The 55,440-nt window shown below is 61.5% G+C and carries 60 protein-coding genes (2 of these 60 only partly in view); 43 read left to right on the top strand and 17 right to left on the bottom strand.

Going from position 1 to position 55,440, the window contains the following annotated elements:
* A protein-coding gene (locus WBQ96_RS19815; RefSeq protein WP_336553253.1) for a tungsten formylmethanofuran dehydrogenase crosses the window boundary here: on the bottom strand, positions 1 to 337 show its 5' end (the start). 746 nt of this gene lie to the left of the window's left edge; 337 of the gene's 1,083 nt are visible here — the first part of the coding sequence; the start codon lies at positions 335 to 337; its stop codon lies beyond the left edge, outside the window.
* Between the two features lie 100 nt (positions 338 to 437).
* Positions 438 to 830, bottom strand: a complete 393-nt coding sequence (locus tag WBQ96_RS19810) for a 4a-hydroxytetrahydrobiopterin dehydratase (RefSeq protein ID WP_336553255.1) — start codon at positions 828 to 830, stop codon at positions 438 to 440.
* 160 nt (positions 831 to 990) lie between these two features.
* On the opposite strand from WBQ96_RS19810, the gene WBQ96_RS19805 reads away from it, so the two are divergent.
* The 7 genes from WBQ96_RS19805 to fae all read left to right on the top strand — a co-directional run bounded on the left by WBQ96_RS19805 (position 991) and on the right by fae (position 7,540).
* Positions 991 to 1,959, top strand: coding sequence for a beta-ribofuranosylaminobenzene 5'-phosphate synthase family protein (locus tag WBQ96_RS19805; RefSeq protein WP_336553257.1), 969 nt, complete (start codon positions 991 to 993; stop codon positions 1,957 to 1,959).
* 41 nt (positions 1,960 to 2,000) lie between these two features.
* Positions 2,001 to 2,897 (top strand): NAD(P)-dependent methylenetetrahydromethanopterin dehydrogenase, encoded by an 897-nt coding sequence (locus tag WBQ96_RS19800; protein WP_336553258.1) that lies wholly within the window; start codon positions 2,001 to 2,003, stop codon positions 2,895 to 2,897.
* Positions 2,875 to 4,005 (top strand): ATP-grasp domain-containing protein, encoded by a 1,131-nt coding sequence (locus WBQ96_RS19795; RefSeq protein WP_336553260.1) that lies wholly within the window; start codon positions 2,875 to 2,877, stop codon positions 4,003 to 4,005. Before WBQ96_RS19800 ends, WBQ96_RS19795 begins: the two co-directional genes overlap by 23 nt.
* Positions 4,002 to 4,958: a methenyltetrahydromethanopterin cyclohydrolase gene (mch, locus tag WBQ96_RS19790; RefSeq protein ID WP_336553261.1), complete on the top strand. Its 957-nt coding sequence runs from the start codon at positions 4,002 to 4,004 to the stop codon at positions 4,956 to 4,958. The genes WBQ96_RS19795 and mch overlap by 4 nt, the downstream gene beginning before the upstream one ends.
* 101 nt (positions 4,959 to 5,059) lie before the next feature.
* Complete coding sequence (locus tag WBQ96_RS19785; protein WP_336553263.1) at positions 5,060 to 6,016, top strand: ATP-grasp domain-containing protein; 957 nt, start codon at positions 5,060 to 5,062, stop codon at positions 6,014 to 6,016.
* 4 nt (positions 6,017 to 6,020) lie between these two features.
* On the top strand, positions 6,021 to 6,863 hold the full coding sequence (locus WBQ96_RS19780; RefSeq protein WP_336553265.1) for a triphosphoribosyl-dephospho-CoA synthase: 843 nt from the start codon (positions 6,021 to 6,023) through the stop codon (positions 6,861 to 6,863).
* Between the two features lie 170 nt (positions 6,864 to 7,033).
* Positions 7,034 to 7,540: a formaldehyde-activating enzyme gene (gene fae, locus WBQ96_RS19775; protein WP_165116585.1), complete on the top strand. Its 507-nt coding sequence runs from the start codon at positions 7,034 to 7,036 to the stop codon at positions 7,538 to 7,540.
* A gap of 184 nt (positions 7,541 to 7,724) precedes the next feature.
* Here the strand turns inward: fae and WBQ96_RS19770 are convergent, their stop codons facing one another.
* A complete protein-coding gene (locus tag WBQ96_RS19770) occupies positions 7,725 to 8,423 on the bottom strand; it encodes a HisA/HisF-related TIM barrel protein (protein ID WP_336553268.1) in 699 nt (232 codons plus the stop codon).
* A gap of 41 nt (positions 8,424 to 8,464) precedes the next feature.
* Here WBQ96_RS19770 and WBQ96_RS19765 point away from each other — a divergent pair, with 41 nt between their 5' ends.
* On the top strand, positions 8,465 to 9,505 hold the full coding sequence (locus tag WBQ96_RS19765; protein ID WP_336553270.1) for a hydantoinase/oxoprolinase family protein: 1,041 nt from the start codon (positions 8,465 to 8,467) through the stop codon (positions 9,503 to 9,505).
* A gap of 63 nt (positions 9,506 to 9,568) precedes the next feature.
* On the opposite strand, the gene WBQ96_RS19760 is transcribed toward WBQ96_RS19765, so the two are convergent.
* Genes WBQ96_RS19760 through WBQ96_RS19740 form a run of 5 tightly spaced genes read right to left on the bottom strand, consistent with a single transcriptional unit; the run spans position 9,569 to position 13,958 of the window.
* On the bottom strand, positions 9,569 to 10,189 hold the full coding sequence (locus tag WBQ96_RS19760; protein WP_336553272.1) for a DUF447 domain-containing protein: 621 nt from the start codon (positions 10,187 to 10,189) through the stop codon (positions 9,569 to 9,571).
* Positions 10,189 to 11,586: a DUF6513 domain-containing protein gene (locus tag WBQ96_RS19755; RefSeq protein ID WP_336553274.1), complete on the bottom strand. Its 1,398-nt coding sequence runs from the start codon at positions 11,584 to 11,586 to the stop codon at positions 10,189 to 10,191. Before WBQ96_RS19755 ends, WBQ96_RS19760 begins: the two co-directional genes overlap by 1 nt.
* Positions 11,579 to 12,130: a flavoprotein gene (locus tag WBQ96_RS19750; protein ID WP_336553276.1), complete on the bottom strand. Its 552-nt coding sequence runs from the start codon at positions 12,128 to 12,130 to the stop codon at positions 11,579 to 11,581. The genes WBQ96_RS19755 and WBQ96_RS19750 overlap by 8 nt, the downstream gene beginning before the upstream one ends.
* 2 nt (positions 12,131 to 12,132) lie before the next feature.
* Positions 12,133 to 12,771 (bottom strand): amino acid kinase family protein, encoded by a 639-nt coding sequence (locus tag WBQ96_RS19745; RefSeq protein WP_336553278.1) that lies wholly within the window; start codon positions 12,769 to 12,771, stop codon positions 12,133 to 12,135.
* On the bottom strand, positions 12,768 to 13,958 hold the full coding sequence (locus WBQ96_RS19740) for a (5-formylfuran-3-yl)methyl phosphate synthase (RefSeq protein ID WP_336553280.1): 1,191 nt from the start codon (positions 13,956 to 13,958) through the stop codon (positions 12,768 to 12,770). The genes WBQ96_RS19745 and WBQ96_RS19740 overlap by 4 nt, the downstream gene beginning before the upstream one ends.
* 260 nt (positions 13,959 to 14,218) lie before the next feature.
* Here WBQ96_RS19740 and WBQ96_RS19735 point away from each other — a divergent pair, with 260 nt between their 5' ends.
* From WBQ96_RS19735 to WBQ96_RS19710, 6 genes are read left to right on the top strand one after another with little or no spacing between them, the layout of a single operon-like run.
* The gene (locus WBQ96_RS19735) at positions 14,219 to 15,469 is read left to right on the top strand and encodes an ABC transporter substrate-binding protein (protein WP_337035917.1); all 1,251 of its coding nucleotides are present in this window, start codon (positions 14,219 to 14,221) and stop codon (positions 15,467 to 15,469) included.
* Between the two features lie 29 nt (positions 15,470 to 15,498).
* Positions 15,499 to 16,473, top strand: coding sequence for a YVTN family beta-propeller repeat protein (locus tag WBQ96_RS19730; RefSeq protein WP_336553283.1), 975 nt, complete (start codon positions 15,499 to 15,501; stop codon positions 16,471 to 16,473).
* A 41-nt stretch (positions 16,474 to 16,514) separates the two neighbouring features.
* The gene (locus tag WBQ96_RS19725) at positions 16,515 to 17,024 is read left to right on the top strand and encodes a hypothetical protein (protein WP_336553285.1); all 510 of its coding nucleotides are present in this window, start codon (positions 16,515 to 16,517) and stop codon (positions 17,022 to 17,024) included.
* Positions 17,025 to 17,084: 60 nt separating this feature from the next.
* The gene (locus WBQ96_RS19720; RefSeq protein WP_336553287.1) at positions 17,085 to 17,870 is read left to right on the top strand and encodes an ATP-binding cassette domain-containing protein; all 786 of its coding nucleotides are present in this window, start codon (positions 17,085 to 17,087) and stop codon (positions 17,868 to 17,870) included.
* A complete protein-coding gene (locus WBQ96_RS19715) occupies positions 17,867 to 18,745 on the top strand; it encodes an ABC transporter permease (protein ID WP_336553289.1) in 879 nt (292 codons plus the stop codon). Before WBQ96_RS19720 ends, WBQ96_RS19715 begins: the two co-directional genes overlap by 4 nt.
* On the top strand, positions 18,745 to 19,377 hold the full coding sequence (locus tag WBQ96_RS19710; protein ID WP_336553291.1) for a hypothetical protein: 633 nt from the start codon (positions 18,745 to 18,747) through the stop codon (positions 19,375 to 19,377). The genes WBQ96_RS19715 and WBQ96_RS19710 overlap by 1 nt, the downstream gene beginning before the upstream one ends.
* 150 nt (positions 19,378 to 19,527) lie before the next feature.
* Here WBQ96_RS19710 and WBQ96_RS19705 read toward each other — a convergent pair whose 3' ends face one another.
* A complete protein-coding gene (locus WBQ96_RS19705; RefSeq protein ID WP_336553292.1) occupies positions 19,528 to 20,475 on the bottom strand; it encodes a LysR family transcriptional regulator in 948 nt (315 codons plus the stop codon).
* 124 nt (positions 20,476 to 20,599) lie between these two features.
* Here WBQ96_RS19705 and WBQ96_RS19700 point away from each other — a divergent pair, with 124 nt between their 5' ends.
* The 11 genes from WBQ96_RS19700 (at position 20,600) to gph (ending at position 31,852) form a co-directional block, all read left to right on the top strand.
* Positions 20,600 to 21,652, top strand: coding sequence for a class 1 fructose-bisphosphatase (locus WBQ96_RS19700; RefSeq protein ID WP_336553293.1), 1,053 nt, complete (start codon positions 20,600 to 20,602; stop codon positions 21,650 to 21,652).
* 15 nt (positions 21,653 to 21,667) lie between these two features.
* Positions 21,668 to 22,540, top strand: a complete 873-nt coding sequence (locus tag WBQ96_RS19695) for a phosphoribulokinase (RefSeq protein ID WP_336553295.1) — start codon at positions 21,668 to 21,670, stop codon at positions 22,538 to 22,540.
* Positions 22,541 to 22,701: 161 nt separating this feature from the next.
* Entirely contained in the window at positions 22,702 to 24,708 is a 2,007-nt protein-coding gene (tkt, locus tag WBQ96_RS19690; RefSeq protein ID WP_336553297.1) for a transketolase, read from the top strand.
* 13 nt (positions 24,709 to 24,721) lie between these two features.
* On the top strand, positions 24,722 to 25,771 hold the full coding sequence (gene gap, locus WBQ96_RS19685; RefSeq protein ID WP_336553298.1) for a type I glyceraldehyde-3-phosphate dehydrogenase: 1,050 nt from the start codon (positions 24,722 to 24,724) through the stop codon (positions 25,769 to 25,771).
* A 3-nt stretch (positions 25,772 to 25,774) separates the two neighbouring features.
* A complete protein-coding gene (gene fba / locus WBQ96_RS19680) occupies positions 25,775 to 26,854 on the top strand; it encodes a class II fructose-bisphosphate aldolase (RefSeq protein ID WP_336553299.1) in 1,080 nt (359 codons plus the stop codon).
* Between the two features lie 22 nt (positions 26,855 to 26,876).
* Positions 26,877 to 28,370, top strand: a complete 1,494-nt coding sequence (locus tag WBQ96_RS19675; RefSeq protein WP_336553301.1) for a ribulose-bisphosphate carboxylase large subunit — start codon at positions 26,877 to 26,879, stop codon at positions 28,368 to 28,370.
* Between the two features lie 15 nt (positions 28,371 to 28,385).
* Complete coding sequence (locus tag WBQ96_RS19670) at positions 28,386 to 28,820, top strand: ribulose bisphosphate carboxylase small subunit (protein ID WP_091917632.1); 435 nt, start codon at positions 28,386 to 28,388, stop codon at positions 28,818 to 28,820.
* A gap of 65 nt (positions 28,821 to 28,885) precedes the next feature.
* Positions 28,886 to 29,827, top strand: coding sequence for a CbbX protein (gene cbbX, locus WBQ96_RS19665; RefSeq protein ID WP_165116620.1), 942 nt, complete (start codon positions 28,886 to 28,888; stop codon positions 29,825 to 29,827).
* Positions 29,828 to 29,890: 63 nt separating this feature from the next.
* On the top strand, positions 29,891 to 30,577 hold the full coding sequence (rpe, locus tag WBQ96_RS19660) for a ribulose-phosphate 3-epimerase (protein ID WP_336553304.1): 687 nt from the start codon (positions 29,891 to 29,893) through the stop codon (positions 30,575 to 30,577).
* Positions 30,578 to 30,596: 19 nt separating this feature from the next.
* Positions 30,597 to 31,154 (top strand): thioredoxin family protein, encoded by a 558-nt coding sequence (locus tag WBQ96_RS19655; protein WP_336553306.1) that lies wholly within the window; start codon positions 30,597 to 30,599, stop codon positions 31,152 to 31,154.
* Positions 31,151 to 31,852: a phosphoglycolate phosphatase gene (gene gph / locus WBQ96_RS19650; RefSeq protein ID WP_336553308.1), complete on the top strand. Its 702-nt coding sequence runs from the start codon at positions 31,151 to 31,153 to the stop codon at positions 31,850 to 31,852. Before WBQ96_RS19655 ends, gph begins: the two co-directional genes overlap by 4 nt.
* Positions 31,853 to 31,920: 68 nt before the next feature.
* Here gph and WBQ96_RS19645 read toward each other — a convergent pair whose 3' ends face one another.
* Positions 31,921 to 32,301, bottom strand: a complete 381-nt coding sequence (locus tag WBQ96_RS19645) for a c-type cytochrome (RefSeq protein ID WP_336553310.1) — start codon at positions 32,299 to 32,301, stop codon at positions 31,921 to 31,923.
* 384 nt (positions 32,302 to 32,685) lie between these two features.
* Here WBQ96_RS19645 and WBQ96_RS19640 point away from each other — a divergent pair, with 384 nt between their 5' ends.
* The 6 genes from WBQ96_RS19640 to WBQ96_RS19615 all read left to right on the top strand — a co-directional run bounded on the left by WBQ96_RS19640 (position 32,686) and on the right by WBQ96_RS19615 (position 37,395).
* Complete coding sequence (locus tag WBQ96_RS19640) at positions 32,686 to 32,889, top strand: hypothetical protein (protein WP_337035916.1); 204 nt, start codon at positions 32,686 to 32,688, stop codon at positions 32,887 to 32,889.
* 44 nt (positions 32,890 to 32,933) lie between these two features.
* Positions 32,934 to 33,926: an ABC transporter substrate-binding protein gene (locus WBQ96_RS19635; RefSeq protein ID WP_336553314.1), complete on the top strand. Its 993-nt coding sequence runs from the start codon at positions 32,934 to 32,936 to the stop codon at positions 33,924 to 33,926.
* Entirely contained in the window at positions 33,923 to 34,756 is an 834-nt protein-coding gene (locus WBQ96_RS19630; protein ID WP_336553316.1) for an ABC transporter permease, read from the top strand. The genes WBQ96_RS19635 and WBQ96_RS19630 overlap by 4 nt, the downstream gene beginning before the upstream one ends.
* The gene (locus WBQ96_RS19625) at positions 34,725 to 35,465 is read left to right on the top strand and encodes an ABC transporter ATP-binding protein (RefSeq protein WP_336553445.1); all 741 of its coding nucleotides are present in this window, start codon (positions 34,725 to 34,727) and stop codon (positions 35,463 to 35,465) included. The genes WBQ96_RS19630 and WBQ96_RS19625 overlap by 32 nt, the downstream gene beginning before the upstream one ends.
* Before the next feature lie 31 nt (positions 35,466 to 35,496).
* A complete protein-coding gene (locus WBQ96_RS19620) occupies positions 35,497 to 36,456 on the top strand; it encodes a quinoprotein relay system zinc metallohydrolase 2 (RefSeq protein WP_336553318.1) in 960 nt (319 codons plus the stop codon).
* A gap of 99 nt (positions 36,457 to 36,555) precedes the next feature.
* Positions 36,556 to 37,395 (top strand): quinoprotein dehydrogenase-associated SoxYZ-like carrier, encoded by an 840-nt coding sequence (locus WBQ96_RS19615; protein WP_336553320.1) that lies wholly within the window; start codon positions 36,556 to 36,558, stop codon positions 37,393 to 37,395.
* 62 nt (positions 37,396 to 37,457) lie between these two features.
* On the opposite strand, the gene WBQ96_RS19610 is transcribed toward WBQ96_RS19615, so the two are convergent.
* Positions 37,458 to 37,802, bottom strand: a complete 345-nt coding sequence (locus WBQ96_RS19610) for a hypothetical protein (RefSeq protein ID WP_165116640.1) — start codon at positions 37,800 to 37,802, stop codon at positions 37,458 to 37,460.
* Between the two features lie 666 nt (positions 37,803 to 38,468).
* On the opposite strand from WBQ96_RS19610, the gene WBQ96_RS19605 reads away from it, so the two are divergent.
* The 8 genes from WBQ96_RS19605 to pqqE all read left to right on the top strand — a co-directional run bounded on the left by WBQ96_RS19605 (position 38,469) and on the right by pqqE (position 46,065).
* Positions 38,469 to 40,370, top strand: a complete 1,902-nt coding sequence (locus WBQ96_RS19605) for a methanol/ethanol family PQQ-dependent dehydrogenase (RefSeq protein WP_336553322.1) — start codon at positions 38,469 to 38,471, stop codon at positions 40,368 to 40,370.
* A 176-nt stretch (positions 40,371 to 40,546) separates the two neighbouring features.
* Entirely contained in the window at positions 40,547 to 41,074 is a 528-nt protein-coding gene (locus WBQ96_RS19600; RefSeq protein ID WP_336553324.1) for a c-type cytochrome, methanol metabolism-related, read from the top strand.
* A gap of 5 nt (positions 41,075 to 41,079) precedes the next feature.
* The gene (locus tag WBQ96_RS19595) at positions 41,080 to 41,940 is read left to right on the top strand and encodes a substrate-binding domain-containing protein (RefSeq protein ID WP_341286336.1); all 861 of its coding nucleotides are present in this window, start codon (positions 41,080 to 41,082) and stop codon (positions 41,938 to 41,940) included.
* Between the two features lie 47 nt (positions 41,941 to 41,987).
* Entirely contained in the window at positions 41,988 to 42,560 is a 573-nt protein-coding gene (locus WBQ96_RS19590; protein ID WP_442920866.1) for a PQQ-dependent catabolism-associated CXXCW motif protein, read from the top strand.
* 394 nt (positions 42,561 to 42,954) lie between these two features.
* A complete protein-coding gene (gene pqqB / locus WBQ96_RS19585) occupies positions 42,955 to 43,893 on the top strand; it encodes a pyrroloquinoline quinone biosynthesis protein PqqB (protein WP_336553327.1) in 939 nt (312 codons plus the stop codon).
* Complete coding sequence (pqqC, locus tag WBQ96_RS19580; RefSeq protein ID WP_336553329.1) at positions 43,890 to 44,648, top strand: pyrroloquinoline-quinone synthase PqqC; 759 nt, start codon at positions 43,890 to 43,892, stop codon at positions 44,646 to 44,648. The genes pqqB and pqqC overlap by 4 nt, the downstream gene beginning before the upstream one ends.
* On the top strand, positions 44,645 to 44,941 hold the full coding sequence (gene pqqD, locus WBQ96_RS19575; RefSeq protein WP_165116656.1) for a pyrroloquinoline quinone biosynthesis peptide chaperone PqqD: 297 nt from the start codon (positions 44,645 to 44,647) through the stop codon (positions 44,939 to 44,941). The genes pqqC and pqqD overlap by 4 nt, the downstream gene beginning before the upstream one ends.
* Positions 44,938 to 46,065 (top strand): pyrroloquinoline quinone biosynthesis protein PqqE, encoded by a 1,128-nt coding sequence (gene pqqE, locus WBQ96_RS19570; RefSeq protein WP_336553331.1) that lies wholly within the window; start codon positions 44,938 to 44,940, stop codon positions 46,063 to 46,065. Before pqqD ends, pqqE begins: the two co-directional genes overlap by 4 nt.
* 24 nt (positions 46,066 to 46,089) lie before the next feature.
* Here pqqE and WBQ96_RS19565 read toward each other — a convergent pair whose 3' ends face one another.
* The 3 genes from WBQ96_RS19565 to WBQ96_RS19555 form a co-directional block, all read right to left on the bottom strand.
* The gene (locus WBQ96_RS19565; protein WP_165116658.1) at positions 46,090 to 46,734 is read right to left on the bottom strand and encodes an MBL fold metallo-hydrolase; all 645 of its coding nucleotides are present in this window, start codon (positions 46,732 to 46,734) and stop codon (positions 46,090 to 46,092) included.
* Positions 46,735 to 46,850: 116 nt separating this feature from the next.
* Positions 46,851 to 47,135, bottom strand: coding sequence for a hypothetical protein (locus tag WBQ96_RS19560; protein WP_336553333.1), 285 nt, complete (start codon positions 47,133 to 47,135; stop codon positions 46,851 to 46,853).
* 158 nt (positions 47,136 to 47,293) lie between these two features.
* Positions 47,294 to 48,187, bottom strand: a complete 894-nt coding sequence (locus WBQ96_RS19555) for a branched-chain amino acid aminotransferase (RefSeq protein WP_336553335.1) — start codon at positions 48,185 to 48,187, stop codon at positions 47,294 to 47,296.
* 244 nt (positions 48,188 to 48,431) lie between these two features.
* Between WBQ96_RS19555 and WBQ96_RS19550 the strand changes: the two genes are divergently transcribed.
* From WBQ96_RS19550 to WBQ96_RS19535, 4 genes are all read left to right on the top strand, one after another.
* Entirely contained in the window at positions 48,432 to 48,965 is a 534-nt protein-coding gene (locus tag WBQ96_RS19550) for a MarR family winged helix-turn-helix transcriptional regulator (RefSeq protein WP_336553337.1), read from the top strand.
* Positions 48,952 to 49,671 (top strand): response regulator transcription factor, encoded by a 720-nt coding sequence (locus WBQ96_RS19545; protein ID WP_336553338.1) that lies wholly within the window; start codon positions 48,952 to 48,954, stop codon positions 49,669 to 49,671. Before WBQ96_RS19550 ends, WBQ96_RS19545 begins: the two co-directional genes overlap by 14 nt.
* A gap of 259 nt (positions 49,672 to 49,930) precedes the next feature.
* Positions 49,931 to 51,343, top strand: coding sequence for an ATP-binding protein (locus tag WBQ96_RS19540; RefSeq protein ID WP_336553340.1), 1,413 nt, complete (start codon positions 49,931 to 49,933; stop codon positions 51,341 to 51,343).
* A gap of 178 nt (positions 51,344 to 51,521) precedes the next feature.
* Positions 51,522 to 53,324, top strand: a complete 1,803-nt coding sequence (locus WBQ96_RS19535; protein WP_336553342.1) for an NAD(P)/FAD-dependent oxidoreductase — start codon at positions 51,522 to 51,524, stop codon at positions 53,322 to 53,324.
* A 51-nt stretch (positions 53,325 to 53,375) separates the two neighbouring features.
* Here the strand turns inward: WBQ96_RS19535 and WBQ96_RS19530 are convergent, their stop codons facing one another.
* The 3 genes from WBQ96_RS19530 to WBQ96_RS19520 form a co-directional block, all read right to left on the bottom strand.
* Positions 53,376 to 54,548, bottom strand: a complete 1,173-nt coding sequence (locus tag WBQ96_RS19530; RefSeq protein WP_336553344.1) for a TMEM43 family protein — start codon at positions 54,546 to 54,548, stop codon at positions 53,376 to 53,378.
* 134 nt (positions 54,549 to 54,682) lie between these two features.
* On the bottom strand, positions 54,683 to 55,042 hold the full coding sequence (locus tag WBQ96_RS19525) for a tRNA-binding protein (protein WP_336553346.1): 360 nt from the start codon (positions 55,040 to 55,042) through the stop codon (positions 54,683 to 54,685).
* A gap of 7 nt (positions 55,043 to 55,049) precedes the next feature.
* Positions 55,050 to 55,440, bottom strand: partial view of a YbjN domain-containing protein gene (locus WBQ96_RS19520; RefSeq protein WP_336553348.1) — the 3' portion only. The gene runs 110 nt beyond the window's last position; only the last 391 of its 501 coding nucleotides appear in the window; its start codon lies off the right edge, out of view; it ends in the stop codon at positions 55,050 to 55,052.

Below are 55,440 nucleotides of genomic sequence, written 5' to 3'. Positions count from 1 at the left end.
CGGGCGCCGTGCTTGCAAGCTCTGCGACGAACTCGTGGTGATGAGCAGGCAGACTGCCCGCGATGACAACGACATCGGCCCGTCGCCTTGTCTCGCCGGGTGCGATGAACATGCCGCCTCTATCGGTGAACAGCGCTGTCTCCCGTGCCAGCGCCTCGCCGCCGATATGGTCATAGGCCGCACCGACGCGCTCGGCGAGCGCGATCGCCGCGCGCGTGCCATGCACATCCGTATCGAAACTGAAAACCGGGCTGAGACTGGACACCAAAAGCCCGGCGGCATGTTTTGCCGCCTGCGCTACAGGCACATCCCGGTCGCCGATCCACGCAACCGCCATGCTATGCTTTTACTTTCTGGTGCCGATCAGACTGTAGCCAAAAATAATTCGAGCGCAAACCCCACTCGAGACAACCGGGTGCGGACGTTTTGCCGCGCCGTCAATCGTATTTGACGTAAGCGAAGCGCTGGTCGGTGGCCGGCGTGCCTTCCAGCGCTCCGCCATCCTTGGCCGGTTGCCACTGCACGACGTCCTCGATTTTCCTGGCGAGTTCGAAATCCTTGTCGGTGATGCCCTTTGCCGCATGGTTCATCAGCTTGACCTCAACGAAGGCATAGGAGGCGGCGATATCGGGATGATGCCACGCGGCCTCGGCCAGATGGCCGACCGTGTTGATCACCATCAGCGTCGATTTCCAGCTGTGCGTCTTGTACTTTCGCCTGATCCAGCCGTTTTCGTAACGCCAGTTCGGCAGCTCCTTCTTCAGCCGCTCGGTAACCTCATCTTCGGAGTAAACCCGTTCTTTCGCAGCTTTTGTGTCATCGTCGCTCATTGCCGTCTCCGCCTGTTGCACAGAATGCCGTTGCTTCTGCATGCACGGAAAGAGCAGAGATATCCTCTTCCCCCGCTTGCTCCATCGATGAAAGCAGTTATCATGATGTCGGGCACCTAAACTTCTGTGATGCATGTATGATGCACCCACATGGGGGCAGATGTCTAATTCCGTAACGATAAAGGTGCCGGCGCGACTGCATCTCGGATTCCTCGATCTGAGTGGCGAAGCTGTACGGCGCTTCGGCAGCCTTGGGCTGCCCCTGAGCGAGCCGGAAATGGTGCTGACGCTTTCGCGCGCCGCCGAGACAGTCGTAGAGGGGCCGGACAGTGCTCGCGCCGCCGAGCATCTTGCGACACTCTGCCTGCATCTCGGCATACGCTCGCACCATCGGCTTTCGATCGAGCAGGCCATACCGCGCCATGCCGGGCTCGGCTCGGGCACCCAGATCGCCATCGCCGTTGCCGCGGCCTTGCGCACGCTGCACCGCCTGCCGCTGGAAACCGGGACAGACGCGATCCTTCTCGGCCGCGGCGAGCGTTCCGGCATCGGCATCGCCAGCTTTGAAAGCGGCGGCCTGATCATCGACGCCGGCAAGGATGACAGCGGCAAGCAGCCACCTGTGATCGCCCGCCTGCCCTTTCCGGAAGATTGGCGCGTGCTGCTGATCCTCGATTCGCACCAGAACGGCATTCACGGGTCAGACGAGATCGAGGCGTTTCGCGCGCTGCCGCCCTTCCCCACAACAAGCGCCGGCGAGATCTGCCGCCATGTGCTGATGGGCGTCATGCCAGCGATGATCGAGCACAACCTCGCAGCCTTCGGCACCGCCATCACGGCGATCCAGTCCACCATCGGTGCCTATTTCGCGCCGGCCCAGGGCGGTGTCTTCACCAGCAAAAGGGTGGAGGCCGTCGCGAACAGACTGGCGGAAGCCGGCGCCGTCGGCATCGGCCAGAGTTCCTGGGGCCCGACGGGTTTTGCCTTTGCGCCCTCGCAGGACGCCGCCGAAGCGATGGTCCGTGCCGCTGCCGGAACAGCCGAAACCGGCATGGAGATAAAGATTGTGCGCGGCCGCAATTCGGGCGCGGAGATCGCGCCGTCAGAACTCGACCTCGTTGGGAGTTGAGACGTCGAAGGGCACCACCTGAAACGTCGGAAAGACCACACATGGCCACCAAACACATTCTGCACATGCTCACGCCGCTCAGGCAGATGAGCCCCTTCGACGTAAACATGGCGGTGGATGCCGGCTTCGACGCGGTGGTGCCCTACACCGGCGTCACGCTTGCCGAAGTCACCGGCCTCGTTCAGGACGCCATCTTCTCGCGCCCGCCGGACGCTGGCGTGAACACCGGCATTTTCATTGCCGGCAAGGATGTCTCGCTGGCACTCGACATGTTCGACGCGGCAAAGCAGGCCATGGTGCCGCCCTTCGTGGTCTCGGTGTTTGCGGACCCGGCCGGTTCGTTCACAACAGCAGCCGCCATGGTCGCCAAGGTCGAGAAGGCGCTGGACAAGAAATTCGACCGCAAGCTTAAGGATACGCGCATATCAGTTTTCGGTGCCACCGGCGTCGTCGGTTTCTGCACCGCCGTCATCGCCGCCAAGGAAGGCGCTCACGTCACGGTCGTCGGCCATGACGGCCTGCAGCGCGTCGGCAAGATCGCGGCGGAAATCAAGAGCCGGTTCGGCGTCGAGGTCCATGCCGAAGACGGCTCGTCCGAAGCCAGGAAGACGGCGATCCTGGAAGCCAGCGAGGTCGTGCTGGCCGCGGCTAAAGCCGGTGTTCAGGTTATCTCGAAGGCACAGTTGAATGGGGCTGCAAAACTTCTGCTCGCAGCCGACGTCAACGCCGTGCCGCCCGCCGGCATAGAAGGCCTTGCCGTCAACGCCAACAGCGATCCGATCGATGGCGCGAGCGCCCTGGGCATCGGCGCACTCGCCATCGGCAATGTCAAATACAAGACCGAGTTCGGTTTGTTTCAGAAGATGATCGACGCCAAGAAGCCGGTCGCATTCGATTTTCAGGACGCATTTTCCCTTGCCCGCGAGATCGCAAAATAACTCCAAGGCCGTGGTCATCGCGGCAATTTCCGGCCGTGCGCTTGCAACGGCGGCGCGGCGCGCCGGCTATCGCGCGCTTGTCGCCGACATGTTCTGCGATGCTGACACGGTGGAACTGGCGGACCGCGCCATCAGGCTGCCGGGCAACCTGCACAGCGGCATCGACGGTGCGCGCATGATCGATACGCTCACGGAACTTACGGAAGGCGAAGAGCCCCTCGCCATCGTTTGCGGGTCGGGCTTCGAGCGCCTGCCCGGCACGCTCGACAGGATCGCCAAAAATTTCCCGCTTGCCGGCAACAGCGGCGACGCTGTTCGCCGGGTAAAAGACCCTGAGACTTTCGCCACCGACTGCGCGGCATTCGGCATTCCGCACCCGGAGCTGCGGCACGAGCCGCCAGTTGATCCCGAGAATTGGCTGGTCAAGACCGCTGGGGCAGCCGGCGGAACGCATATCCACCGCGCCAATGGCGACGCGGCAAAAACCGGCCGCTATTTCCAGCGTTTCATTCCGGGCAAGAGCATCTCGGCGCTGTTTGTCGGCGACGGAAGCGCCGCGCGTATCGTCGGCTTCAGCCGCCAGTTTCTGTCAGCAACCGCCAGCGCTCCCTACCGCTACGGCGGCGCGGTGCGGCTGCGCCGCTTCGACCGGAAGGATGCGGCAATGATTGGTGGTTGGCTGAACGCCCTCACCGCCCGCGCCGGCCTCGTCGGGCTTTGCAGCGCCGATTTCATTCGCAACGCGAACGGCTATCACCTGCTGGAAATCAATCCGCGTCCGGGCGCCACGCTGGACATCTTTGACACGGACGAAGCCCCCTTGATGGAAGTCCATCTTCGCGCCTCGCGCGGCGAAGCGCCTCGCCTGCCCGCATTTTCCGATTGCATGGCGTCGACGATTGCCTACACCGACCGCCCGATCCCGAATTTCCCGGAAATCGCATGGCCCGAATGGGTGGCCGACCGCCAGTTGGCCGGTTCCAGCCTCGATGCCGGCGATCCCATCTGCACCATCTTCGCAAACGGCCCCAGCGCACATGTCGCCCAACATGCCCTGAACCGCCGCGCGCGGGAATTGCAACGCCAATGGGCAGGAGACCCGTCATGAAGGACGGTTCCGCATATCTCAATGACAATGCGCAACGCATCGTTCAGGACATGATCCGCGATGCTGAACGCTTGCGTGTTTCCGTTTCGAAAGGCCCGCTCGGCGAATGCCTGATCGACGCCGGCGCGAAGGCGCAAGGCAGTGTCGAAGCAGGTCTACGCATGGCCGAGGCTGCCATGGGCGGGCTCGGTGTCATCGCCACCAATCTGGACCAGGGTTCGGACAGTTGGCCGCTCCATGTCGAAGTCCGCTCCTCGCAACCCGTCCTGGCCTGCCTCGCCAGCCAGTATGCCGGCTGGAATCTTTCCAACGGCGACTATTTCGCCATGGGTTCCGGCCCCGTTCGCGCGCTGGCACGGGTCGAGCCGTTGTTCTCCACGCTAAGCTATCGTGAGACGGCCAATGCTTCAGTGATCATTTTGGAAACAGCAAAACCGCCACCCGAAGCGGTGGTCGAAAAAGTGGCGAAGGCAACAAGCCTCGCCCCCGAAAAACTGACATTCATCTACGCGCCAACCCAGAGCATTGCCGGTGCCGTGCAGATCGTCAGCCGCGTGCTCGAGGTTGCCTTGCACAAGGCCAACGATCTCAAATTCCCGCTCGACAATATCATCGACGGGATCGCCACCGCCCCCATTCCGGCACCCCATCCGGATTTTCTCACAGCGATGGGCCGAACCAACGACGCCATCATATATGGCGGCGTGGCGCAGCTTTTCGTGCGCGGAACGGCGAAGGATGCGCAAGCGCTAGCCGACAAACTGCCGAGCAGCGCTTCGCGCGACCATGGCCGGCCCTTCGCCGACATCTTCAAGCATTTCAAAGGCGATTTTTATGCCATCGACCCGCTGCTGTTCAGCCCAGCGCAGGTACTGGTGACGGCCATCGAGACCGGCGATACGTTCAGAAGCGGCGGCCGCGATTTTGCGATGCTGGAAAAAAGCCTTGGCTGACGCATGATGCCCGGTCGAAAGCCGGCGCGAAAAGTTGCACACTGCGGCAACGAAGATCACGCGTCGAAACAATCACTTGGCGCCGGCAAGGGAATCATCGCGTGAAGGCCAGAATACTCGTCGTCAACGACAATGCCGGGCCGCAATCGAAACGGCTCCTCTCTGCCTTGCGTGAAAAAGGCTTTGAAGCGATTACTGCCTCGCTGTCGTCGATCGCATTCGACACGACGAGCCCCTGCGGCCTCACCATTCCCGGCTTCGACGCAGGCGAATTGCCTGACGCCGTCATCGTCCGCTCGATCTCGGCCGGGTCCTTCGAGGCTATCACGCGCCGCCTTGGCGTGTTGCACGCGCTCGGCAAGCTTGGCGTTCCCGTCTGGAATTCAGCGCAGGCGATAGAGCGCTGCGTCGACAAATCGATGACGACCTTCTTGCTGAAGAACGCCGGCGTTCCAACCCCAACAACCTTCGCCATTGAGGGACTGGCAGCCACGGAAGCCATCGCGGCACGCGAGCTTGCCACAACCCCGCTGGTGCTCAAGCCGCTGTTCGGAGCACAGGGCCGGGGCATCAGGCTGATACGCGAACTGTCGGACCTTCCCGCGGAGGAAGAGATCAGCAGCGTCTATTATCTCCAGCACTATGTGGAACGCCAAGGTCCGCCGTTTCGCGACTACCGCGTCTTCGTCTGCGCCGGCAAGGTGCTGGCAATGATGGCGCGGCGCGGCGATGACTGGATCACCAACGTCAATCGCGGTGCAGCACCCGAAGCGATTTCGGGCAAGATCGAGAATGAACTCGCGGAACACGCACTTGCCGCCGCTGCCGCCGTCGGCGCGGACTTCGCCGGCGTCGATATTGTGCCAGCCGACGATGGCAGCCTCTACGTCCTTGAGGTCAACAGCATGCCGGCCTGGTCGGGATTGCAGTCGGTAGTGGCCGTCAACATCGCGGAGGCAATCGCGGATGCTCTGCTCGCCTTTCTCGACACGCGTGGGCAACTGCGCCCGCCGCTCCGGCTGGTAGAGCCATTCCCGATGGCCGTCGCGAAGTCGTAAGCCGATGCTTACCCGCAGCGACATTCGTACAGCCTATGAAGATGCCTGCCGGCAGGAAATCGAAGCTTTCAAGTCCGGCAACGTCCACGTCTTCGCCGAGGGTCATGACATGACCGTCGCGCAGTTCCTGACCAGCGCGAACGTCTCGTCCGAGCCGCTCACCGACCCGAAGCTGCCGCTCGGAACGCGCATCCTCGAGGCGGTACGGGCCACGCGCGACGCCGTCGCCACCAACACCAATCTCGGCATCATCCTGCTATGCGCGCCTCTCATGCTTGCAGCCGAAACGAACAGCGGCGACCTGCGCGGAAATCTCGACGAAGCCCTGCGGGGCATGGATCTTGAAGACACCGCCGCGGTATTCGCTGCGATCGTACTCGCCTCCCCCGGCGGTCTCGGATCGTCGTCGCAGCACGATGTCCGCGAAAAGCCCACCGCGCATCTGCTCGATGCCATGCGCGAGGCCTCGCCGCGCGACAGCATCGCCCGGCAATATGTCACCGGCTACAAGGATATCTTCGAACTTGGCTTACCGGCACTGGACGCCGCAACGGCTCGCGGTGAAAGCGGCATGTGGCCGACAGTGTTCGCTTACATGAAGTTTCTAAGCAGCTTTTCGGATAGCCACGTGCTGCGAAAACACGGCCCGGCAATCACTGAGGAAGTGCGCCTGGAAGCCACGATCGTGCGCGCGGCCGTCGCCCGCAATGGCGACAGGGAGGACCGCATTCGCATCCTCGCAGCCTTCGACGGACGCCTCAAGCAGCGTGGCATCAACCCCGGCACGTCGGCCGATCTGACGGTAGCTTGTCTTTTAGTCCACAATCTCCGGCTTCGCCTTGCATAATCGAAACGTTGATGGTTGAATTTCCTTCGCGGAAGCAACGCTTTCGCGGCTATCTAGCCAACCGGTCCGGATTTCCCCGGGCGCTGCCAACAAGGATAGCTGTCCATCGAGCGCCCGCTCGGTCGCGGCATCTGTGGACACCATAATTGTGTCTTGGAGGAGAAATTGGCATGGCAAAAATTTCTAAAGTTATGGTCGGTGAATCGCTTGTCGGAGACGGCAACGAAGTTGCCCACATCGATCTTCTGATCGGCCCGAGAGGGAGTGCGGTCGAGACCGCGTTCTGCAACGCACTCACCAACAACAAGGACGGCTTCACCTCGCTTCTGGCGGTGATCGCGCCCAATCTTCAGTGCAAACCCAACACCGTGATGTTCAACAAGGTCACGATCAAGGGCGCCAAGCAGGCGGTGCAGATGTTCGGCCCGGCACAGTTCGCCGTCGCCAAGGCAGTGCAGGACAGCGTTGCCGAGGGGATCATTCCCGCCGCCGAAGCCGATGACATTTTCATCTGCGTCGGCGTGTTCATCCATTGGGAAGCCAATGATGACGCCAAGATCCAGGAATACAACTACAAGGCAACCAAGGAAGCCATTCAGCGCGCTATCGCAGGCACGCCGACAGCCGCCGAAGCCACTGCCCAGCGGGACAAGGTCAAGCATCCGTTCGGCGCTTAGACAAGAGACAGCCCCGCACAGGTAAAACCCTCTGCAGAGCCGGATGGTCTGTTGCGCCGGCTGAAAAAGCTCTTGGGATTTTGATCTCCCATCCGAAGGATTGTTTCGATCCTTCGGATGACTGCTTGTGCGACCAGCCTGCAAGCCTGCGGGACGGTTTTATTCGGGCTGCGATCAGGACAGTCTAATCAGATAGAGCGGCGATCTGTGCCGGCGTAAGCGTGCCGTCATGAAGCGACGTTGCCACCAAAGCGGCAGCGATGCCGAGTGAGGACAATTCACGCAAATCCGCCTCATTGCGCACGCCGCCGGCGGCGATCACCATGCAGTTTCCAGCCTTCGCCTTGATCTCCCTCAGTCTCGAGAAATCCGGGCCCGAAGCGGCGCCGACCTTGGCCAATGTCATGACGATCACCCTTTGCGGCCAGATGCCCGGATTTTCGAGCAAGGCTTTTGGCCCGCGAAAACCGTCGGCAAAAAAATCGAGCGACAATATGAGATCGGGATGGCTCATAAAGCGTCTGAGCAACACGTCATCGGCCTGCGACTCCGATCCCAGCACGGGAGAAAGCGACGGCATGCCGAGAGCGCTGGCGAACGCCCTCTCATCGGCGAGCCCGGCGTCCAACCACAGCTCGGGCGGTGGCGATATTCCTCTCAGCCGCGACAGCGCATCCTCATTCGGTGCACGACCCTCGATGGCGTCAAGATCGGCGATGTAGAAGGTCGAAAACGGATGCAAACCCCGCAAACCCTCGGCCACAGCCACCACATCGGCACTGGTGCTGAGCGGTGTGACGATCGGCCTGTAGCGATCCCGCCTGCCCTGTTCGGCGCGGACGACCTGCCCGCCTTTCAGGTCGAGAACGGGGATGATACGCATGCGGCAAATTCCAGTTGAATCAATCCATGAAAGCCTGAAGCGTGACAAAAGAAAAGAACATCACTGTCGGCTGCGACATCGGCGGCGCGCATCTGAAAGTCGCGCGGGCGCAAGACGGCCGCATTGTCGAGGCGCTGACGCTGGCGACACCGATCTGGCTCGGCCTCGATCGCCTCACCACGGCAATCCGCGAGGCGTTGCCGCTCTTTTCGGGAAGCAGCCTCAACGCCTTCACCATGACCGGCGAACTCTCCGACATCTTCCCGTCGCGCGAGGCCGGCATCGCAACGCTGCTCCAGATGATCTCCGAACATTTCCCCGGCGAAGCACATATCTACGCCGGCCGCTCCGGCTTCGTTAGCCCTGACCGCGCAGTAGCCCTTGCCCTGGACGTCGCTTCGGCCAACTGGCATGCGAGCGCTGCCCTCGTAGCAAAGCTCACCGGCGATGCACTGTTCGTCGACATGGGCTCGACCACCACCGACATCATCGTCACCCAAGACGGGAGCATCGCCAATGACGGCTATACCGACGCAGAGAGAATGCTCGCCGGCGAACTGGTCTACACAGGCTTCACCCGCAGCGCCCTGATCGGCGTGGCTTCCAGCGCCCCGGTTCGCGGCCGGATGACGCCGCTGATGAACGAATATTTCGCATCCATCGCCGATGCGCATCGCATTCTTGGCGTACTCGACGAAGCCGACGACAAGCAGCCCGCCGCCGATGGCCAGGCAAAAACGGTGGACGGTTCGATCGCCCGCATCGCCCGCATGGTCGGGCGCGATACGTCCGATTTGAGCGCACCCGAATGGCGCGAACTCGCCGGCTGGTTCAGCGAACAGCAACTTCGCACGGTTCACGATGCGGCATTCCGAGTGGCGGGAAAGCTTGCTGCCAAGCCGGACGCGCCATTGGTCGGTGCCGGCATCGGGCGGTGGCAATTGAAGCGGCTGGCGGATCGGCTCGGACGCCCCTTCATTGACTTTGCCGACCTCATTCCCGCAACAGATGAAAGCCGCAGCGAGGCCAGCAGTGCCGCACCTGCCGCCGCACTGGCGCTTCTGGCGCCGGATTTGCGCTAAGACATATACTCGATAAAAAATCAGCCAAACCAGAGATTTGGCACCAGTGGCGGATTTAAAATATCACCGCTCCACCGGGAGAACCCCTTCCGGTCGCGCTTGCACATCGTCGCCCTTAGCATCCGCACGCGTGAAGTGATCGCCAACGCGCTCCATCAGCCAGCCCCAGGCTTCCTTTTCCTCGGGGCCGGCAGTCTTGTCGATGGAAATCGTTAGATAGGCGATCTCGGCCTCTATCTTGTCGCGCGAAAGCATGCCGAGCCGGCTGACAAGGATCGCCAGTTCCAGCACCGCCGCCTTGGCCCGGTTGAAACCGGTGAACGCCGCGTGGGTTTGTTCCGAGACGACACGGCAGAAATGGCGCGGGCGCAGACCGTCGTCATCGACATGAACGACTTCCAGCACCGAATGCGCCAGCGCGGCTTTGAGGCGCGGAACGGCAAAGCCTTTCACGGCAACGGTGGGCCAGTCCTTGCGGCCAGTCAGGCAACCGGCGAAGATGCGGGCATCGTCTGTATAGTTGGCGATGGCAAAGGGGACCTGCGCCAGATTGTCGAGCGTGGTCGAAGGCCGAAACGGCGCGATGAACCAGCCGTCTTTCTCTGCGATGATACCGATAGGGGCAATGTGGACATTGCCGCTTTTGTCGGCCGTGGTGATGATCGTCTCGCGAATGTAAGGCATCACGAACCCTCTTTCTTCGCCCGCAGCGTGTGGCCCGCCTCGGCAAGGCGGGTGCGATCGGTTTCCGGCGCGGGAGCTGCCACGCCCCAGGCCAGCGGTTCGTCCTGCGCATAGCGCTTGCCAAGGCGCCAGGCGATTTCAGCCTTCATCAGTTCGGCGCCGAGATAAAACGCATGAGCGCCGTCCTTCTCAACGCCCAGACCGGAAAACAGTTCAAAAGCATCGGTGGCGACCACATGGCCCTTGTTGTTGAAGATATGGATGCCGTCCTGCGCCGTCACGATGCGGAAATTGGCGTCGCGCACCGAACCGGCAAGGGCCTCTATGTCCTCGATGGTCGCCGCATAGGGTTTGCGGTCGTGCACCTGCAGCAGGCCGGCATGATAGCTTCGCGGCAGCGCGCCATCGTTGCGCGCGGCAAACAGAATGCGGCGGGCGACGTCGTGTTCCTCCACTGTCCGCACCGTATGCGGGCTGACATGGACCGTCAGCACATTGCGCACCGAAAGCTCCGAACACAGCCCCGCCAGCAGCGCTGTCACACCCGAACTGTCGGCGTCGGTCAATTCGGTGAGATTGCCGGTGCCCATCAGCAATTCGATCTCGGGCCACCGCCGGCGCGCTTCGATAAAGCGACCGATTGACTGTGCGAAACCGAAATGGATCGGATCGAGGACCGGATCGGCGATAAAAGCGATTCCGGCTTTCTGCGCAGCCTCGATGGCGCGACCTAGCGAATCCAGATCGCCGGGCACCGAGGGGATCAGCACCGGCGTAACGGGAAAGTCGAGCGCCAGCTGCAGCGTGTGTTCGGTGAGGCTCAGCAAGTAATCCACCCCTGCCTGCGCACCGATTTTCAGCTCATCAAGGCTGGCCGAATCGACACTGACCGAGAATCCCTCCGCCTTCAGCGACCGCACCGTCTCCCCCAGCAAGGGAAACGGCGTTTCTGGCAGGCAGCCGATGTCTATGACATCCGCACCCGCCGTCCGAAGGACATTTGCGCGAGCCAGCAAACCCGCAACCGACAGCATCGGCGCATCTACGATCTCGGCAAAAATGCGCATGTCATGACGCGACAGGTCGGGCGGTTCGCCGGCGCGGCCTAGAAAGGCCGGCAGATCGGCAATCTCGTCTGGTCCACGCACGAACGGCACGTTGAAATGCGCCGACAGCCGCTCGAGCTCACCGCGATAGCGCCCCGGCAGGATGACGCGCTCAGAGCCTTCCGGCAGCGTCAGCCGCCGCTTGATGATCTCCTCGGTCATCAGGGCAGCGACCTTGACCCCGATATCGACGATCTCCCATTCGAATTCCGTCCGGCCCAGACCGGAAAGCAGCTTTTCCAGCCGCGACCGGGCGAGATGACCGGTGAGGAAAACGAGCCGCTCAGCCATGGCGTTCGAGTTCGGCGCGCCGCGCTGCCACCGCCGCTTGAAGATCGGCCAGCGACTCCACCACCTTGGTGCGCTCGAAGCTTTTCAGCCGCTCGGTATGTTCGAGGTCGACCGGCCGCGGATAGACCTTGACCATGCCATCCGGCGCCATCGTCTCAAGCTCGGGCGCGGTATCGCAGGCAAAGACGATCGCCGGCACACGGCACTTTCCGGCCTGCGCAAAGACGTTGGTGGCGATGGTGTCGGAAATGCCGAGCACGCATTTGGCAACGGTGTTGGAGGTGGCCGGCGCGATCACCACGGTGTGGTAGACGCCGTGATAGAAGCCGCCGACCGGCACGGAGCTCGACGTCTTGTCGTGCAGAACGCGCATCGTGTCGGGGAAATCGAGCTGGAGCTTGTACATGCGCAGCACTTCGTTGGCCGCCTTGGTGACGAAGATATCGCAATGCTCCAGCTCATGGATCAGGGCAAAGCTCTCGGTGAAGAAATGGCCGGAACCGGTCAGCACCCAGGCCCAGCGCGGCGTATGCAGCTTGGCCATTTTTACGCGGCTCCCCTGGCCAAGGATCTCTCTGCGCCAATCCTCACACCGGGCACTTCGCCCGCAGCGAACCGCTCTCGGGCGTTTGCCAGCGCCGCAGGCCCGGCCAGGAAAAAATCCACTCCTGGTTTCAGCATAGCCGGCAGCAGGGGATCGACGATGCCGACAGCAACCAGATTCAAAATCTGAGAGTTCTCGTCGAAAGCATTGGTTTGCTTGATCAACAGCAGCGCCTCGGCTCCGATTTTGCCGGCAAGCCATGCCGCGAGTGAATCCGAGGTCAGGTCCCATGATTGCGGCATCTCGGTGGCTGAAAGGCACATCTGCGACGGCAGCCAGACCGGAATTTCCCTCCGTTGCAGCGCCTCCTCTATGTCCCGAAAGGAACGCGCCGGCACCAGCCGGTCGTGCATCTCGACGATCGCCAGTCCCATCTGGTCCATGGCAAGGATCGCCATGAAATGCGCCGCCCTATCAGAAAACCGCATCTGCTTCTGCGCATCGCGAACCTGATCCGCAAACGGTCCGCCACCCGGCACAATGACCAGCGGCATCTCCGCTGCTGCCAGGGCAAAAACCCATTCCCGCATTTCGGCATGAAAGGCCGTGCTGCCGCCAAGCTTGACGACAGTGCGTTTCATGAAGACGCGCCCTTCTTGCCCCGGCCGATCAAGCCGCCGCCATGGGACGGCGCGGTCGGGTGCAATGACGATGTCTGTTCCTTGGCGCGCTTGCGCTCGATCTCGACGCCGACGCCGCCGGGCCCGAGCTCCAGCTTCTCCACCCGCACAACGACGCGCATCACGCGTGGATCTTCCAGCACCAGTGCCGCGACCTGCTCGGCCAGCGCCTCGCTCAGTTGCACATGGCCGCGCGCTACGATGGTTCGTATGCCGTCCATGATGATGTCGTAGGAAAAGACGTGGCGCATGTCTTCCGGCGCGTTGGTCACGCGCAGCACATCGGCGGTCACGTTGAAGCACACCTTCTGCGTATGCCCGTGCTCGAAGCTGTAAGCGCCGATCTGCACCGGCACGACGAAATCGCGCACGAATATCTTGTCGGTTCCAAGTGTCGGATCAGCCGCCCCTGGCGAGTAGCCGCGCGCTGCCAGCAGACGATAGTCGACGCTCGACGCGCTGCCGGCCGGCCGTTCCTCGGGAATGAGTTCGCGTATCTGCCTCACGGCCTCGATATCGATGGACGCAGTACGCTGCGACTGATCGCAGAGCGCGCCGCGAAAGCCGAGGAAATCCGGTCCGGAAGGCAGCAGACGGGGGATGTCCGGCGTTTCCAGCGATCCGGCCAGCCCGACGATGAGGCCCGCTTCCCTGCAGCGATTGACGAAGCCCGGAATACGTTCCGGCGGCATGTGGTCCAGCAATCGTCCGCCCGTCTTGTCGGCTGTGTCGACCATCGCACCATGAAAGCCATGCTTGGCTAGCACCGTTAAAAGGTCGAGGTCTGGCTTCAGATCGGCAAACAAAACCGCGATCAGTTTCGTCCTCTGGGCCAGCGCTGCCAGCGCCTCTGCACAAGCCTCCGCGTCGTCGGACGGGAAGAAGCCGATCTTGACGTAATCGACACCAGCGGCTGCAATTTCCTCGGCCCTGGCGCGGATCGTTTCCGGCACCATCGGCAGATCGCCGCACACCGCGCTGACGGGCCGGCGTCCCGCGACAGCCGCAACGGTCTGGCGAACGATTTCGGTGGTGACTGCCCCGAGCGCGCCGGCCTTTGGATCCTTCAGGTCGATGATATCGGCACCGCCCGTCATGGCGATCTCCGCTTCCTCGACCCCGTTTACGCTCGCCAGCATTTTTGTCATTTGGTCAGGTCCTCAAGGCACGAAACCGGCATGTCACGATAGCGATAATCCATGCAGGGCACGAGCCGCAAATCGCCGCTTCTTGTTCTATTGGCCACCTTGCCAAAACCGGAGATTGGGCAAACATCGAAAGCTGCCCGAAAAAGTAGACTTACGGGGTTTGATAAATTTTTCTCGTGGGTTAAGCTCATCGCGGCACCGTATTTCTGCATCTCCCGGTTTAGATCGGGCGACGGCTTATGCAAGAAGAACGAGTATCTATGAAGAGTATGGTGCCTAACACTCTCGCAGTCTTCATCGCCCTTTTTTTGGCAAGCGTCAACGCTGGCCCAGCCACCTCTCAGGAGGTCGCACCTGCACCGAAGGCTCAGGCTGCAAAGCCCGAAAAGCAGCTTATCGAGATCAAGATCGGCTATCTGCGCGCCTATGAGCCGCAGCTTGCGCTTTCGGTTCTCGACATTGCGCCACGCGACGAAGGTGTCGCCGGCGCAAATGTGGCGCTCAATGACAACAACACGACCGGCTCCTTTCTCGGCCAGAAATTCGTCCTCGACGTCACCGAGGTGAAGCCGGATGCCGATGTCGTTGCCGTCTTCAACGAGATGGTCGCCAAGGGCGATCGCTATCTGCTTGCCGATATTTCGGCCCAGCAATTGCTGTCGATCGCCGATATTGCGCGCGATCACGGTGTTTTGATCTTCAATGTCGGGTCGACCGACGACGTCCTGCGCGAAGAGGAATGCCGCGTCAACGTCTTCCACACCGCGCCGACGCGAACCATGCTGGCCGACGGGCTGGCGCAATATCTGATCTGGAAGCAATGGCCCAAATGGGCGCTGATCTATGGCTCGCACGAGAAGGACAAGCTCTTTGCCGAGGCGCTTCGCCGCGCTGCAACGCGTTTCGGCGGCCAGATCGTCGCGGAAAAGGAATTCAAGGATACCGGCACGGCGCGCCGGACGGATTCCGGCGTCGTGCAGATCCAGCGGCAGATGCCGGTCTTCACCCAGGATCTGCCCGACCATGATGTGCTGCTGGTCGCCGACGAGAGTGAGGTGTTCGGCACCTATGTTCCCTTCCGCACCTGGATTCCGCGTCCCGTCGCGGGCACGGCGGGCCTGATCCCGTCAGGCTGGCATCCGGCCAGCGAGCAATGGGGCGGCTCGCAGATCCAGAACCGCTTTGCCAAATACGCCGGCCGGCGCATGCTGTCCAAGGATATGGCGGCATGGACGGCAGCGCGTATTCTCGGCGATGCCGCCACGCGCACGCAAGGTGCGGACCCGGCCAAGATCGAGGCCTTCATCCGCGCCGACGATTTTTCCATCGCCGCCTTCAAGGGCCAGAAGCTGACCTTCCGCAAATGGAACTGGCAGCTGCGCCAGCCGATTTTCCTCGGTGATGGACGCTCCGTCGTCACCACCTCGCCGCAGGAGGGTTTCCTGCATCAGGTTTCCGAACTCGACACGCTCGGGGTCGACCAGCCGGAGACCAAATGCCACTTTAAATAGAATAAACTGCAAGTCGGGAGGAGTTCTGAATGGGAAGACGATTGGCATTGCTGGCCGCGACGCTGGCCGCAGGTTGCGCGGCCTCGCCGGCCTGGGCCTATATGGTCTATGTCTCCAACGAGAAGGACAACACCATGAGCGTCGTCGATTCGACGACGATGGAGGTGGTCAAGACGGTCAATGTCGGCCAGCGCCCGCGCGGCATCACCATCTCGCATGACGGCAAGTTCGTCTATCTCTGCGCCAGCGACGACGACACCATCGAGGTCATCGATACGGCAACGCTCGAGATCGTCGACACGCTGCCGTCCGGTCCCGATCCGGAACTCTTCGTTCTGTCTCCCGACGGCAAGAAGCTCTACGTCGCCAATGAGGACGACAACCTCGTCACCGTCATCGACGTCGCCACAAAGAAGGTTCTGGCCGAGGTGCCGGTCGGCGTCGAGCCCGAAGGCATGGGCGTCAGCCCCGACGGCAAGGTCATGGTCAACACGTCGGAAACGACCAACATGGCCCATTTCATCGACACCGAGAGCCACGAGATCGTCAACAACGTGCTGGTCGATTCGCGCCCGCGCTTTGCCGAGTTCAAGCCGGATGGCTCGGAGGTCTGGGTCAGCGCCGAGATCGGCGGCACGGTCTCCATCATCGACAATGCCAGCCGCGAGGTGACGCACAAGATCACCTTCGAAATCCCCGGCCTGCGCGCCGAATCGATCCAGCCGGTCGGCATCCGCATCACCGCCGACGGCAAGAAGGCCTATGTCGCACTCGGGCCGGCCAACCGGGTGGCAGTGGTCAATGCCGAGACCTATGAGGTCGAGAAATATGTGCTGGTCGGCCAGCGCGTCTGGCAGCTCGCCTTCACGCCCGACCAGAAGACGATCATCAGCACCAACGGCATTTCCAATGACATCACCTTCATAGATGTCGCAACCGACGAGCCGGTCCAGTCGGTGACGGTCGGCGCGCTGCCATGGGGGGTGGTCGTGTCGCCGAACTGAGCGGCACAGAATTTACGCAGGCAACAAAAGGAGGAGACGTAATGAGGAAATACCGCACGATCGCTTTCGCGGCACTGATGGGAGCGGCACTGTCGGCGTCGCATGGCTGGGCGCAGGACGCTGACGACGACGATGACGAGCAGCCGGCTGCTGCTGCCACCACCACCACAGAGCCGGCGAGCGGCGAAAAGGAGCAGGTGACGCGCGCCAGCAAGGATGTGCCCGAACTGATCCTCGGCACCAAGGAGGACCAGTTCACCGCCAACCAGAAAGACTTCGAGCTGATCGCCGGCCAGGGCTACCGCTGGAAGATCTCGGCTGCGGGCGGGCTGGAATACAAATTCGTGACCGATCTGTTCCGCAACGTCTGGATGAACCAGATCGTCATCAACGATCTCGAAGTCCACATGAACGGCGCCCCGGCCTGGCTCGAATATGACGCCGACGGCACCATCCAGGTCCAGTTCACCACCGTGCGCCCCGGCAACTACACATGGTCCGTGCCCGATCTCGCCGACAAGGGCCTGAAAGGCACGATTACCATCAAATAGTCCGATGGAGCGTGACAGACTTGCGGGCTATCCTGTGAGGCAGGGAAGGAGAAATCCGGCTTGCAGCATGTGAAGACCAATGGACATGGCAGCGTGGCGGCTCTCGACGTCGCCGCGCTCAGCTATTCCTATGGCTCGAAACGCGCTCTGTCCGACGTCTCTTTCTTCATCGCGCCGGCGAGCTTCACTGTCCTGCTCGGTTTGAACGGCGCCGGCAAGACGACGCTGTTCTCGCTGATCAGCCATCTCTACAACACACGCAACGGCGCGATCCGCATCTTCGGCCACGACATCGACCGCGCCTCGGGCGAGGCATTGCGGCGGCTCGGCATCGTCTTTCAGGCACGCACGCTGGACCTCGATCTCAGCGTCTACCAGAACCTGTCCTACCACGCCTCCCTTCACGGCATCGGCACGCGCGATGCCCGCCAGCGCATCGATGCGCTACTGGCATCCGTCGAATTGAGCGACCGCCTGCATGACAAGGCCCGAAGCCTTTCCGGCGGCCAGATGCGGCGCGTGGAGATTGCGCGCGCGCTGCTGCATCGCCCTTCCCTGCTGCTGCTGGACGAGGCCACCGTCGGCCTCGACATCCAGTCGCGCGCCAGCATCCTTGCCACCATAAGACGGCTCGTGGTGACCGAAGGCATCGGCGTGCTCTGGGCCACCCATCTGATCGACGAGGTCGACGATGGCGACCATGTCGTGGTCCTGCGCGAGGGCAATCTTGTCGCCAAGGGCAGCGTTACCGATGTGGTGAAATCGACCGGCAAGCAGACGATCCGCGAGGCGTTTTCTCAACTGAGCGGGCTCGATGCGCGCAAAGCAACGGGGGCTCAGACATGAGCACGGCCCTGCCGACAAACGCGACCGGCGCCGGCATCGTGCCCGTGCGCTCGAAACCCTACAGGCTGGTCAACTATCTCATCTGCCTGAAGGGCATCCTGCTGCGCGAGGGTCTGCGCTTCATCCACCAGCGCGAGCGTTTCATTTCGTCGCTGGTCCGGCCGCTGCTGTGGCTGTTCATCTTCGCCGCCGGCTTCCGGCAGGTGCTCGGCGTCTCGATCATCCCGCCCTACAAGACCTATGTCCTCTACGAGGTCTACATCACGCCCGGCCTGTGCGGCATGATCCTGCTGTTCAGCGGCATGCAGTCGTCGCTGTCGATGGTCTATGACCGCGAGATGGGCAACATGCGCACGCTGCTGATCAGCCCCTTCCCGCGCTGGTTCCTGCTGGTGTCGAAGCTGCTTGCCGGCGTCGCTGTCTCGATCGCCCAGGTCTATGCGTTTCTGGTTATCGCCTGGTTCTGGGGCGTGAAGGCGCCGCCCATCGGCTATGTCATGGTGCTGCCGGCGCTGTTCCTGTCCGGCTTGATGCTCTGCGCGCTCGGTATGCTGCTATCTTCGATGATAAGGCAGCTCGAAAACTTCGCCGGCATCATGAATTTCGTGATTTTCCCGGCCTATTTCGCCTCGCCGGCACTCTATCCGCTGTGGCGCATCCAGGAATCGAGCCCCCTGCTCTACAAGATCTGCCTCGCCAACCCCTTCACCTACGCCGTCGAACTGGTGCGCTTCGCCTTCTACGGCCAGATCGACTGGACATCGCTAGCAGTCGTGGTCGGATGCACGTTGCTGTTCCTTGGCGGGGCGATCATCGCCTACGACCCATCGCGCGGTTTCATGAACCGCAAACAGGATACGGGAGGAAATGCCTGATGAGACGAACCGGACCTGTTCGCTGCCTTGTAGCCATCCTGCTGGCTGCCGGCTTCTCCAGTTCAGCGCTTGCCGCCGCCAGCAACGATCCCGACTGGCCCTGCATCCAGCGCAAGGTGCCCGAACTCTCGCTCGGCCAGATATGGAACGGACCTGACCTGCCCGAGGCAGCGAAGGACTGGTCGAAGGACGACGATATCTCGGAGCGCGTCGAGGAACTGGCAGCCCGGCGCGTCCCCATTGCCGAGGCGCAGAAGGAGATCAAGGATTTTGCCGCGACCCTGCCGCCCGAAAAGCTGCAGCCGCAGTTGACCATGCTGGTCCAGGGGTTGTTCGACCACATGAACGCCGAGCGCTCACACGTCATTTCCGGCATCGCCCGTTACGCGCACAAGCAGCTGGAAATGGCGACGGCGTTGCGGAAAGAGTCTTCCGATGTCGATGCCCTGCGCAACAAGCCCGATGCCGACCAGAACGAAGTGACGCGGCGCACCGACCAACTGACCTGGCAGACGCGGGTGTTCGAGGAGCGCGTGCAATCCCTGACCTATGTCTGTGAGGTGCCGACAATCATCGAGCAGCGGCTGTATCAACTGGCCAAGACGGTGGCCGAGACGCTGCCCAAGAAATAGTGCCTTAGAGACCGTTTGATAATTCGCCCTGCCGAGGCATATGGCGTGGTTTTCGAGAACCGGAGCGGAGCGTACATTTAGGTACGTGAGCACCGGAAGCGCAGAAAATCGCGTCAGATGACCGGCAGGGTAGAATTTCCAAACGGTTTCTTAGCCGCGCTTCGCTTCCGGGTCTGGATAGAGCTTTCCGAACAGCGGCAAATACATCGCGCCCTTGCGCATCAGGAAATCATGAAACGTCGCCATGGCCGGCGAGATAGCGTGATCGGTCCGCATCACCGCAAACCATTGCCGCCGGATCGGCATACCGGCGACATCGAGAATGACGAGCCGCCCCGCCTCCACCTCGAAGGCTATCGTGTGCGCGGAAATGAAGGCGATGCCGAGCCCCGCCATCACCGCCTGCTTGATCGTCTCGTTGGAATCCATCTCGATGCCGAGATCGTCGAGCCGACCGGGCAGTTCGCTGAGGAAAATCTCCAGCGATATCCGCGTGCCGGATCCCTTCTCCCGGATCAGGAAGTTTTCGCGCGCGATGCGCTCCTTTGAGATATCCCGCGCCTTCGCCAGCGGGTGATCCGGCGGTGCGATGATGACCAGCGGGTGGTCGCCGAAAGCCGAGGCGCGCACCGGCACGTCCTTCGCCGGTCGGCCCATCAGCGCGATGTCGACCTCGTGGTTCTTCAGGCTGGCGATGGTCTCGGCCCGGTTGCCGATCGCAAGCCGCATTTCGATGTCGGGATAGTTCTTCATGAAAGCCGCCATCATGCGCGGCGCGAAATATTTGGCGGTCGACACCACGCCGAGCCTGAGGCTGCCGGTGCGCACGCCCTTGATCGCGTCGATCTGGTCTTCCAAGAGCCGCATGCGCTCCTCGATCGCCTGCGCCGTGTCGACGAAGGCCAGGCCTGCGGCAGTCGGACGCATACCCTCATTCGTGCGATCGAAGAGCTGGAGGCCAAGCTCCTCCTCGACCTGCCGCAACTGGATGGTGACCGCCGGCGGTGAAAGCCCCAACACCCTGGCAGCATTGATGATTTTGCCGTGGGAGACGATGGCTTCGACGGCCCGGAACTGCTTGAGGGTCAGGTTGCGCATATAGCATAGTAAGATATTTTTACTGATTAGGTAAAGTTATTAAATTTTACTTATCTCATCCGCTTTGCTCTCATTCCCCTGTGCCTGACCACTCCAACCGGAACAGGCGGCGGAGGAGACGACAATGACTGTGGCAACGCTCGATGCGGTTCTGAATTCCTATGTTGGCAAGGAGCAAGACAATCTGCGCGCGGCGGTTGCCGCGACGGTCCGCCAGCTCGCACAGGCTGCAGTCAAGATTCGCCACACCATCAACCAGGGCGTGCTCGGCAAGGCCTTCGCTGGAACGCGCGGCGGCTTCAACGCCGATGGCGACGCCCAGAAGGATCTCGACGTCTACGCCGACGACATCTTCCTCGACGCCATGCGCCACGCGCCCGTCGCCCTCTACGCTTCCGAAGAGCTGGAGCAGCCGGTTCTGCTCAACAAGGATGCGCCGATCGCCATTGCCATCGACCCGCTCGACGGCTCGTCCAACATCGACACCAACGTTTCCATCGGCACGATTTTCTCGCTCCTCCCTGCAACTGGCGCGCCGGACGGCAACCCGGCCGCCACTTTTTTGCAGCCGGGAGAAAAGCAGATCGGCGCCGGCTTCTTCATCTACGGGCCGCAGCTGGCGCTCGTGCTCTCGCTGGGCAGCGGCACGCATGTGTTTGTCCAGTCGACGCGGCTCGGCACCTTCGTCCAGGCTTATGAGAGCCGGATCGTGCCGACGCGCGCGCATGAATTCGCCATCAACGCAGCCAACTACCGCCATTGGGACGAGGCCGTCCGGCTCTATGTCGACGACTGCCTGAAGGGCAGCGAAGGCCCGCGCGAGCGCGACTTCAACATGCGCTGGATCGCCTCGCTGGTCGCCGATTGCTACCGCATCCTGATGCGCGGCGGCGTCTTCCTCTACCCGGGCGACAAGCGGCGCGGCTACGGACAAGGCCGGCTGCGCCTCGTCTATGAGGCAAACCCCATCGCCTACCTGATCGAACAGGCGGGCGGCGCTGCCACAGACACGATCGGCCGCATCCTCGAAATCGAACCGAACAGCCTGCACCAGCGCGTGCCGGTCGTGTTCGGCTCGGCCAAAGAGGTGGCGCGCATCACCCGCTACCACACGGATCCGTCGAGCATCGGCGAACGCTCGCCGCTGTTCGGCAATCGCGGCCTGTTTCGCGCCTGATCGGGAGAATTCAGCATGTCAGCCAAGCACCCGATCATTTCAATCACCGGCTCGTCAGGCGCGGGCACGACCTCGGTCAAGCGCATCTTCGAGCAGATTTTCCGGCGCGAAAACATCGACGCCGCCTTCATCGAGGGCGACGCATTCCATCGCTATGACCGCACCGCAATGAAGGAAAAGGTCGCCGAGGAGGAAAAGGGGGGAAATCCCAATTTCACGCACTTCAACGCTGAGGCCAACGAACTCGAAACCCTGCAATCGGTATTCGAGGAATATGGCCGCCGGGGTTCAGGCAAGACCCGCACCTATGTTCACGACGACGAGGAAGCCAAGCTCTACGGCCAGCCGCCCGGCACCTTCACGCCATGGCGCGAATTCGAGCCTAGCAAGCTGCTATTCTACGAAGGCCTGCATGGCTGCGCAGTGACCGACAAGGTCGATCTGGCGAAGTTCGCCGATTTGAAAATCGGCGTCGTGCCGGTCATCAATCTCGAATGGATCCAGAAGATCCACCGCGACCGCACCACGCGCGGTTATTCGGCCGAAGCGGTCATGGACGTGATCCTGCGGCGCATGCCGGACTACATTCGCTACATCACGCCGCAATTCACGCTGACCGACATCAACTTCCAGCGCGTGCCGATCGTCGACACGTCGAACCCGTTCATCGCGCGCTGGATACCGACACCGGACGAATCGATGCTGGTCATCCGCTTCGCCAAGCCGCGCGGCATCGACTTCCCTTACCTGCTGTCGATGATCCACGACAGCTTCATGTCACGGGCAAACTCGATTGTCGTGCCGGGCAACAAGCTCGACCTCGCCATGCAGCTGATCCTGACCCCGCTGATCCTGCAACTGATCGAACGCCAGAACCGGATGTCGTGAGGAGTGATGATGAGCAACCGCAGAACGCCCCCTCGCCCGATTTCATATCGGCTTCGACGCATATTCGAGATCCTCGCACGAGGGCTGACCGACCTTCTCTGCCCGGCGGCCGAGAGACCGATACCGGTGAGGATTCACTCGCGGAACCGGAGGAATTTGTCATGAGCCAGACCGCCATCAGGACCGCCCCCGAAACCGCCGTTTCCGAGCGCGACATGGCCAATGCCATCCGAGCGCTGGCGATGGATGCCGTGCAGAAGGCCAATTCCGGCCACCCCGGCATGCCGATGGGCATGGCAGATGTCGCAACGGTTCTTTTCAACCGGTTCATCGCCATCGATCCATCAAACCCCAGCTGGCCCGACCGCGACCGTTTCGTGCTGTCGGCCGGACATGGCTCGATGCTGCAATATGCGCTGCATTACCTGCTCGGCTATGACGACATGCCGATCGAGCAGTTGCAGAGCTTCCGCCAGCTCGGCAGCCGCACCGCCGGCCACCCGGAATATGGCCACGCACTCGGCATCGAGACGACCACCGGCCCGCTTGGCCAGGGCATTTCCACCGCTGTCGGCATGGCATTGGCCGAACGCATGCTTGCCGCCCGCCACGGAGACGATCTCGTCGACCACCACACCTACGTCATTGCCGGCGACGGCTGCCTGCAGGAAGGCATCAGCCACGAGGCGATCGACCTTGCCGGCCATCTCAAGCTCGACCGGCTGATCGTCTTCTGGGACGATAATTCCATCTCGATCGACGGCTCGACCTCGCTGTCCACCTCGATGAACCAGCCGGCACGGTTCGAAGCGGCCGGCTGGCATGTCCAGTCCATCGACGGTCACGACCCGGAAGCGATTGCCGAGGCGATCGAGAAGGCTCGCCAGTCGGACCGCCCGTCGCTGATCGCCTGCAAGACCTTGATCGGCAAGGGTGCGCCCAATCTCCAGGGTTCCGAAAAGACCCATGGCGCACCGCTGGGCGACGCCGAAATCGCCGCCACACGTGAGAACATCGGCTGGACCTCTGCCCCGTTCGACGTGCCGGCAGACATCCTCGATGCCTGGAGAGGAATCGCCGCGCGCGGTCAAGCGAAGCGCCGTATCTGGGAACAGCGCCTCACCGGCTCGCCACAGCGCGAGGCCTTCGAGACTGCCATAGTGGGGGACCTGCCTGACGCCGTCTTCGAGGCGCTCAACGCCTTCCGCAAGGAGCATATCGAGAAGGCAACCAAGGTCGCTACCCGCAAGGCCTCCGAAATGGCGCTGGGTGCGATCAACGGCGCAACCGACCTGACAGTCGGCGGCTCCGCCGACCTGACCCATTCGAACCTGACCATCACCAAGGGCATGAACCGCGTCGCCCCGAGCGACTATGCCGGCAGCTACATCCACTACGGCATCCGCGAGCACGGCATGGCCGCGGCCATGAACGGCATCGCCTTGCATGGCGGCTTCGTGCCCTATGGCGGCACGTTCCTCTGCTTTGCCGACTATGCACGCGGCGCGATGCGGCTTTCGGCGCTGATGGGCCAGCGCGTCATCTATGTCATGACGCATGACTCCATCGGGCTGGGCGAAGACGGCCCAACCCATCAGCCGGTCGAGCATCTGGCAATGCTGCGCGCGACGCCGAACCTGAACCTCTTCCGTCCCGCCGATATCATCGAGACGGCGGAATGCTGGGAACTGGCGTTGAAGTCCAAGGACCGCCCGAGCGTTCTCGTGCTGTCGCGCCAGAACCTGCCGATGCTGCGCCAGGCGCATACCGACGAGAACCGCTCGGCGCGCGGTGCCTATGTGCTGCGTGAAGCCGACGGCCTCCGCGCCGTCACGCTGATCGCCACCGGTTCGGAAGTCGAGATCGCGGTCGCAGCCGCTAAACGCTTGCAAGCCGAACATGGCCTCTCTGCCGCCGTCGTCTCGATGCCCTGCTGGGAACTCTTCGAGGAACAGGATGCGGATTACCGCAAGTCCGTTCTCGGCTCGGCCCCGCGCGTCGCGGTCGAAGCCGCCGCCCGCCTCGGCTGGGACCGCTGGATCGGCGACAACGGCGCCTTCGTCGGCATGACCGGCTTCGGCGCCAGCGCCCCGGCACCCGATCTTTACCGGCATTTCAACATCACGCCTGAAGCGGTCGCCGATGCGGCCCGGCGGCTCATCGTCTGAACGGGAGGGAAAATTGGCAGTTCGCGTCGCAATCAACGGATTTGGCCGGATCGGCCGCAACATCCTGCGCGCCATCATCGAGTCCGGACGGACCGATATCGTGGTGGTCGCGGTGAACGATCTCGGCCCGGTCGAGACCAACGCCCATCTGCTGCGCTACGACTCCGTGCATGGCCGCTTCCCCGGCACCGTCACGGTCAAGGGCGACACGATCGAGGTCGATGACCTGCCACCGATCAAGGTCACGGCCATCCGCAACCCGGCCGAACTGCCGCATGCCGAACTCGGCGTCGACATCGCGCTCGAATGCACCGGCATCTTCACGTCCAAGGAGAAGGCCTCTGCCCATCTCACCGCCGGCGCCAAGCGCGTGCTGGTTTCCGCACCTGCCGACGGTGCCGATCTCACGGTCGTCTACGGCGTCAACGACGACAAGATCACCAAGGATCACATCGTCATCTCCAACGCCTCCTGCACCACCAACTGCCTCGGGCCGGTCGCCAAGGTGCTGAACGACGCCATCGGCATCGAACGCGGCTTCATGACGACGATCCACTCTTACACCGGCGACCAGCCAACGCTCGATACGATGCACAAGGATCTCTACCGCGGCCGCGCCGCCGCCCTCTCCCAGATCCCGACCTCGACGGGCGCGGCCAAGGCTGTCGGCCTGGTCCTGCCGGAACTCAACGGCAAACTCGACGGCGTCTCGATCCGCGTGCCGACCCCGAACGTCTCAGTCATCGATTTCAAATTCGTGCCGAAGCGCCCGACCACCGTCGAGGAAGTCAATGCGGCGATGATCGCGGCGAGCAAGGGCCGGCTGAAGCACATCCTTTCGGTGGTCGACGAGCCATTGGTCTCCATCGACTTCAACCACAACCCGGCCTCGTCATCCTTCGCGCTCGACCAGACCAAGGTCATCGAGGGCACGCTGGTCCGCGTCATGTCCTGGTACGACAACGAATGGGGCTTTTCGAACCGCATGGCCGATACGGCGGTCGCCATCGGCCGCACGCTCGAACCCACCAAGCAAGACATCAGAACGAAAGAGGAGGCCTGATCCATGGCGCGCATTACGCTGAGGCAATTGCTCGACCACGCCGCCGAACATGGCTACGGCGTGCCGGCATTCAACATCAACAATATGGAACAGGGCCTCGCCATCATGGAGGCGGCCAAGGCCTGCGACGCGCCGGTCATCATCCAGGCGTCACGCGGCGCGCGCTCCTACGCCAATGACATAATGCTGGCCAAGATGATCGACGCACTGGCCGAGATCTACCCGCAGATACCGGTCTGCATGCATCAGGACCACGGCAACAACGAAGCCACCTGCCTCACCGCCATCCGCCACGGCTTCACCTCGGTAATGATGGACGGCTCGCTTGAGGCAGACGCCAAGACGCCTGCCAGCTATGAATACAACGTCGCCATCACCGAGCGCGTTTCGCGCATGGCTCACTGGGTCGGCGCATCAGTCGAAGGCGAACTCGGCGTGCTCGGCTCGCTCGAAAGCGGTCATGGCGAGGCCGAGGACGGCCACGGCGCGGAAGGCGTGCTGTCACACGACCAGTTGCTGACCGATCCCGACCAGGCCGTCGATTTCGTCGCCCGCACCAGGGTCGATGCGCTGGCGATAGCCTGCGGCACCTCGCACGGCGCCTACAAATTCACCCGCAAGCCCGACGGCGACATTCTTGCCATGCGGGTGATCGAAGAGATCCATCACAAGCTGCCGAACACCCATCTCGTCATGCACGGCTCCTCCTCGGTGCCGCAGGAATTGCAGGACGTCATCAACAGGTTCGGCGGCGAGATGCCCCAGACCTACGGCGTGCCGGTGGAGGAGATCGAGCGCGGCATCCGCCACGGCGTGCGCAAGGTCAACATCGACACCGATTGCCGCATGGCGATGACCGGACAGTTCCGCCGCATCGCCACCGAAAACCCGAATGAGTTCGACCCGCGCAAATTCCTGAAACCGGCGATGGACGCCATGCGCGACCTCTGCCGCGACCGGTTCGAACGCTTCGGCACCGCCGGCAATGCCTCGAAGATCAAGGTCATCGCGCTCGACGAGATGGCCAAACGCTACGCCGCGGGAAAACTCGACCCGCATATTGCGGCTGCCAAGGCAGCCTGAAGCAACCAGAAGGAGATTTGTCATGAACAAGGTGGACATAAACACGACTGGAACCCTCAAGGAAGGCAAGGAGCGCTATCGCTCCGGTGTCCTCCCCTACAAGCAGATGGGTTACTGGGAGCCGGACTACCGGCCCAAGGACACCGACCTGATAGCGATGTTCCGCATCACCCCGCAGCCCGGTGTCGACCATGAGGAAGCGGCCGCCGCGGTCGCCGGCGAAAGCTCCACCGCAACCTGGACCGTGGTGTGGACCGATCGGCTGACCGCCTGCGAACTCTACCGCGCCAAGGCCTACCGTTCCGAACCCGTGCCCAACACCGGACCCGGCACCAAGACCGAACAGCAGTATTTCGCCTACATCGCCTACGACCTCGACCTGTTCGAGCCGGGCTCGATCGCCAACCTCACGGCATCGATCATCGGCAACGTCTTCGGCTTCAAGGCGGTCAAGGCCTTGCGGCTGGAGGACATGCGCATCCCCGTCGCCTACCTGAAGACCTTCCAGGGCCCGGCGACCGGCATCGTGGTCGAGCGCGAGCGTCTCGACAAGTTCGGCCGGCCGCTGCTCGGCGCCACGACCAAGCCCAAGCTCGGCCTCTCCGGCCGCAACTATGGCCGCGTCGTCTATGAGGCGCTGAAGGGCGGGCTCGATTTCGTCAAGGACGACGAGAACATCAACTCGCAGCCCTTCATGCATTGGCGCGACCGCTTCCTCTACTGCATGGAGGCAGTGAACAAGGCGTCGGCTGCGACCGGCGAGGTCAAGGGCCACTATCTCAACGTCACCGCCGGCACCATGGAGGAGATGTATGAGCGCGCCGAATTCGCCAAGAACCTCGGCTCGGCAATCATCATGATCGACCTCGTCATCGGCTACACCGCGATCCAGTCGATGGCGAAGTGGGCGCGCAGGAACGATATGATCCTGCACCTGCACCGCGCCGGCAACTCGACTTATTCGCGCCAGAAGAACCACGGCATGAATTTCCGTGTCATCTGCAAGTGGATGCGCATGGCCGGCGTCGACCACATCCATGCCGGCACCGTCGTCGGCAAGCTCGAAGGTGACCCGCTGATGATCAAGGGCTTCTACGATACCTTGCGTGAGGAACGCACGCCGCAGAACCTCGAGACCGGGCTGTTCTTCGACCAGGAATGGGCCTCCCTCAACAAGGTGATGCCGGTGGCCTCTGGCGGCATCCATGCCGGACAGATGCACCAGCTCATCCATTACCTCGGCGAGGATGTGGTGCTGCAGTTCGGCGGCGGCACCATCGGCCATCCGGATGGCATCCAGGCCGGCGCAACGGCCAACCGCGTGGCGCTGGAAGCGATGATCCTCGCCCGTAACGAGGGCCGCGACTATCTGCGCGAAGGGCCGCAAATCCTCGAAGACGCGGCAAAATGGTGCTCGCCGCTGAAGGCTGCGCTGACGACCTGGAAGGACGTGACCTTCAATTACGAATCGACCGACACCGCCGATTTCGTACCGACCGCGACCCCGAGCTTCTAAGGAAGGACCACAGCCATGATGACCAATCCCGGAAACAAGGTCACGCAGGGACAGTTCTCGTTCCTGCCCGACCTGACCGACGCACAGATCTCGGCGCAGATCAAATACGCGCTGAAGAACCACTGGGCCGTGAGCGTCGAATATTCCGACGATCCGCATCCCCGCAATACCTATTGGGAGATGTACGGCAATCCGATGTTCGACCTGAAGGACCCCGCCGGAATCCTGATGGAAATCAACAATTGCCGAAAGGCGCTGCCCAATATGTACATCCGCGTCACCGCATTCGACTCGAGCAAGGGCTGGGAAGCGCCGCGGATGTCGTTCATCGTCAACCGGCCGCCGAACGAACCGGGCTTCCGCCTGCTGCGCCAGGAGCGCGACGGCCGCAGCCAGGGCTACTCGATCGTTCCATACGCGACCGATCGGCCGGAAGGCGAGCGTTCGTGACAGCAGCGGCAACGCTGTTCCGACTGGAGCAGCGTTGCCGGTTTTCCAGCAAACAGGAGGGCGCCATGCTGAATAGCCTGGGCCAGACGGTCGTCGGCGACGATGAAACGGTCGATCTGCAGGCGGAGTTCGAGGCATCGAGCATCGATGACGTGTTCGACAAGCTCGACCGTGACCTTGTCGGGCTGGTACCCGTCAAAACTCGTATCCGCGAAATCGCTGCCCTCCTGCTCGTTGACCGCTTGCGCCGCAAGTTCGGCATTTCCGCCGAAACGCCGACCTTGCATATGAACTTCACCGGCAATCCCGGTACCGGCAAGACCACGGTGGCGCTGCGGATGGCGGAGATTCTGCACCGGCTGGGCTATGTGCGCGAGGGACATCTGGTTTCGGTCACCCGCGACGATCTTGTCGGGCAGTATGTCGGCCACACCGCACCCAAGACGCGTGAAGTGATCAAGCGCGCCATGGGCGGCGTCTTGTTCATCGACGAGGCCTACTATCTCTACAAGCCCGAAAACGAGCGGGACTACGGCCAGGAATCGATCGAGATTCTGTTGCAGTGCATGGAAAACAACCGCGATGATCTCGTCGTCATCCTCGCCGGCTACAAGGACAAGATGGACCGCTTCTTCAATAGCAATCCGGGCATGCGCTCGCGCGTTGCCCATCATCTCGATTTCCCCGACTATAGTTCCACCGAACTCAAATCGATTGCCGAGATCATGCTGGCCGGACAGAATTACCGGCTGAGCGAAGGGGCGGCCGCGGCGCTGGAAGAATATATCCCTCTCAGAATGAAGCTGCCGCACTTCTCCAACGCCAGGTCGATCCGCAACGCGCTCGACCGGGCGCGCCTCCGGCAGGCCAACCGCTTGTTTGCCGGGCGGAGTGAAAAATTGACCAGGCTCGACCTGATCACCATAGAAGAAGCGGATATCCGCGGCAGCCGGGTTTTCGTGGAAGGAAAGCTCGACGGCGATCCGGTTGACGGCGCGGTTCCTTGAGACGTCGCAATCGGTAAGGCAATGTGACTGGCGCAAGCCGTGCAAATGAGGTGAGAACGAGACATGACCGCCAACACGATTATCGCGCCCTCAGTCCTGTCCTCCGACTTTTCGCGCCTCGGCGACGAAGTTGAGGCCGTGGTTCGTGCCGGCGCCGACTGGATCCATCTCGACGTCATGGATGGCCATTTTGTGCCCAACATCACCTTCGGCCCGCCGATCATCAAGGCCATCCGCGACCGTACCGACAAGGTCTTCGACTGCCATCTGATGATTGCACCTGCCGACCAGTATCTGGCCGCCTTTGCCGACGCCGGCTGCGATATCATCACCGTTCATGCCGAGGCCGGCCCGCATCTCGACCGCTCGCTGCAGGCGATCAGGAGCCTCGGCAAGAAGGCCGGCGTCTCGCTCAACCCGTCAACGCCCGAAAGCGTCATCGAATATGTGCTCGACCGACTCGATCTCGTGCTTCTGATGACCGTCAATCCCGGCTTCGGCGGCCAGGCCTTCATCCCGGCCGTGGTGGAGAAGGTGAAGCGCGTGAAGGCGCTGATCGGCAACCGCCCGATCGACATCGAGATCGATGGCGGCGTGACCCCGGAAACCGCACCATTGGTCACCGCAGCGGGAGCCAACGTCCTCGTCGCCGGCTCGGCTGTCTTCAAGGGCGGCACCGAAGCCGCCTACCGCGCCAACATCGCAGCCATTCGCGAGGCGGCGGATGGCGCCGCGCGCAAAGCGGCGTAAGATTGATCAGGAGAGCATCATGGCATCAACGCCGCCCGTTTGCGATTTCGGATGGCCGGCTGTCGATGCCACGCTGCGCGGCACCGACGGCAAATCCCATTCGCTGTTCGATCAGGCCGGCCCGAACGGCCTGGTCATCGCCTTCATCTGCAACCACTGCCCCTATGTGAAGGCCGTCATCCAGCGCATCGTGCGCGATGCCGCCGATCTGAAAAAGGAAGGCATCGGCTTCGTCGCCGTCAATTCCAACAACGCGGATGCCTATCCGGACGATTCCTTTGACAAGATGAAGCTCTTCGCCGCCGAGCACCGCTTCACCTTTCCTTATCTCCATGACGAAGATCAAAGCGTCGCCCGCGCCTATGGGGCGGCCTGCACGCCAGACTTCTTCGGTTTCAACAACGACCTGACGCTGCAATATCGCGGCCGGCTCGACGCCTCGCGCAAGGAAGCCGGGTCGCCCGGCCTCAGGCGCGATCTCTATGAGGCCATGAAGCAGGTCGCCCGCACCGGCGACGGCCCGGTTGAACAGATCACCTCGATAGGTTGCTCGATAAAATGGAAGGAGACCGCATGAGCGGCGAGACGGGAACTTCCCTTGCCTTTCCGAAGGCCATCATCTTCGATCTCGATGGGACGCTGGTCGATTCAGCACCCGATATAGGTGCTGCCGTCAACGAGCTTCTGGCGACACGTCACCTGCCGCCGCTTTCGCTGGCGCAAGCCAAATCGATGATAGGGCACGGCGTCAAAAAGCTCGTCGAGCGCGCCTTTTCAGCGTCGGGAATGCCGCTTTACGGCGCCGCACTCGAGCAGGCGAACCGCGACATGGCTCCGATCTATCGCCGGCATCTCACCAAGCTCACCACCTTGATGCCAGGCGCGAAGGAGGTCGTCGCGCATTTCCATGTTGCCGGCGTAGCCCTCGGCGTCGCCACCAACAAGCCGCAACTGGCGACCCGCGAGGTCCTGCTGCATTTCGGGTTTACGGACCAGCTTGGCGCGATTGTCGGTGGCGATGCCGTCAGCCACCAGAAGCCCGCACCCGACTCACTGCTCCTGGCCCTTGAGCGGCTTCGTGTCGAACCTGCCGACGCACTGATGGTCGGTGACAGTTCTGCAGACGTCGGGGCAGCCCGCGCTGCCGGCATGGCGGTCGTGCTCGTTCGCGGCGGCTATACGCAGGTTCCGGTGGAAGAACTCGGCGCTGACATGGTCTGCGACAGCCTGCTAGACTTGCCGACCGCCCTGCACGGGCTTCGAAGCGCCGCCTGACGCGCGCACATACAAGAACTACCGCCCCCGAGGGATGCCTCGGGAGCCGGCGCTCGTCAACCTTATGGTTACGGCGTGAATTGCTTCAGATATGCAATGACATTGGCGATATCGTCATCCGACTTCAGGCCGGGGAACGCCATCTTCGTGCCTGGAACTTTGGCCTTCGGATCATGCAGATAGTCCTTGAGATGGGCCTCGTCCCAGACGAGCCCACCCGTGCCCGCAGCGACCATGGCCGGCGAATATTTGAACCCCTCATGGGTTCCCGCCGTCCGGCCGATCAGGCCGTGCAACGAAGGTCCGATCTTGTTCTTGTCCTCATCGGCGACGTGGCAGGCTTTGCATTTGGCAAAGACCTTCTCACCGGCGGCTGCGTCCTGCGCTTGGGCGTGGCTGGCCAGCATGCTGGCCGTTGATAGGGCTGCAAAAAGTAAAATTGCGCGCATGGTATTTCCCCATTGATCGTCAGGGTGCCCTGAACGACGGGCGATGCCGCTCTTTTCCTCCCGCCGGCTCGCCCTTTTGATGCGGGTATACGGAGTATCCAGCCATCCCATGTTGGAATTGCGGCACTCGCGACAAGGGAAGCTAGTCGGTGAATGCCGGAAGTCAATCATACCAAGGTGCAGCCCTGCGCGTTAGCGCCCGGTGAAACAAGTTGGCTGCGGCCATCGTTATTGACGCAATAACGGTGAACGCGTAGCCTTTCCCGAGGTTTCCCAATGGCACCTTGGGGAAACGCGGGCAGCGGGTGATCGGAACCGGATGAGACATCCGCCGGGCCGATCATGGGCGAACGCCGGACAAAGGCGAAAGGTGCTGATATGGATATGGTCGATCTCGTCCTGACGGTTTGCCTGGCCGCAAACCCCGGCAATTGCCGCGACGAGCATCTCTATTTCGAGAGCCATGGCTCTCTCATGCAATGCATGATCCTGGCTCCGGCCGAAATGGCAAAATGGTCGGGCGAACACCCGACGTTCAAGATCGTGCGCTGGAAATGTGCTTTCCCTGACAAAGGCCGCGCGATCTGACTATAGACACCTGATCCATCGGCCGGTCTTTGGGAGGAGACGATTTGCTGATTTCACGACGCACCATCTTAAGGCTGGCGGCCCTCGGGCTGACCGGCGTCTTTGCGTCGCGCTGCGGCTCCGGCTATGCCGCCGGCAAGGTTCGCATCGGCGTGCTGAAATTCGGCACGGTCAGCTGGGAACTGGACACGATAAAACAGCACCAGCTCGACACCGCCAACGGCATCGAACTGGACGTCGTCAATTTCGCTGGTGAGGACGCCACCAATGTCGCTTTGCTCGCGGGCGAAGTCGACATGATCGTCTCGGACTGGCTGTGGGTGTCGCGCCAGCGTTCTTCCGGCGAAGACCTCACGCTCGCCCCCTATTCGACTGCGGTCGGCGCGATCATGGTCAAGCAGGATTCGTCAATCAAAAACGTCTCCGACCTCAAGGCCAAGAAAATCGGCATCGCCGGCGGGCCGATCGACAAGAGCTGGCTGCTGATACAGGCCATGGCCAAGCGCGACTTCGAGGTCGATCTGCCTGCCGAAAACGATGTCGTCTTCGGCGCGCCGCCGCTGCTTGCCGAAAAGGCGATGGATGGCGAACTCGATGCAGTGCTGAACTTCTGGCATTTCTGCGCGCGCCTCGAAGCCAACGGCTTTCGCCGGTTGATCGGCGCGAACGAAGCAGCAAACGCACTGGGCGCGACTGGCCCGGTCTCGGCTCTCGGCTATATCTTCCACGAAAAATGGGCGCGAGAAAACCAGGCCGCCGCCATGGGTTTCGTCAAGGCGTCTGCTGCTGCCAAGCAATTGCTGGCGCAATCGGACGAGGAATGGCTTCGCCTCGCACCACTGATGCGGGCTGAGGGCAAGGAACTCGAAAAGCTTCGCGACCGCTATCGCGAAGGCATTCCGACGCGACCGATACCTGAAGAAGAAGCCGACGCGGCAAAACTCTATGCCGTGCTGGCCGCGGTCGGCGGCGAGAAGCTCGTCGGGGAAGCACGCGAAATGGCGCCCGGCACCTACTGGTCAGGACTGACCAGATGACGCTGCGCGAAGTGAATTCCGAGGACCAGCAGAGCCGGTCGGGCAAGCTATCACATGACCGAAGCGCGCTTGGACAAGCGCTGACGCCCGCACTGACAGTGCTGATCTCGCTGGTCGGCCTCTTCCTGCTCTGGAGCCTCGCCGCGACAATGTGGCCGAGCCGGGCATTTCCGCATCCCGGTCAGGTCTGGCAGGTTCTGGTCAAGGATACCGTAAGCGGCGAGTTACCATACCATCTCGGCGTAACGCTTGCCCGCGTCGCCGCCTCATTCGTGCTGGCGATGACGATCGGCTCAGTCATCGGCATCGCGCTCGGCACCTATCGGCGCGCCGACCAGTTCTTCAACGCCTGGGTCATCCTGTTCCTGAACGTGCCGGCGCTGGTCATCATCGTGCTCGCCTATATCTGGTTTGGCCTGAATGAGGTAGCAGCCATCGGCGCGGTGGCGGTCAACAAGATACCCAACGTCGTCGTCACCATGCGCGAAGGCGCCCGCGCGCTCGATCCGCGCTATCGCGAGATGGCACAGGTCTATCGCTTCAGCGCGCTCGACCGTGTCCGCCACATCCTCCTGCCGCAGCTTCAGCCCTATTTTGCCGCCGCTTCCCGTTCCGGTATCGCCCTGATCTGGAAGATCGTGCTGGTGGTCGAACTGCTCGGCCGCTCCAACGGCGTCGGCTTCCAGATCTATCTCTATTTCCAGCTTTTCGACGTCGCCGCGATCCTTGCCTACACGCTGACTTTCGTCGCGATCATGCTTCTCATCGAACTTCTACTGGTGCAGCCCTTTGAACGACATGCAACCCGTTGGCGCCGTCGCCCCGCTTAGGGTGGACATTGCCGAAAAGACCTTCCGCTCGGCGCAAGGCGTATCGGTCACGGCGCTGAAAGACCTGTCCTTCGAAGTCCGGTACGGCGAATTCGCCTGCCTGCTCGGACCGTCGGGTTGCGGCAAGACGACGACGCTGCGAATCCTGCTGGGGCTCGAAAAGGATTTCACCGGCTCGTTCCGCTTGCCCGAAGGCGAACACAACCGCGTCGCCGCGGTCTTTCAGGAGCCCACCCTCCTGCCCTGGCGCACTGTCGAAGAAAACATCCGTTTGGCCCTACCGAAGAGCATGAGGCAGGCAAATCTCGACTCCCTGTTCCAGACCCTCGGTCTCTCCGGCATGCGCTCGCTCTATCCATCCGAGCTTTCGCTCGGGCTTGCGCGGCGCGTCGCGCTAGCGCGCGCCTTTGCCACCGAGCCGGCAGTACTTTTCCTCGATGAACCCTTCGTTTCGCTCGACGAGCAGACGGCGGAGCGGCTGCGGTACCTCCTGCTTTCCGTCTGGTCGGCGCGGCCAACGACGGCGCTGATGGTGACGCACAATGTGCGCGAGGCGCTGATGCTGTCGGACCGCATCATCGTCCTGTCGCCGCGTCCCGGCCATGTGCGCGGCGTCTTCGATGTCCGCTTGCCACGGCAATATCGCAACCCGCAGGTCATGAACGATCTCGGACGTTCCTTTCGCGAAAAGTTTGCGGATGTGTTGTGATGCCGACTGGCCGAACAGGAAAGGCAGACCCATGAGAACCGATCTCTTCCGGCGAAAGATGGTAAAGGGATTTGCCTGTGTAGGCGCCGGCGCTTTCCTGCCGCCCTGTTGCCTGCCGGCGATCGCCGCCGGCCGCGATTTCGTGCTCAAGGACATCGGCGACGGTATCTACGCCTTCTCCGGTCTGAACGAGCTGATGACGGAGGCCAACCAGGGCGCGATCTGCAATCTCGGCGTCATCGTCGGCAAGGAAGCCGTTGCCGTAGTCGACAGCGGCGGCAGCCTGATCGAGGCCGAGGCTTTCATCGCCACCATCCGCGAGGTCACCGACAGGCCCATAAAGTACCTGATCTCAACGCATATGCATCCCGACCACATTTTCGGCAATGCCGCCTTCCGCGATATCGGCGCGACGATCGTCGGTCATCACAACCTGCCACGCGCGCTGGAAGCACGAGGCGCGTTCTACCTGCAGAGCTATCGAAACCAGATCGGCGACGGCCTGATGAAAGGTATCGAGATCGTGCCGCCGACGGTCGTCGTCACCGATCCGATGACCCTCGACCTCGGCGGACGCAGCATCGAGCTGCGCGCCTGGAAGCCCGCCCATACCGACAACGATCTCACCGTTTTCGACACCGCCACCAAGACATTCTTCACCGGCGATCTCGTCTTCAGGGGGCACCTGCCGACGCTCGACGGCTCCTTTCTCGGCTGGATAGACCAGATGGGCACGCTGTCGGATGTCAAAGCAGCGCGCGCAATTCCGGGCCATGGCCCGGTTCCATCGGACTGGCCGGACGCGCTTGTTCCCGAGCTTCGCTATTTCCAGGCACTGGCCATGGACCTGAGGGATGCGATTGCCAAAGGCACGCCGCTCAGCGAAGCGGTCAAGACCGCCGGTCTGAGCGAGAAGGACAACTGGTCGCTATTCGACGACTACAATGAGCGCAACGCGACGACCGCCTATGCCGAGCTGGAATGGGAATGACACTGCAACGTGAAACAGATCGATTTGCCAAGCGGTCGATCGGGGAATATGATTCCAATTAGCCTGGGCACCACCTCTCGATCTGGTGGAGGCATTGAAATGCACATTCTACGTCACGCGCGAATAGCGGCGGTAACGGCTTGCCTTGCTGGCATGGCCGGCAGCTTGCCGGGGGCAGCGTATGCAGAAACCGCTAGCCCGCCTGCCAGCAAGATATGGGACGGGTTGAAGCCCGACGTTTTCGGTGATCGCGCCATCAAGCTCGACACCGGCGTCATCAGGCTTGAAGCACCCAAGCGTGCGCAGGACGCAGCCCTTGTCCCGATCGATATCTATATCGACCCGGCAAAGGCACCGAACGGTGTGAAAGCCATAACCGTCATCGTCGACGTCAATCCCGCCCCGGTCGCGGCGACGTTCCAGTTCGGCAAGGATTCCGGCATCACCCATCTGGCGACGCGCATGCGGGTCAACGACTATTCCTACATCCGCGCGATTGCCGAGACGCAGGCCGGCGAACTCCATATGGTCCAGACCTACGTCAAGGCATCCGGCGGCTGCTCGGCCCCAGCGGTCAAGAACGCGGACGAGGCGAAGAAGACCATGGGCCAGATGAAACTGCGTCAGTTCGCAGAGGATGCCTCGAGCGGCGCCAAGGTCCCGGAACTGCAGCTGATGATTCGTCATCCGAACAATTCCGGACTGCAGAAGGACCCGGTGACCCAGTATTTCATCCCGCCGCATTTCGTCCAGAAGCTGCTGATTTCTCAAGGGAATCGCCAGATTCTGAGCATGGAGGGCGGGATTTCTATTTCCGAGGATCCGAACTTCCGCTTCGACTACAAGCCGGCCGGAAGTGACGAAATCCGCGTCGAGGCAACCGACACCGACGGCAACGTGTTCCGCAACCAGTGGCCGCTGGAGGCGACCGGACTATAAGCCGTTGAGAACTCACTCTGCCGCGTCAGATGACCGGCAGAGTAGAGCTAGCAGGCGGCCTATCAGAAGCAGCGGATATCGGCTTCCGCCTGCGCCCTCTTCAGTTCGGTGAGGGACGCCTTTGCCACCGCGCTTTCCTTGAACAGCCCGGACGCCTCGCCCGTTGTCAGGCCCATGCGCTTGAAAGTCTCGGCCGTGACGTAATGGTCATAGGGAATGACCGAGGCGATCACATCGATCGAGCATGAGCAGCGATCGAGCATGTCGCGGGTCTCGCCGTTGGATTTCATGCAGCCATAGACGTAATCGGCCAGGGCCGAGGTCGGGTAGTCGCTCTCCGCATAAGACGGAACGACTCCTGCAAAGGTGATGGCCGTAGCCAGAAAGATCGGCAATCTCGAAAACATGGTCAAATCCTCCCGTGTTTTGCCAGTTGGCAATATGTGATCCGATCGGTCAACTTGCCATATAGGACCAAAGGAGGATGTGGCCACCGGTGGCCTGTCGGACGTTAAATCCGTCCAAAGGCCCTGTTTCGGCGGCATGTATCGCAACCATAAAAAATCAAAACCAAGCCATTGTTTCACCCACCAGCACTAGTTTGGCCCGCTCGATACACTTCATGCTTGCACGCGTGAAAACTCAAAATATACAAGAAGAAATACAGGATTAATTCTGTTTACAAGATCATTAAATGATAGAATTTAAGCCTACCAACGCAATTATAGAGACAATGGTTATCTAATATTCACTTCGCAAAAGTTCAGAATAATTTATATTGCAACGCGGCATATGTTATATTGCACTGCAATATAAAACCGGGTGTTTCCGCTTGCCTTGGAAATTTTTATGACATAGCCTTTCCTTGTTTCCGGCTTCAAGGGCGTCACCGTCATTAGGGAGCGGCGACAGTCTTTCGTAGGCCAAGTGAGGTGGGCGGTAACGGTGCCCTCTGCTTATCTGGCTTAGGTCGTGACACGCTGCCGGAAATACTTCCCCCACATGAATCGCTTGGGCAAGCCCTCGTGGGCGAGACGGTCGATTCCTGATTGTGAACCCCGGGAGGATTTCGAATGCGTGTACTCAAGAAAGCTAAGTACGTTTCATTAGCCGCGGCGTTTCTGACCTGCACCACGGCTTATGGAGCACTGGCCAACGACGACTTGATAAAACTGGCGGACGACGCCAAGAACTGGGCGATGCCTACGGGCGACTACGCCAATACCCGCTTCTCCAAGCTTAAAGAGATCACTGCCGAGAATGTGAAGAACCTGCAGGTCAAGTGGACGTTCTCCACTGGCGTGTTGCGCGGCCATGAAGGCGGGCCGCTTGTGATAGGCGACGTGATGTATGTGCACACGCCTTTCCCGAACATCGTTTACGCACTCGACCTGAACAACGATGGCAAGATTCTCTGGAAGTATGAACCCAAGCAGGATCCGAACGTCATCCCGATCATGTGCTGCGACACGGTCAATCGCGGCGTAGCCTACGGTGACGGCAAGATCATCATCAACCAGGCGGACACGACGGTTACGGCGCTGGACGCCAAGACCGGCAAGGTCGCATGGTCGGTCAAGAACGGCGAAGCTGCCGACGGCAGCAAGGGCGAATCCGGCACGGCCGCACCAATGGTCGTCAAGGACAAGGTCATCATCGGTATCTCCGGCGGTGAATTCGGCGTTCGCGGCTGGACTGCCGCCTACAACCTGAAGGACGGCTCGGTTGCCTGGAAGGCCTACTCGATGGGCCCGGACAAGGACACGCTGATCGATCCTGAAAAGACCACGCAGCTCGGCAAGCCAGTTGGCCCGGATTCCGGCACCAACACCTGGGAAGGCGAGCAGTGGAAGACGGGCGGCGGCGCGACCTGGGGCTGGTATGCCTATGATCCGAAGCTGAACCTCGTCTACTACGGCACCGGCAATCCTTCGACCTGGAACCCTGTGCAGCGCCCCGGCGACAATCGCTGGTCGATGACCATCATGGCCCGCGATGCGGATACTGGTGTTGCCAAGTGGCTCTATCAGATGACCCCGCATGACGAGTGGGACTATGACGGCGTCAACGAGATGATCCTCGTCGACGGCATGGACGTGAACGGCGCAAAACACGACGTGCTCGTGCATTTCGACCGTAACGGCTTCGCCTACACGATGGATCGTGGATCGGGCGAACTTCTGGTCGCCAAGAAATACGACCCGAAGGTGAACTGGGCGACGGAAGTCATTATGGACCCCAAGAGCGACCAGTATGGCCGCCCGCAGGTCGTCGCCAAATACTCGACCCAGCAGAATGGCGAAGACACCAACTCAACGGGCATCTGCCCGGCGGCACTTGGCACGAAGGACCAGCAGCCGGCAGCCTATTCGCCGAAGACTGGTCTGTTCTATGTGCCGACCAACCACGTCTGCATGGACTATGAGCCCTACCGGGTAAGCTACACCGCTGGTCAGCCTTATGTCGGCGCCACGGTGTCGATGTATCCGGCACCCGACAGCCATGGCGGCATGGGCAACTTCATCGCCTGGGACGCTGCCAAGGGTGAAATCGTCTGGTCCAAGCCCGAGCAGTTCTCGGTCTGGTCAGGCGCTCTTGCCACCGAAGGCGACGTTGTCTTCTACGGCACGCTCGAAGGCTACATCAAGGCAGTCGATAAGGACGGCAAGGAACTCTACAAGTTCAAGACCCCTTCCGGCATCATCGGCAACATCAACACCTTCGAACATAAGGGCAAGCAGTACATTGCCGTTCTGTCGGGCGTTGGCGGCTGGGCCGGCATCGGTCTGGCTGGCGGACTGCTGGCGCCTGAAAATGCAGCTGCATGGCACGGTGCGGTCGACCAGGGCCGCGCCCAGGGCGATGAGTCTGCAGTGGTCGGCACGGCAGGTCTTGGAGCCGTCGGTGGCTACGCCGGATTGGCTGAATACACCACGCTCGGTGGTCAGCTGACCGTCTTCGGCCTTCCGGACTGATCGTCCGGAGCTGAGCAACTGAACCGTCTTGCCCTTGCAAGACATTGAGCAAAGAGAGCCCGGAACGAACCGACAATCCGTCCCGGGCTCTCGCCTTCACTGACATAGGCACGTGCCGCACAGAAACTTCGAAAAACGGTTCGTGCCGTGACGCGCGTTGAAACATGAGGTTTTGAATGTCTGTTCGCATCGTATTCTCCGCACTCGCCCTCTCCCTTCTTGCGGTCGCCGGCACTGGTCCGGCACAGGCACAAGATAGCAAGGAAAAGGCGGCGGCAGTCTCCGACGATGATGGGAAATATGCCGATGCGGACGGAACTCCGACATACAAGATTCAGGACGACGGCACTGTCGACTGGTATACCTTCAGCGGCTACCGCCGCTTCAATTCCGACTGCCACGTCTGCCACGGCCCGGATGGCGTCGGTTCGAGCTACGCGCCTGCATTGGCCGATTCGCTCAAGACGATGGACTACGGAACCTTCCTTTCCATCGTTGCAGAGGGCCGCAAGAATGTCGGCGGCGGCAAGGAAAACGTGATGCCGGCCTTCGGCGACAACAAGAACGTCTATTGCTACATGGACGACCTCTACGTCTACCTGCGCGCCCGCGCCGTCGGTGATCTGCCGCGCGGACGTCCGGCCAAGAAGGCCGACAAGCCTCAGGCGGCGAAAGACCACGAATCTTCATGCATGGGTGGATGATGGCATTGGGGCACAAATCTTTCCGTCTTCGATGGGCCTTCGCTGCCCTGGCGCTGACGGTCGCCCTGCCCGGCTCCGCCTTCGCGCAAGGTGCCGGCCTGGGTGCTGCCGGCGAACTGGTCGACCCGGACGTGCTGCGCGTTTGCGCCGACCCTTCCAACATGCCTTTCACCGACGAGAACGGCCAGGGTTTTGAAAACAAGCTCGCCGAGCTCGTCGCATCCAAGCTCGGGCGCAAGTCCGTGTCCTACACATGGTTTCCGATGGCCACCGGCTTCGTGCGCAACACGCTGCGGGCCAATCGCTGCGACATCATCATGGGCTACGCCCAGGGCGACGAGCTGGTGCAGAACACCAACGCCTATTACCGCTCGACCTATGTGATGGTTTACAAGAAGGGCGGCGATCTCGACGGTGTCGAGACGATCGAAGACCCGAAGCTTGCCGACAAGCGGCTCGGCATCGTCGGCGGCACGCCGCCATCGGCGAACATGGCTGCCGCCAAGCTGATGAAAAAGGCCAAGAACTACCCGCTTATGGTGGATACGCGGCTTGCACCTTCCATGGCCGAGGTCATGATCAAGGACATGCTTGCCGGTGTCATCGATGTGGCCGTGCTGTGGGGACCGATGGCCGGCTACTATGCCAAGCAGGCGAATGCCGATCTCGCCGTCGTGCCGCTGGTCAAGGAAAAGACCGGCTCGCGCATGGTCTATCGCATCACCATGGGCGTGCGCCCTTCGGATCAGGAATGGAAACGCACGCTGAACAACTTCATCAAGGACAACCAAAGCGAGATCAACAAGCTCCTGCTTGAATACAATGTGCCGCTGCTCGATGAGCGCGACCAACCGATTACGGAATAGAGGCTGAAATCTGCCGGTCGCATGTGGCGCCGGCTTTTAAGGCGGAAATGCCGAAAGTGACGAAAAGAAAGGGAACAATCTTGCTGCTCGTTGCGGGCCTTTTGAGTTCGATGCATCTGCCGGCGGCTTTCGCCGGCGATGTCGCCGAGCCGGACGGCTACCGCATGGACGAATATCGTGCCCCTACGCCTGAGACCCTGCACGGCGCTCAGGTGGTGACGACGGCCGAAGCCGAAGCCTTGTGGCGCGAGAAGAAGACAGTCTTCTTCGACGTCATGCCCAACACGCCCAAGCCGGCAAACCTGCCGGCCGGGACGATCTGGCGCGACAAGCCCCGCAACGACATTCCCGGCAGCGTATGGCTTGCTAATGTCGGCTACGGCGCCTTGACGAAGGAGCAGGAAGCCTATTTCCGCGACGGCCTTTCGGCGCATACCGGCAACGACAAGGCCCGCGCGATCCTGTTTTATTGCATGACCGATTGCTGGATGTCCTGGAACGCTGCCCGGCGCGCGATCGAATGGGGCCACAGCTCGGTCATCTGGTATCCGGCCGGTGCCGATGGCTGGGAAAAAGCAGGATTTCCACTGGAGGAGAAGAAGCCGCTGGCTGGCGGATAGTTTGGAACGGATGTTCACATAAGTTTGTTTAGCTATTTAAGCACCTGCTGTTTCATTAGTCCATTTATGGACGGACCATTGCACATAGGTGCCAAGGCAATGGTTGACGATCGAAGGAATCGGCCTTTGGGGCCGGTACAAAGGAGGAAGACATGAAGAAGAGCTGGACGAAGCCTACAATGTGCCAGGTATCGGCGGGAATGGAAATTTCGCGGTATCTGCCTGCTGAAATCACTCCCAAGAAGTAGGCCACAAAGGCGCGTGCCCACTGCTTGCAGGGGCACGCGCCGTTCATGCCGCTTGGGCCGTATTGGTTCGAAATTTGACCTTGCAGGCATTGTGCTTGGCAGGGAAGAGTGGTGGTTGACTGGAAATTTGCAAGACGGACTTCGCCATGCGCGTGAAGATCATCGGATCGGCGGCGGGCGGCGGATTCCCGCAATGGAACTGCAACTACCGGCTCAGCCGTGCGGCACGTGCGGGCAACGCAGGCGTGAGACCAAGGACGCAATCCAGTCTCGCCGCGTCCGCCGACGGGTGGGGCTGGGTGCTTTTCAATGCGTCCCCCGATATCCGCCAGCAGATTGCGGAAACGCCGGAACTGCAGCCTCAGCCCGGCGAGGCGTTGCGCTCCACCCCTATCCGCGCCGTGGTGCTGACGAATGCGGACGTCGATCATGTCGCCGGGTTGCTTAGCCTGCGCGAGCGCCAACCATTCGCTATCTATGCCACCGAGCAGGTGCTGTCGGCTTTGCGGGCGAACTCGATCTTTAATGTGCTCGATCCGTCCATTGTCCCGCGCCACAGGCTCATGGAAAACCAGGAGACGAGCATTCACGACGCCGAAGGAAACGAGACCGGCGTGCGCATCGAGACTTTCGCCGTGCCGGGCAAGATCGCACTCTATCTTGAGGATGCCAGCCGCCCGAATGACAATTTCGGCTCGGAGAGCGGCGATACCATCGCTGTTCGCCTCGCCGGTTCCAGGCCGGAAAGCTCGGCTTTCTACATTCCCGGCTGCGCACGGGTCGACCCGGATCTCTGCCTGCGACTTTCCGGTGCTTCCTGCCTGCTCTTCGACGGCACGGTCTATACCGACGACGAGATGGTGACCGCAGGCGTCGGCACCAAAACCGGAGCGCGCATGGGACACCTTGCGATGTCAGGCGAAAGCGGTTCGATCGCCCGGCTGGCGGATGTGCCTATTTCCCGGCGCATCTTCGTCCATATCAACAACACCAATCCGGTCCTCGATGAGAATTCGCACGAGCATGCGGCGGTCCGGTCCGCTGGCTGGGAAGTCGCCCATGACGGCATGGAGATAGAATTGTGAGCGATTTCCACGACGCCGCCAAGAACGGGCTGAACCAACTGCAATTCGAAGCCGTGCTGCGGCAGGTCGGCGCCGAGCGCTATCACAACCTTCACCCGTTTCATCACCAGATGACGCAGGGCGCACTGACCAAGGGCCAGATGCAGGCCTGGGCGCTTAACCGCTACTGCTATCAGTCGGTCATTCCGCGCAAAGATGCGATGATCCTCGCACGCGCCGAAGACCCCGCCTTCCGCGCCGAATGGCGCAAGCGCATCGAGGACCATGACGGCTTAGACGGCTGGAACGGCGGCATCGCCCGCTGGCTCAAGCTGGCGACCGGCCTCGGCCTGCCGGCGCAGGACGTAATCGGCGAACGACTGGCGCTTCCGGCGACGCGCTTCGCGGTCGGCGCCTATCTCTCCTTCTGTACCAACCGCACGCTGCTGGAAGCCGTCGGCTCCTCGCTGACGGAACTGTTTTCGCCGGTCATCATCGCCGAGCGCGTGCCCGCGATGCTGGCCAAATACGACTATGTCACCGAAGACATCCTCGCCTATTTCAAGCCGCGCCCGGATCAGGCCTCGCGCGATTCCGATTTCGCGCTCGCCTATGTGCTGGCCCACGCCGACAATCCCGAGCGCCAGCAATCGGTAATCGATGCGCTGGTCTTCAAATGCGATATACTGTGGGCAATGCTCGATGCGCTGATGCATGCCTATGGCGAGGCGGGCCACATCCCGCCAGGGGCCTTCCGGCCGGAGGAGCGCGGATGACACTGACCCGCGAACGAAGGATTGTCTCGAGCCAGGCGACGCCTTCCCTGCCGCGCCATGTCCGCATCCAGTTCGATCCGGTGCGGCAGGCCTGGTCGGTTCTATCGCCGGAGAAAGTGTTCTGGCCCAACGACATCAGCCTCGACATTCTGCGCCGCTGCAACGGCAGTACTACCATAGGCACCCTCATCTCGGATCTGGCGGCAGAATATGACGCCCCGGAAGAAGACGTTGCCGGCGACGTCACCGCCTTCCTCCAGGAATGGTCCGACAACCTGCTGGTGAAGCTATGAGCGAACCTCTCCTGCCCCCGATCGGCATGCTGGCGGAACTGACCCACCGCTGCCCGCTGCAATGCCCCTATTGTTCCAATCCGACGGAACTGATGAAGGCCAACCGTGAACTCGACACGCAGACCTGGCTATACCTGTTCCGCCAGGCTGCCGATCTCGGCGTTCTGCAGGTCCATCTTTCCGGCGGCGAGCCGACCTTGCGCCGAGATCTGGAACAACTGGTGGCCGGGCTCTCCTCGCGCGGCGTCTACACCAATCTCATCACCGCCGGCGTCGGCATTGCCGAAGGCCGCATCCGCGCGCTTGCCGAGGCCGGCCTCGACCATGTGCAATTGAGTTTCCAGGGCGCGCGCGCCGCGACCACCGAGCGCATCGGCAACAATCGCGGCAGCCACGAGAAGAAGCTGGAAACGGCGCGACGCGTAAAAGCGGCCGGCCTGCCGCTCACCGTCAACGCGCCGATCCACCGGCACAACATCGAGGAAGTGCCGGATTTCATCGAGCTTGCGCTGTCGCTCGGCGCCGAACGGCTGGAAATCGCCAATGTGCAATATTCGGGCTGGGCTCTGGTCAATCGCGATGCGCTGATGCCTGACCGGGCCTCGGTAGAACGGCAGGTCGAGATCGTCGAGGCGGCGCGCGAACGCCTGCGCGGCATCATGAACATCGATTTCGTCACGCCGGATTACTTCGCAACCTACCCCAAGCCCTGCATGGGCGGCTGGGCGCGGGACGCCTTCATGGTCGCGCCCGACGGCACGGTGCTGCCTTGCCACGCCGCGCATACGATCCGCTCGCTGACCTTCGAACGCTTCGGCGACCGCTCGCTCGCCGAAATCTGGACCGACTCGCCGGCATTCAATGCCTTCCGTGGCACCGGCTGGATGCAGGAACCCTGCCGAAGCTGCGACCGCCGCGAGATCGACTGGGGCGGCTGCCGCTGCCAGGCGATGGCAATCGCCGGCGACCCGGCCGCCACCGACCCGGCCTGCGCGAAATCGCCGATCCATGCGCGTATGAGCATGCTGATCGAGGATGCGCTGGCCACCGCCCGCGCCGATGGCAGCAACGATGCGACCACCTTCGTCTATCGCCGCATCGCCGCCGTGCAGGAGCCGGTTTAGCGACTAGCTAGGGAGTGTTGATATTCAAGTGAGAAACGGGTTGCTGCGCCGTTCCTCGCCGAACTTCCCGCCCGGGCCGTGGCCGCAGATGAAGCCGATATCGTCACCCAGCGGCAGAAGCTTGTCCTTGATCGAGGAAATCAGCGCCTCGTGATCGCCACCCGGCAGGTCTGTGCGACCGACAGAGCCGCTAAACAGCACGTCGCCGACATGGGCGAACTTCGCATCGCGATTGTAATAAACGACGTGGCCTGGCGCGTGGCCCGGGCAATGCAGCACTTCAAAAACATGATCGCCGAAGGAAACGGTCTCGCCCTCGGTGAGATAGCGATCCGGCACGCAATTGCGCGCTTCGTCCTTCGCCAGACCAAAGCGCTCGGCCTGGGTCTCGATATTGTCGAGCAGGAACTGGTCGGCCTCATGCGGTCCTATGATGTCGACGCCTAGCTTTTCCTTGAGCTCCATCGCGCCACCCGCATGATCGATATGGCCATGGGTCAGCCAGATCGCCGTGATGGTAATGCCGTTGTCCTTCAGCGCCGCCAGTATACGGTCGATGTCGCCGCCGGGATCGACCACGACGCCCGACTTGGTCTCCGTGTCGAACAGGATCGTGCAATTCTGCTGGAAGGCAGTGACCGGAATGATGCCCGCATTGAGCTGACCCATGATTTTCCTTTCGCTTTTTCAAGCGATACTTATGCAGGATCGTTCCCAGCGTCCACCGCATCGCCAAAACAAAACGGGCGGCCCGAAGACCGCCCGTGATCTGAAATTCGTAGCGCTCAGCGCTTGTTCATCGCGCCCATGACGGCACCGACGATTGCCGTCAGCACGCCGCCGCCGACCACACCGCCAACTGCGTTGCCGAGCGAGCCGGACAGCGCGCCTGCAACATTGGGATCACTCAGAACATTCGTAAGAATCTGCCCGCCGGCCACACCGCCAACGGCACCCGAGATCACTTTTACCACTGCACTCATCGCTGCCTGCTTGAGTGCCGCACCAACTCCGAGGCCGCCTATGGCGCCGGTTACCAGCTGTATGATGATCGGAAGAAGCGCTTCCATATTACTATCCCTCCAACAGTAAAACCGACTCGCGCGAGCCGATGTGCATCATGAGACGCCGATTTAGACGAAAGTCAAATGCCAAGCCGCTGAAATGACACGGGCAACCCGAAGGTTGCCCGCAAGAAAACGCTTCTTTGGTCCCGATAGACGCGGTCTTATTCGGCAGCAATCGCGTGCCTGGGCTGAACGGCGGCGTAGTAATCCTCCATCAGCGTCTTGGCGATTTCACCGACCTGGAAGCTATATGGGCCGACTTCGGACACCGGCGTAACTTCGGCCGCGGTGCCGGTCAGGAAGCATTGCTCAAAACCCTCAAGCTCTTCCGGCAGGATCGCGCGCTCGATTACTTCGATCCCGCGATCTTTGGCCAGTCCCATCACCGTGCGGCGGGTGATGCCGTCGAGGAAGCAATCGGCCTTCGGCGTGTGGAGCTTGCCGTCCTTGACGAAGAAGATGTTGGCGCCCGTCGCCTCCGCCACCTGGCCGCGCCAGTCGAGCATCATCGCATCCGCATAGCCCTTGGCTTCAGCCGCATGCTTGGACAGAGTGCAGATCATATAGAGGCCGGCAGCCTTCGACTTCGACGGCGCTGTGAGCGGGTCGGGCCGGCGGTATTCGGCCATGTCGAGGCGGATGCCCTTCAGCTTCTGCGCCGGGTCGAAATAGCTCGGCCACTGCCAGATGGCGATCGCGCAGTTGATACGGTTGCTTTGTGCCGCAACACCCATCATCTCGCTACCGCGCCAGGCGATCGGCCGCACATAGGCGTCCAGAAGACCTTGCTTCTTCAGGAGCACGCGGCAGGCGTCGTCGATCTCGGCGACCGAATAGGGAATTGTGAAGCCGAGAATGCGCGCCGACTCATGCAGGCGCTCCGTGTGCTCGGTCAGCTTGAAGATTTCGCCGTCATAGGCGCGCTCGCCCTCGAATACAGCACTTGCATAGTGCAAACCGTGCGTCAGCACGTGAATCTTGGCATCGGCCCACTTTACGAACTCACCATTCATCCAGATGAAACCATCCAGCTGATCGAAGGGAACGGATGCCATGATATCCTCCAGCGGGTCCTCGCCCACGCACGTTTCGGGGTCGAAATACACCAGCCACAATGTCGATTGATGGCTTGAAGCCCGGCGCGATATGACCGACAAGGCAAACTCACGAAGTTCCGGAAAAACGGCTGAAGCTTGCCTTTTCGTTCGCAATTGGCCGAAAAGCTTGGCAAAAATTACCAGTACCGCTAAAATATGTCAACAAGGCTGACATAAATTTGAGCGACCTCACAGGAGACCCATGGCAGATCGTAACGGCAAGGATGCCAAACCAATCAGAACCGCGCTCTCCAACGAGGATGGCATCGATCTGGCCATCATCGAATTGCTCTTCTTCGCCTATCGGGATTTCACGTCCGACCCGGACCAGATTTTGGCAGAATACGGCTTCGGCCGCGCGCATCATCGCATCCTGCATTTCGTTAACCGCATGCCCGGATTGACGGTCGCCGAACTGCTCGACGTGCTGAAAATAACCAAGCAAAGCCTTGCGCGCGTCCTGAAGCAGTTGATCGATACCGGCCATGTCATACAGATACAGGGACCTCGCGACCGGCGTCAGCGCGAACTTTATCCAACCGAAAAAGGCCGCGCGCTCGTGCTCGATCTTGCCCGGCCACAGTCACGCCGCATCGATGCCGCATTGGAAAGTGCACAGACGGCCGAACGCGCAGGGATCGAGCGATTCCTGAAAGCGATGGTCAACCCGGAATTAAGAGCGCAGATTGACAATCTGCCGGGAAACGCGCCGAGGGAGAGCCATGGAGACGAATGAGATCACCGACAATCCAGTGGTGCCGGAAGACGACGCGCCGCATCTCCTAGTCGTTGACGACGACACCCGCATCCGCAACCTGCTGAAGCAGTATCTGAGCGAGAACGGCTTCCGCATCACCGTTGCCGGCAACGCTGCCGAAGCGCGCCGCCAGCTCGCAGGGCTCGATTTCGACCTGCTGATCCTCGATGTCATGATGCCGGGCGAAACCGGCGTCGACCTCACCAAGTCGCTGCGCGCCGAAAAATCCGTGCCGATCCTGATGCTGACGGCCTTGTCGGAAACCGACAGCCGCATCACCGGGCTGGAAGCCGGAGCCGACGATTATCTGCCCAAGCCGTTCGATCCACGCGAGCTGATCCTGCGCATCAACAATATCCTGCGCCGCGGCGGGCCGGCGGCCACCCCCAAGGTCGAGCAGCTGGTCTTCGGCCCCTACACCTTCCAGATCGCCAAGCGCGAACTGAAGAAGGGCGGCGAACCGCTCAAACTCACCGACCGCGAGCAGGAGATCCTTGCGATCTTTGCCGAGCGCGCCGGAGAAACCATTCCGCGCCACGAACTGGTGGCGGGCGAATCCGATGTCGGCGAGCGCACGATCGACGTTCAGATCAACCGGCTGCGCCGCAAGATCGAGCGCGATCCGTCCAATCCGGTCTGGCTGCAGACGGTTCGCGGCATCGGCTACCGGCTGAGCGTCGAATAGGCGCCCGAAACGGTCGGGCGTCTTTATCGGACGCCCGCGTTTCCGATTGGGAATCGGCCCGAACTCCCTATATTGATCGGATCGGACCGGGTTCGATGTTGCGCCTTCGTCTTTCGAAATAACGCAATGAATTCAAACGGCGGGTAAGTTTACTTGCAAGCCTAACCGTTTGATTTCTCTAGGCTCTTCCCGCCCGTCCGCATGTGGAATAGACTGGCTCTTCCAATGGCTTTGCCCCATTGGCGGATGGAAACGGCAGATGGCGACTTCGGAACTGAACGGACCGGGAAACGAGAATATCGTCGCGCGCGCCAGGCGCGCGGTCGCCGCCGTGCCGAAAAACTGGAAACGCTTCTGGCGGCTGGTCTCGCTCTACATGCCGAAGCGGCTTTATCCGCGTTCGCTGATCATCATCATCACGCCAATGATCCTGTTGCAGTCGGTGGTCGCCTTCAACTTCATGGAACGCCACTGGCAGACGGTGACGCTGCGACTGTCGCAGGCCGTGACCCGCGACATCGCGGCCATCATCGACATGATAGAGACCTATCCGCATGACGATGACTACGCCAACGTCATCCGCATCGCGCAGGACCGGCTCTCGCTGAAGATCGATCTGCTGCCACCCGACCCCCTGCCGCCACCGGGGCCGAAGCCATTCTTCTCGATCCTCGACCAGATCCTGTCGTCGGAGATCACGCGGCAGATCAACCGGCCGTTCTGGATCGACACCGTCGGCAACTCCAACATCGTCGAAGTGCGCATCCAACTCGAAAACAAGGTGCTGCGCGTTTTCGTGCGCCGCAGCCAGGCCTATGCGTCGAACACCCACATCTTCCTGATCTGGATGGTCGGCACCTCGCTGGTGCTGCTGGTGATCGCCATTCCTTTCCTGCGCAACCAGATCAGGCCGATCCTGGCGCTCGCGGAAGCCGCCGAGAGTTTCGGCAAGGGCCGCCCGATGCCGCGCGATTTCCGCCCGCGCGGTGCCGAGGAAGTGCGCCGTGCCGGCTTCGCCTTCATCCAAATGCGCGAGCGCATCGAGCGCCAGATCGAGCAGCGCACGGCGATGCTGACCGGCGTCAGTCACGATCTGAGAACGATCCTCACGCGCTTCAGGCTGCAACTGGCGCTGTCCGGCAAGAAGCCGGACCTCGCAGCGCTCAACCAGGACATCGACGACATGCAGTCGATGCTGGAAGGCTATCTCGAATTCGCCCGCGGCGAGGCCTCCGAAGACCCCGGCCGCTTCGATCTCGATGCCTATTTCCATCAGCTTGGCGAAGAGGCCAAGCTGCGCGAGCGCAAGCTGGCCACGTCGCTCGTCGGCGACCGCGATATCCATGTGCGCCCCAACGCGTTCAGCCGGCTTCTCGCCAACATCACCGGAAACGCTTTCCGCTATGCCAAGGAAGTTCGCGTCAACGCCACGCATACGCGCGGTTCGCTGACGGTCGTCGTCGACGACAACGGGCCGGGCATTCCCCCGGAAAAGCGTGAAGAGGTGTTCAAGCCGTTCGTGCGGCTCGACGAAGCCCGCAATCTGGACGCCAGCGGCACGGGCCTCGGCCTTGCTATTGCCCGCGACATCGCCCGCAGCCACGGCGGCGACATCACGCTGGACGACAGCCCGCTGGGCGGCCTGAGGGCGATCATCAAGGTGCCGGCCTGAGATTCGGCAATACCGCAATAGGCCGTCGCTTCCCATAAGCATTTGAATCGCCTGCAAACTATCGTCGGGCGTGACGACCGTCGCGATCTTTGCCGATACTCCCGGCATTCGCTGTGAGACGGCCCGGAGGAGACAGGCACGTCGCAGCGGTATTTCAGCACCGATGGGAGGATCATCCATGCTCGAAAAGGCACCGCAAAAGACACTTACCGACCTGCTCGACCGCTTCGGCCGGGCTCTGTCCGCCGGCGACATCGACGCGGCAGTCGGCCTGTTTCAGGAAGACTGCTATTGGCGCGACCTGGTTACGTTCACCTGGAACCTCAAGACGATGGAGGGCCCCGATCAGGTCCGCCAGATGCTGGAAGAACAACTGACAGCCACCAAGCCGGAGAAATGGGCGCTGGCTGAAGGCGAAGACGTTAGCGAAGCCGATGGCATCATCGACGGCTGGATCACCTTCGAGACCAATGTCGCCCGCGGCTATGGCCATATCCGCCTCAAGGACGGCCGCATCTGGACCTTGCTGACGACGATGAGCGAGTTGAAAGGCCATGAGGAGCCGCTGGGCTTTGCCCGCCCGATGGGCGCCAAGCACGGCTCCAGCAAGAACCGCAAGACGTGGAAGGAGGAACGCGAGGAGGAAGCCAGCGAACTCGGCTTTTCGCGCCAGCCCTATTGCGTCATCGTCGGCGGCGGCCAGGGCGGCATCGCGCTTGGCGCAAGGCTGCGCCAGCTTGGCGTATCGACCATCATCATCGAGCGCAACGAGCGCGCCGGCGACAGCTGGCGCAAGCGCTACAAGTCTCTCTGCCTGCACGACCCGGTCTGGTACGATCACCTGCCCTATATCGACTTCCCCAAGAACTGGCCGGTTTTCGCACCCAAGGACAAGATCGGCGACTGGCTGGAAATGTACACCAAGGTCATGGAGCTCAATTACTGGAGCTCGACCGAGTGCAAGAGCGCTTCCTACGACGAGAAGACCAAGGAATGGACGGTGGTCGTCGAGCGCGACGGCAAGGAGATCGTGCTGAAGCCCAAGCAGCTCGTGCTGGCCACCGGCATGTCCGGTAAAGCCAACATGCCGAAGATCAAGGGCATGGATATCTTCAAGGGCGACCAGCAGCACTCCTCGAAACACCCCGGCCCCGAGAAATACGCCGGCAAGAAAGTCGTCGTCGTCGGCTCCAACAATTCGGCGCATGACATCTGTGCCGCACTCTGGGAAGCGGGTGCGGACGTCACCATGCTGCAGCGATCCTCGACCCATATCGTCAAGTCGGACTCGCTGATGGAGATCGGGCTTGGCTCGCTCTACTCGGAACAGGCGGTCGAAGCCGGCATGACGACAAGGAAGGCCGATCTGATCTTCGCCTCCCTGCCCTACAAGATCATGCATGAGTTCCAGATACCGGTTTACAACGCGATCCGCGAACGCGACGCCGATTTCTACAAGCGGCTTGAGAAAGCCGGTTTCATGCTCGATTTCGGCGACGATGAATCCGGCCTGTTCATGAAATACCTGCGGCGCGGCTCCGGCTACTACATCGATGTCGGCGCCTCCGAACTCGTCGCCAACGGCTCGATCAAGCTGAAAAGCGGCGTCGATGTAAAGGAACTGACGGAAAACTCGGTCATCCTGACCGACGGCACCGAACTGCCCGCCGATCTCGTCGTCTATGCTACCGGCTACGGCTCCATGAATGGCTGGGCCGCCGACCTAATCTCCAAGGACGTGGCCGACAAGGTGGGCAAGGTCTGGGGCCTCGGCTCAAGCACCACCAAGGACCCCGGCCCTTGGGAAGGCGAGCAGCGCAACATGTGGAAGCCGACGCAGCAGGAAGCGCTGTGGTTCCACGGCGGCAATCTCCACCAGTCGCGCCATTACTCGCAGTATCTGTCGCTACAGCTCAAGGCGCGGCAGGTAGGCATCGCAACGCCGGTCTACGGGCTGCAAAAGGTCCATCATCTGTCGTGATGGACACGAAAAGGCGCGACGGTTTGCAAACACGAACCGTCGTGCTGCTGCCTATGCGACGACAGCTGCGGCAGGCTTTCGCGAGCGCCCGAGATAGGTCATCGCATAAGCGATGAGAGCACCGGCAACGATAATACCGATCGCCAGAAGCGGCCGGTAATAGAACCATGCCAGCGCTATCGTCGCGGTCCCGACAAGGGTTGCCAAAATGATGGCCAGCGTACCCGTTCCCAGCCGAACGATGCTGCCGAGGAAGGGAATGACATCTGCCAGAACGCCGATCGGCCCCATGAAAAGGCCAAAGCCGATGGCGAGAAACAGGAGCCCGACGGCGCGGACGATCCAGGTGAGCACATTGTTTTCGCTGACCGCATCGGCAAACATCCTGTCGGCAGGCACCATGCCGCTTTGAACCATCAGCAAGGCATCCCCGGCCGCCGTCTGATAAGGCGCAAACGAGGCACCGGATTGCCGCGCGATGACGCTGATGTCGCCCAGCGGCACGAACTCGTAGCTGATGCGGTAATCGCCGACGGCCGGCGATGCCGGGCTGGACCCGAGGTAAACGCCGCCATTGAAGACGCTAACCTTTTCCGAACCGGGGTAAGCCGCCTGGATACCGGACGCCATGGCAGGCGTTATCGTCAGAACCTGTTCGCCACCGATCTGGTTCAGCACTGGCCTGTCGAGCGAGAAAGCGCCGAGCGTGCCCTTCGGAATCTGAAACGATTGGCCGCTCACTTCCATGGATGGATTGCCGTGGCCGTCCGGGCGCTTGAAAGATGACGAGTCAATCGCCTTGTCTTTCCAGGTTCTCGAATAGCTATAGGTCGTGACCGTCTCTTCGCCGCCGCCGAGTTTCTTCGTCGTTTCCGACTGCGATTCTTCGATCCATTGATACATCTCGACATTGCGCACCAGGCGAACACCCTGGATGCTTATGTCGAAGTCGACATCTTCAGGCGTCGAACTGGTCGTCAATTGGCCGCCGACATGCACGAGCTTGCCGTCATTGGCTGCATCGACCGTATCGCTCGATATCGCCACGACCGCGCTGGCGCCCTCGGCCAGCGAGCGAGCCGTGGTCACTGCGCGGCCTTCATTCCAGAAAAGCAGCACCACCATGCCAACGATCAGCACGAAGCCGACAAGCATTCCCAGGAAGGATCGCCCGATACGCCCGAACCACGACACCGAAGTCGTTTCACGAAAAGAATCGCTCATTGCCGAAACCCCAAACAGCAAGAAAGCCGGCGATGCCGGCTCATTTTGTCCCCAAATCCATATCCGCCATTTTGGGTTGGGAAGCAATTCGGCGGCACAAGATTTCAGCGTGAAATGCGCTTGCAAAGTCGCCGCTAGAAGAGGCGCCCGCCATCCGGCACGCGCCGCTCGATGGCGCCGAGCACGACGTCACCTTCTTCGTCAGGAAAGCCAAGCGTCAGCACTTCGGACATAAACTTGCCGATCTGGCGCGGCGGGAAATTGACCACGGCAAACACCTGCCGGCCGACAAGCGTGTCGAGGGAATAGTATTTGGTGATCTGCGCCGACGATTTCTTGATGCCGATCTCCGGCCCGAAATCGATCTTCAGCTTGAAGGCAGGCTTGCGCGCTTCCGGATATGGTTCCACCTCGACGATCGTGCCGGCACGAATGTCGACGCGATCGAAATCGGCGAAGGTGATCTCCGGTTTTCTGGTGCTGTCTGCGCTCATGGAAAACTTATGCGTTGCCGAATGTCTCGAAGAGAACGCCGGCGAGCGCATCCTTGGCGGACGTGCCCGACCAGACGACGAACTGGAACGCCTGGAAATAGCATTCGCAGGCTTCCAATGCCGAAGACAACAGAATCTCGACCTGCTGGCTGGTCGGCTCAACCCCGCCGGCAAGCAGCAAGGACTGGCGGAACATGATCGCGCCTTCCTGCTCCCAGAGGTCGAAATGGCCAAACAGCATCTGCTCGTTGATCAGCGACAGCAGCCGCATGATTTCGAGCGTGCGCGTCTCCGGCACCTTGATGTCGAAGGCGCAAGCGAGATGCAGTGCCTCGAAATCCTCCATCCAGGAGAATGACACATGATAGTCGGTCCAGGTGCCAACGACCGAAATTGCG

This window comes from Mesorhizobium sp. CCNWLY176 (assembly GCF_037153935.1).
Classification (GTDB): Bacteria; Pseudomonadota; Alphaproteobacteria; order Rhizobiales; family Rhizobiaceae; genus Mesorhizobium_M; species Mesorhizobium_M zhangyense.
This window is presented reverse-complemented; position numbering and strand designations above follow the sequence as displayed.

Coding starts and splice junctions, on each gene's coding strand:
- WBQ96_RS19745 (WP_336553278.1), bottom strand. CDS start 12,771: ATGAAACGCACTGTCGTCAAGCTTGGCGGCAGCACGGCCTTTCATGCC.
- WBQ96_RS19755 (WP_336553274.1), bottom strand. CDS start 11,586: ATGGCTGAGCGGCTCGTTTTCCTCACCGGTCATCTCGCCCGGTCGCGG.
- WBQ96_RS19600 (WP_336553324.1), top strand. CDS start 40,547: ATGTCTGTTCGCATCGTATTCTCCGCACTCGCCCTCTCCCTTCTTGCG.
- WBQ96_RS19640 (WP_337035916.1), top strand. CDS start 32,686: ATGGTCGATCTCGTCCTGACGGTTTGCCTGGCCGCAAACCCCGGCAAT.
- WBQ96_RS19770 (WP_336553268.1), bottom strand. CDS start 8,423: ATGCGTATCATCCCCGTTCTCGACCTGAAAGGCGGGCAGGTCGTCCGC.
- tkt (WP_336553297.1), top strand. CDS start 22,702: ATGAGCCAGACCGCCATCAGGACCGCCCCCGAAACCGCCGTTTCCGAG.
- WBQ96_RS19760 (WP_336553272.1), bottom strand. CDS start 10,189: ATGCCTTACATTCGCGAGACGATCATCACCACGGCCGACAAAAGCGGC.
- WBQ96_RS19805 (WP_336553257.1), top strand. CDS start 991: ATGTCTAATTCCGTAACGATAAAGGTGCCGGCGCGACTGCATCTCGGA.
- rpe (WP_336553304.1), top strand. CDS start 29,891: ATGACCGCCAACACGATTATCGCGCCCTCAGTCCTGTCCTCCGACTTT.
- WBQ96_RS19525 (WP_336553346.1), bottom strand. CDS start 55,042: ATGAGCGCAGACAGCACCAGAAAACCGGAGATCACCTTCGCCGATTTC.
- WBQ96_RS19535 (WP_336553342.1), top strand. CDS start 51,522: ATGCTCGAAAAGGCACCGCAAAAGACACTTACCGACCTGCTCGACCGC.
- cbbX (WP_165116620.1), top strand. CDS start 28,886: ATGCTGAATAGCCTGGGCCAGACGGTCGTCGGCGACGATGAAACGGTC.
- WBQ96_RS19670 (WP_091917632.1), top strand. CDS start 28,386: ATGATGACCAATCCCGGAAACAAGGTCACGCAGGGACAGTTCTCGTTC.
- WBQ96_RS19705 (WP_336553292.1), bottom strand. CDS start 20,475: ATGCGCAACCTGACCCTCAAGCAGTTCCGGGCCGTCGAAGCCATCGTC.
- WBQ96_RS19675 (WP_336553301.1), top strand. CDS start 26,877: ATGAACAAGGTGGACATAAACACGACTGGAACCCTCAAGGAAGGCAAG.
- WBQ96_RS19810 (WP_336553255.1), bottom strand. CDS start 830: ATGAGCGACGATGACACAAAAGCTGCGAAAGAACGGGTTTACTCCGAA.
- WBQ96_RS19735 (WP_337035917.1), top strand. CDS start 14,219: ATGAAGAGTATGGTGCCTAACACTCTCGCAGTCTTCATCGCCCTTTTT.
- pqqE (WP_336553331.1), top strand. CDS start 44,938: ATGAGCGAACCTCTCCTGCCCCCGATCGGCATGCTGGCGGAACTGACC.
- WBQ96_RS19540 (WP_336553340.1), top strand. CDS start 49,931: ATGGCGACTTCGGAACTGAACGGACCGGGAAACGAGAATATCGTCGCG.
- WBQ96_RS19655 (WP_336553306.1), top strand. CDS start 30,597: ATGGCATCAACGCCGCCCGTTTGCGATTTCGGATGGCCGGCTGTCGAT.
- WBQ96_RS19710 (WP_336553291.1), top strand. CDS start 18,745: ATGAGACGAACCGGACCTGTTCGCTGCCTTGTAGCCATCCTGCTGGCT.
- WBQ96_RS19750 (WP_336553276.1), bottom strand. CDS start 12,130: ATGGCCAAGCTGCATACGCCGCGCTGGGCCTGGGTGCTGACCGGTTCC.
- WBQ96_RS19715 (WP_336553289.1), top strand. CDS start 17,867: ATGAGCACGGCCCTGCCGACAAACGCGACCGGCGCCGGCATCGTGCCC.
- WBQ96_RS19615 (WP_336553320.1), top strand. CDS start 36,556: ATGCACATTCTACGTCACGCGCGAATAGCGGCGGTAACGGCTTGCCTT.
- WBQ96_RS19695 (WP_336553295.1), top strand. CDS start 21,668: ATGTCAGCCAAGCACCCGATCATTTCAATCACCGGCTCGTCAGGCGCG.
- WBQ96_RS19780 (WP_336553265.1), top strand. CDS start 6,021: ATGCTTACCCGCAGCGACATTCGTACAGCCTATGAAGATGCCTGCCGG.
- mch (WP_336553261.1), top strand. CDS start 4,002: ATGAAGGACGGTTCCGCATATCTCAATGACAATGCGCAACGCATCGTT.
- WBQ96_RS19530 (WP_336553344.1), bottom strand. CDS start 54,548: ATGAGCGATTCTTTTCGTGAAACGACTTCGGTGTCGTGGTTCGGGCGT.
- WBQ96_RS19625 (WP_336553445.1), top strand. CDS start 34,725: ATGCAACCCGTTGGCGCCGTCGCCCCGCTTAGGGTGGACATTGCCGAA.
- WBQ96_RS19590 (WP_442920866.1), top strand. CDS start 41,988: ATGCCGAAAGTGACGAAAAGAAAGGGAACAATCTTGCTGCTCGTTGCG.
- WBQ96_RS19610 (WP_165116640.1), bottom strand. CDS start 37,802: ATGTTTTCGAGATTGCCGATCTTTCTGGCTACGGCCATCACCTTTGCA.
- WBQ96_RS19725 (WP_336553285.1), top strand. CDS start 16,515: ATGAGGAAATACCGCACGATCGCTTTCGCGGCACTGATGGGAGCGGCA.
- WBQ96_RS19555 (WP_336553335.1), bottom strand. CDS start 48,187: ATGGCATCCGTTCCCTTCGATCAGCTGGATGGTTTCATCTGGATGAAT.
- fae (WP_165116585.1), top strand. CDS start 7,034: ATGGCAAAAATTTCTAAAGTTATGGTCGGTGAATCGCTTGTCGGAGAC.
- fba (WP_336553299.1), top strand. CDS start 25,775: ATGGCGCGCATTACGCTGAGGCAATTGCTCGACCACGCCGCCGAACAT.
- WBQ96_RS19700 (WP_336553293.1), top strand. CDS start 20,600: ATGACTGTGGCAACGCTCGATGCGGTTCTGAATTCCTATGTTGGCAAG.
- WBQ96_RS19550 (WP_336553337.1), top strand. CDS start 48,432: ATGGCAGATCGTAACGGCAAGGATGCCAAACCAATCAGAACCGCGCTC.
- pqqB (WP_336553327.1), top strand. CDS start 42,955: ATGCGCGTGAAGATCATCGGATCGGCGGCGGGCGGCGGATTCCCGCAA.
- WBQ96_RS19645 (WP_336553310.1), bottom strand. CDS start 32,301: ATGCGCGCAATTTTACTTTTTGCAGCCCTATCAACGGCCAGCATGCTG.
- WBQ96_RS19560 (WP_336553333.1), bottom strand. CDS start 47,135: ATGGAAGCGCTTCTTCCGATCATCATACAGCTGGTAACCGGCGCCATA.
- WBQ96_RS19545 (WP_336553338.1), top strand. CDS start 48,952: ATGGAGACGAATGAGATCACCGACAATCCAGTGGTGCCGGAAGACGAC.
- WBQ96_RS19740 (WP_336553280.1), bottom strand. CDS start 13,958: ATGACAAAAATGCTGGCGAGCGTAAACGGGGTCGAGGAAGCGGAGATC.
- pqqD (WP_165116656.1), top strand. CDS start 44,645: ATGACACTGACCCGCGAACGAAGGATTGTCTCGAGCCAGGCGACGCCT.
- gph (WP_336553308.1), top strand. CDS start 31,151: ATGAGCGGCGAGACGGGAACTTCCCTTGCCTTTCCGAAGGCCATCATC.
- WBQ96_RS19800 (WP_336553258.1), top strand. CDS start 2,001: ATGGCCACCAAACACATTCTGCACATGCTCACGCCGCTCAGGCAGATG.
- WBQ96_RS19620 (WP_336553318.1), top strand. CDS start 35,497: ATGAGAACCGATCTCTTCCGGCGAAAGATGGTAAAGGGATTTGCCTGT.
- WBQ96_RS19605 (WP_336553322.1), top strand. CDS start 38,469: ATGCGTGTACTCAAGAAAGCTAAGTACGTTTCATTAGCCGCGGCGTTT.
- WBQ96_RS19630 (WP_336553316.1), top strand. CDS start 33,923: ATGACGCTGCGCGAAGTGAATTCCGAGGACCAGCAGAGCCGGTCGGGC.
- WBQ96_RS19565 (WP_165116658.1), bottom strand. CDS start 46,734: ATGGGTCAGCTCAATGCGGGCATCATTCCGGTCACTGCCTTCCAGCAG.
- WBQ96_RS19730 (WP_336553283.1), top strand. CDS start 15,499: ATGGGAAGACGATTGGCATTGCTGGCCGCGACGCTGGCCGCAGGTTGC.